At 36.7% G+C, this 57,671-nt stretch carries 51 protein-coding genes and 7 pseudogenes (1 of these 58 running past the window's edge); 7 read left to right on the top strand and 51 right to left on the bottom strand.

All coding sequences use genetic code 11. The features are described 5' to 3' along the window. Nucleotides 1-309: STAS domain-containing protein (locus GJU41_RS24745; protein WP_170292839.1), on the top strand; the 309-nt coding region annotated here is incomplete at its 5' end. 401 nt (nt 310-710) lie between these two features. Here GJU41_RS24745 and mnmA read toward each other — a convergent pair. The 8 genes and pseudogenes from mnmA to GJU41_RS18820 form a co-directional block, all read right to left on the bottom strand. Next, complete coding sequence (mnmA, locus tag GJU41_RS18785; protein WP_154319253.1) at nt 711-1,826, bottom strand: tRNA 2-thiouridine(34) synthase MnmA; 1,116 nt, start codon at nt 1,824-1,826, stop codon at nt 711-713. A 51-nt stretch (nt 1,827-1,877) separates the two neighbouring features. Then, nucleotides 1,878-2,088 (bottom strand): annotated as a pseudogene (locus GJU41_RS18790) (SDR family oxidoreductase); the annotation flags it as partial. A 117-nt stretch (nt 2,089-2,205) separates the two neighbouring features. Beyond that, the gene (locus GJU41_RS18795) at nt 2,206-3,195 is read right to left on the bottom strand and encodes an LLM class flavin-dependent oxidoreductase (protein ID WP_154319254.1); all 990 of its coding nucleotides are present in this window, start codon (nt 3,193-3,195) and stop codon (nt 2,206-2,208) included. Nucleotides 3,196-3,217: 22 nt separating this feature from the next. Continuing rightward, nucleotides 3,218-3,499 (bottom strand): DUF3219 family protein, encoded by a 282-nt coding sequence (locus tag GJU41_RS18800; RefSeq protein ID WP_154319280.1) that lies wholly within the window; start codon nt 3,497-3,499, stop codon nt 3,218-3,220. Nucleotides 3,500-3,729: 230 nt separating this feature from the next. Beyond that, nucleotides 3,730-4,005 (bottom strand): beta/alpha barrel domain-containing protein, encoded by a 276-nt coding sequence (locus GJU41_RS18805; RefSeq protein ID WP_070875603.1) that lies wholly within the window; start codon nt 4,003-4,005, stop codon nt 3,730-3,732. 149 nt (nt 4,006-4,154) lie between these two features. Continuing rightward, the gene (locus tag GJU41_RS18810) at nt 4,155-5,102 is read right to left on the bottom strand and encodes an LLM class oxidoreductase (RefSeq protein WP_154319255.1); all 948 of its coding nucleotides are present in this window, start codon (nt 5,100-5,102) and stop codon (nt 4,155-4,157) included. Between the two features lie 321 nt (nt 5,103-5,423). Further along, the gene (locus GJU41_RS18815; protein WP_057219135.1) at nt 5,424-5,732 is read right to left on the bottom strand and encodes an ArsR/SmtB family transcription factor; all 309 of its coding nucleotides are present in this window, start codon (nt 5,730-5,732) and stop codon (nt 5,424-5,426) included. A gap of 498 nt (nt 5,733-6,230) precedes the next feature. Next, nucleotides 6,231-7,238, bottom strand: coding sequence for a DUF3231 family protein (locus GJU41_RS18820; protein ID WP_070875605.1), 1,008 nt, complete (start codon nt 7,236-7,238; stop codon nt 6,231-6,233). Nucleotides 7,239-7,605: 367 nt separating this feature from the next. Between GJU41_RS18820 and GJU41_RS18825 the strand changes: the two genes are divergently transcribed. Beyond that, the gene (locus tag GJU41_RS18825) at nt 7,606-7,881 is read left to right on the top strand and encodes a spore germination protein (protein WP_070875606.1); all 276 of its coding nucleotides are present in this window, start codon (nt 7,606-7,608) and stop codon (nt 7,879-7,881) included. Between the two features lie 131 nt (nt 7,882-8,012). On the opposite strand, the gene GJU41_RS18830 is transcribed toward GJU41_RS18825, so the two are convergent. The 9 genes from GJU41_RS18830 to GJU41_RS18875 form a co-directional block, all read right to left on the bottom strand. Further along, nucleotides 8,013-8,903, bottom strand: coding sequence for an aldo/keto reductase (locus tag GJU41_RS18830; protein WP_070875607.1), 891 nt, complete (start codon nt 8,901-8,903; stop codon nt 8,013-8,015). Nucleotides 8,904-9,148: 245 nt separating this feature from the next. Beyond that, nucleotides 9,149-9,865 (bottom strand): SDR family oxidoreductase, encoded by a 717-nt coding sequence (locus GJU41_RS18835; protein WP_070875608.1) that lies wholly within the window; start codon nt 9,863-9,865, stop codon nt 9,149-9,151. Between the two features lie 100 nt (nt 9,866-9,965). After that, nucleotides 9,966-10,478 carry a type 1 glutamine amidotransferase domain-containing protein gene (locus GJU41_RS18840; RefSeq protein WP_070875609.1) on the bottom strand — a complete coding sequence of 171 codons (513 nt, stop codon included), beginning with the start codon at nt 10,476-10,478 and terminating at the stop codon, nt 9,966-9,968. Nucleotides 10,479-10,550: 72 nt separating this feature from the next. Continuing rightward, on the bottom strand, nt 10,551-11,717 hold the full coding sequence (locus GJU41_RS18845; RefSeq protein ID WP_070875610.1) for an iron-containing alcohol dehydrogenase: 1,167 nt from the start codon (nt 11,715-11,717) through the stop codon (nt 10,551-10,553). Between the two features lie 118 nt (nt 11,718-11,835). Next, nucleotides 11,836-12,339: a hypothetical protein gene (locus tag GJU41_RS18850; RefSeq protein ID WP_070875611.1), complete on the bottom strand. Its 504-nt coding sequence runs from the start codon at nt 12,337-12,339 to the stop codon at nt 11,836-11,838. 79 nt (nt 12,340-12,418) lie between these two features. Continuing rightward, a complete protein-coding gene (gene gnd, locus GJU41_RS18855) occupies nt 12,419-13,315 on the bottom strand; it encodes a phosphogluconate dehydrogenase (NAD(+)-dependent, decarboxylating) (RefSeq protein WP_070875612.1) in 897 nt (298 codons plus the stop codon). 29 nt (nt 13,316-13,344) lie between these two features. Then, nucleotides 13,345-14,865, bottom strand: a complete 1,521-nt coding sequence (gene zwf, locus GJU41_RS18860; RefSeq protein WP_083328126.1) for a glucose-6-phosphate dehydrogenase — start codon at nt 14,863-14,865, stop codon at nt 13,345-13,347. A 938-nt stretch (nt 14,866-15,803) separates the two neighbouring features. Beyond that, the gene (locus GJU41_RS18865; RefSeq protein ID WP_154319257.1) at nt 15,804-16,664 is read right to left on the bottom strand and encodes a YitT family protein; all 861 of its coding nucleotides are present in this window, start codon (nt 16,662-16,664) and stop codon (nt 15,804-15,806) included. A gap of 370 nt (nt 16,665-17,034) precedes the next feature. After that, the gene (locus GJU41_RS18875; RefSeq protein ID WP_070875614.1) at nt 17,035-17,907 is read right to left on the bottom strand and encodes an SDR family oxidoreductase; all 873 of its coding nucleotides are present in this window, start codon (nt 17,905-17,907) and stop codon (nt 17,035-17,037) included. A gap of 194 nt (nt 17,908-18,101) precedes the next feature. Between GJU41_RS18875 and GJU41_RS18880 the strand changes: the two genes are divergently transcribed. After that, nucleotides 18,102-18,533, top strand: coding sequence for an Rrf2 family transcriptional regulator (locus GJU41_RS18880; protein ID WP_070875615.1), 432 nt, complete (start codon nt 18,102-18,104; stop codon nt 18,531-18,533). A 229-nt stretch (nt 18,534-18,762) separates the two neighbouring features. Here the strand turns inward: GJU41_RS18880 and GJU41_RS18885 are convergent, their stop codons facing one another. The 19 genes and pseudogenes from GJU41_RS18885 to hxlR form a co-directional block, all read right to left on the bottom strand. After that, entirely contained in the window at nt 18,763-19,947 is a 1,185-nt protein-coding gene (locus GJU41_RS18885; protein WP_070875616.1) for a levoglucosan dehydrogenase, read from the bottom strand. Between the two features lie 35 nt (nt 19,948-19,982). Next, on the bottom strand, nt 19,983-21,161 hold the full coding sequence (locus tag GJU41_RS18890) for a substrate-binding domain-containing protein (RefSeq protein ID WP_070875617.1): 1,179 nt from the start codon (nt 21,159-21,161) through the stop codon (nt 19,983-19,985). Nucleotides 21,162-21,189: 28 nt separating this feature from the next. After that, the gene (locus GJU41_RS18895) at nt 21,190-22,014 is read right to left on the bottom strand and encodes a sugar phosphate isomerase/epimerase family protein (RefSeq protein WP_224771452.1); all 825 of its coding nucleotides are present in this window, start codon (nt 22,012-22,014) and stop codon (nt 21,190-21,192) included. A 116-nt stretch (nt 22,015-22,130) separates the two neighbouring features. Continuing rightward, nucleotides 22,131-22,973: a sugar phosphate isomerase/epimerase family protein gene (locus GJU41_RS18900; protein ID WP_070875619.1), complete on the bottom strand. Its 843-nt coding sequence runs from the start codon at nt 22,971-22,973 to the stop codon at nt 22,131-22,133. Nucleotides 22,974-23,046: 73 nt separating this feature from the next. Then, nucleotides 23,047-24,075: a zinc-dependent alcohol dehydrogenase family protein gene (locus GJU41_RS18905; RefSeq protein ID WP_083328127.1), complete on the bottom strand. Its 1,029-nt coding sequence runs from the start codon at nt 24,073-24,075 to the stop codon at nt 23,047-23,049. A 36-nt stretch (nt 24,076-24,111) separates the two neighbouring features. Then, nucleotides 24,112-25,080: a sugar phosphate isomerase/epimerase family protein gene (locus tag GJU41_RS18910; protein WP_070875620.1), complete on the bottom strand. Its 969-nt coding sequence runs from the start codon at nt 25,078-25,080 to the stop codon at nt 24,112-24,114. After that, nucleotides 25,077-26,255, bottom strand: coding sequence for a Gfo/Idh/MocA family protein (locus GJU41_RS18915; RefSeq protein WP_070875621.1), 1,179 nt, complete (start codon nt 26,253-26,255; stop codon nt 25,077-25,079). The genes GJU41_RS18910 and GJU41_RS18915 overlap by 4 nt, the downstream gene beginning before the upstream one ends. 51 nt (nt 26,256-26,306) lie before the next feature. After that, nucleotides 26,307-27,287 (bottom strand): ABC transporter permease, encoded by a 981-nt coding sequence (locus GJU41_RS18920; protein ID WP_070875622.1) that lies wholly within the window; start codon nt 27,285-27,287, stop codon nt 26,307-26,309. Further along, nucleotides 27,268-28,767 (bottom strand): sugar ABC transporter ATP-binding protein, encoded by a 1,500-nt coding sequence (locus tag GJU41_RS18925; protein ID WP_070875623.1) that lies wholly within the window; start codon nt 28,765-28,767, stop codon nt 27,268-27,270. The genes GJU41_RS18920 and GJU41_RS18925 overlap by 20 nt, the downstream gene beginning before the upstream one ends. A gap of 55 nt (nt 28,768-28,822) precedes the next feature. Then, nucleotides 28,823-29,989: a substrate-binding domain-containing protein gene (locus GJU41_RS18930; RefSeq protein WP_070875624.1), complete on the bottom strand. Its 1,167-nt coding sequence runs from the start codon at nt 29,987-29,989 to the stop codon at nt 28,823-28,825. A 289-nt stretch (nt 29,990-30,278) separates the two neighbouring features. Continuing rightward, a complete protein-coding gene (locus GJU41_RS18935) occupies nt 30,279-31,292 on the bottom strand; it encodes a LacI family DNA-binding transcriptional regulator (protein ID WP_070875625.1) in 1,014 nt (337 codons plus the stop codon). A 261-nt stretch (nt 31,293-31,553) separates the two neighbouring features. After that, complete coding sequence (locus tag GJU41_RS18940; RefSeq protein WP_070875626.1) at nt 31,554-32,939, bottom strand: ABC transporter substrate-binding protein; 1,386 nt, start codon at nt 32,937-32,939, stop codon at nt 31,554-31,556. 24 nt (nt 32,940-32,963) lie between these two features. Continuing rightward, nucleotides 32,964-34,649, bottom strand: a complete 1,686-nt coding sequence (locus tag GJU41_RS18945) for a sensor histidine kinase (protein WP_070875627.1) — start codon at nt 34,647-34,649, stop codon at nt 32,964-32,966. Beyond that, nucleotides 34,646-36,193 (bottom strand): response regulator, encoded by a 1,548-nt coding sequence (locus tag GJU41_RS18950; RefSeq protein ID WP_070875628.1) that lies wholly within the window; start codon nt 36,191-36,193, stop codon nt 34,646-34,648. The genes GJU41_RS18945 and GJU41_RS18950 overlap by 4 nt, the downstream gene beginning before the upstream one ends. Nucleotides 36,194-36,423: 230 nt before the next feature. Continuing rightward, a pseudogene (gene gnd / locus GJU41_RS18955) lies at nt 36,424-37,322 on the bottom strand (phosphogluconate dehydrogenase (NAD(+)-dependent, decarboxylating)). Beyond that, nucleotides 37,294-37,641, bottom strand: a complete 348-nt coding sequence (locus tag GJU41_RS18960; RefSeq protein WP_070875629.1) for an IDEAL domain-containing protein — start codon at nt 37,639-37,641, stop codon at nt 37,294-37,296. Before GJU41_RS18960 ends, gnd (GJU41_RS18955) begins: the two are co-directional and overlap by 29 nt. Before the next feature lie 161 nt (nt 37,642-37,802). Then, nucleotides 37,803-38,216 (bottom strand): RrF2 family transcriptional regulator, encoded by a 414-nt coding sequence (locus GJU41_RS18965; RefSeq protein ID WP_070875630.1) that lies wholly within the window; start codon nt 38,214-38,216, stop codon nt 37,803-37,805. Between the two features lie 85 nt (nt 38,217-38,301). Beyond that, nucleotides 38,302-38,712: pseudogene (gene spxA, locus GJU41_RS18970) on the bottom strand (transcriptional regulator SpxA). Nucleotides 38,713-39,157: 445 nt separating this feature from the next. Continuing rightward, nucleotides 39,158-39,518, bottom strand: a pseudogene (gene hxlR / locus GJU41_RS18975) (transcriptional activator HxlR). Nucleotides 39,519-39,737: 219 nt separating this feature from the next. Here hxlR and hxlA (GJU41_RS18980) point away from each other — a divergent pair. Both hxlA (GJU41_RS18980) and hxlB (GJU41_RS18985) read left to right on the top strand, forming a co-directional pair. Next, complete coding sequence (hxlA, locus tag GJU41_RS18980) at nt 39,738-40,385, top strand: 3-hexulose-6-phosphate synthase (RefSeq protein WP_070875631.1); 648 nt, start codon at nt 39,738-39,740, stop codon at nt 40,383-40,385. 7 nt (nt 40,386-40,392) lie between these two features. After that, complete coding sequence (gene hxlB, locus GJU41_RS18985; RefSeq protein ID WP_070875632.1) at nt 40,393-40,950, top strand: 6-phospho-3-hexuloisomerase; 558 nt, start codon at nt 40,393-40,395, stop codon at nt 40,948-40,950. Between the two features lie 196 nt (nt 40,951-41,146). Here hxlB (GJU41_RS18985) and GJU41_RS18990 read toward each other — a convergent pair. From GJU41_RS18990 to GJU41_RS19020, 7 genes and pseudogenes are all read right to left on the bottom strand, one after another. Continuing rightward, a pseudogene (locus GJU41_RS18990) lies at nt 41,147-41,401 on the bottom strand (transposase); the annotation flags it as partial. Nucleotides 41,402-42,156: 755 nt separating this feature from the next. After that, nucleotides 42,157-42,498 (bottom strand): annotated as a pseudogene (locus GJU41_RS18995) (recombinase family protein); the annotation flags it as partial. A gap of 238 nt (nt 42,499-42,736) precedes the next feature. After that, nucleotides 42,737-44,074, bottom strand: a complete 1,338-nt coding sequence (locus GJU41_RS19000) for a glucose-6-phosphate isomerase (protein ID WP_070875635.1) — start codon at nt 44,072-44,074, stop codon at nt 42,737-42,739. A gap of 31 nt (nt 44,075-44,105) precedes the next feature. After that, a complete protein-coding gene (gene gnd / locus GJU41_RS19005; protein WP_154319259.1) occupies nt 44,106-44,999 on the bottom strand; it encodes a phosphogluconate dehydrogenase (NAD(+)-dependent, decarboxylating) in 894 nt (297 codons plus the stop codon). A gap of 82 nt (nt 45,000-45,081) precedes the next feature. Next, the gene (zwf, locus tag GJU41_RS19010; protein WP_070875637.1) at nt 45,082-46,536 is read right to left on the bottom strand and encodes a glucose-6-phosphate dehydrogenase; all 1,455 of its coding nucleotides are present in this window, start codon (nt 46,534-46,536) and stop codon (nt 45,082-45,084) included. Between the two features lie 96 nt (nt 46,537-46,632). Then, nucleotides 46,633-46,797: a hypothetical protein gene (locus tag GJU41_RS19015; protein ID WP_154319260.1), complete on the bottom strand. Its 165-nt coding sequence runs from the start codon at nt 46,795-46,797 to the stop codon at nt 46,633-46,635. 461 nt (nt 46,798-47,258) lie between these two features. Further along, nucleotides 47,259-47,624 (bottom strand): winged helix-turn-helix transcriptional regulator, encoded by a 366-nt coding sequence (locus GJU41_RS19020; RefSeq protein ID WP_070875638.1) that lies wholly within the window; start codon nt 47,622-47,624, stop codon nt 47,259-47,261. Between the two features lie 182 nt (nt 47,625-47,806). Here GJU41_RS19020 and hxlA (GJU41_RS19025) point away from each other — a divergent pair. Beyond that, nucleotides 47,807-48,439, top strand: a pseudogene (gene hxlA, locus GJU41_RS19025) (3-hexulose-6-phosphate synthase). Between the two features lie 8 nt (nt 48,440-48,447). Then, nucleotides 48,448-49,005: a 6-phospho-3-hexuloisomerase gene (hxlB, locus tag GJU41_RS19030; RefSeq protein WP_070875639.1), complete on the top strand. Its 558-nt coding sequence runs from the start codon at nt 48,448-48,450 to the stop codon at nt 49,003-49,005. A 385-nt stretch (nt 49,006-49,390) separates the two neighbouring features. On the opposite strand, the gene GJU41_RS19035 is transcribed toward hxlB (GJU41_RS19030), so the two are convergent. The 8 genes from GJU41_RS19035 to GJU41_RS19070 form a co-directional block, all read right to left on the bottom strand. Further along, nucleotides 49,391-49,963 (bottom strand): DJ-1/PfpI family protein, encoded by a 573-nt coding sequence (locus GJU41_RS19035; RefSeq protein ID WP_070875640.1) that lies wholly within the window; start codon nt 49,961-49,963, stop codon nt 49,391-49,393. 56 nt (nt 49,964-50,019) lie between these two features. Beyond that, a complete protein-coding gene (locus GJU41_RS19040) occupies nt 50,020-50,736 on the bottom strand; it encodes an iron-sulfur cluster assembly protein (protein WP_070875641.1) in 717 nt (238 codons plus the stop codon). Nucleotides 50,737-50,749: 13 nt separating this feature from the next. Further along, entirely contained in the window at nt 50,750-51,772 is a 1,023-nt protein-coding gene (locus GJU41_RS19045; RefSeq protein ID WP_070875642.1) for an amidohydrolase family protein, read from the bottom strand. A gap of 382 nt (nt 51,773-52,154) precedes the next feature. After that, the gene (locus GJU41_RS19050) at nt 52,155-53,021 is read right to left on the bottom strand and encodes an alpha/beta fold hydrolase (protein WP_224771451.1); all 867 of its coding nucleotides are present in this window, start codon (nt 53,019-53,021) and stop codon (nt 52,155-52,157) included. A gap of 1 nt (nt 53,022) precedes the next feature. Beyond that, the gene (locus tag GJU41_RS19055) at nt 53,023-53,421 is read right to left on the bottom strand and encodes a hypothetical protein (protein ID WP_070875643.1); all 399 of its coding nucleotides are present in this window, start codon (nt 53,419-53,421) and stop codon (nt 53,023-53,025) included. 206 nt (nt 53,422-53,627) lie between these two features. Next, nucleotides 53,628-55,487 (bottom strand): sigma-54-dependent Fis family transcriptional regulator, encoded by a 1,860-nt coding sequence (locus GJU41_RS19060; RefSeq protein WP_170292840.1) that lies wholly within the window; start codon nt 55,485-55,487, stop codon nt 53,628-53,630. 213 nt (nt 55,488-55,700) lie between these two features. After that, the gene (locus GJU41_RS19065) at nt 55,701-56,003 is read right to left on the bottom strand and encodes an ArsR/SmtB family transcription factor (protein ID WP_070875645.1); all 303 of its coding nucleotides are present in this window, start codon (nt 56,001-56,003) and stop codon (nt 55,701-55,703) included. Between the two features lie 777 nt (nt 56,004-56,780). Continuing rightward, on the bottom strand, nt 56,781-57,671 hold the 3' portion of the coding sequence (locus GJU41_RS19070; protein ID WP_154319262.1) for a DUF4288 domain-containing protein. 60 nt of this gene lie beyond the right edge of the window; 891 of the gene's 951 nt are visible here — the last part of the coding sequence; its start codon lies beyond the right edge, outside the window — the gene reads right to left on this strand; its stop codon occupies nt 56,781-56,783.

Here is a 57,671-nt window from a genome sequence, read left to right on the forward strand (position 1 = left end):
CCGTTAATTGGTGCGGTTGATCTTTACCGAACGAATATTCTCGAGGAAAAAGTTTTAATAGAGATTGGAAAAACACGGATTCAAACATTGATTATGGACTTTTCTGGAATTATGAAAATGGAGCCGGAAGTAATTGATCATTTAATGAGGATTATTGACGGCACTTCATTAATGGGATGTGACACTGTGATTACCGGGTTAAGAGCAGAAGTGGTTAAAAATATGATTAGCTTGGGAATGAGATTAAATGAAAAAGCACAAACATTGGGAACTTTACAACAAGCATTGAATAAATACTTATTAAGTTAAACACGGAGACTTTTAGAGAGGGTTGCTTTGCCGACTCTTTTTCTAATGCTTTAACTCTTGTTTCGAACATTTTCTTCCTGTAATCAGTATTTGATGATAAAACCCCATTAATTTCATCTATCATTGTATTCACAATCAGTTGCTAATCAATCTATATAGCACTAGATATTTGAACTATTCGATAAAGAAGAGCGTTAATCCTTCTTAGGTTAACGCCCTCGATTATTGAATAAGGTGTTTGTTAGATTTTGCTCAATATGATGGAGTATATATTCTGTCCGTATCGGAATCAATTAATAAATCCACTTGTATATCTTCCTCAAAAGAGATAATGTCAAATTTATTTACTCTGCAAAAGATGCTAGTCAGATCACGATCATCAGCAGCCTATTCTTTTCTTCTTAGCCTACATATGTTAATTGTTTGTTGTAGCGATACACTTTGTCGATTGTCCCTCCACCAAGGCATTCTTCTCCTTGATAGAAGACGACTGCTTGTCCAGGCGTTACGGCGCGAATTGGTTCGTGGAAAGTAACTTTCACTTTGGAGTCCTCCAACAGTTCTACCGTCACTTTATTGTCCTTTTGGCGATAGCGGAATTTTGCAGTACATTCAAATGTATTAAGTGTCAACTCCTTTGAGACCCAGCTTATATTATCGGCAATGATGCTGTCTGAATAAAGCATTTCATGATGGAATCCTTGCCCAACATATAATACATTCCTTTCAATATCCTTTCCAATTACAAACCAAGGATCGCCGTTTCCCCCAACCCCCAATCCATGCCTCTGCCCGATTGTATAGTACATTAATCCATCATGAAGTCCGACAACTTTGCCGTCGAATGTTTCCATATTCCCCTTTTGAGCAGGCAAATAACCACTTAAGAACTCTTTGAAATTTCGTTCACCAATAAAGCAAATGCCTGTGCTGTCCTTTTTGGATGCTGTAGCCAAATTAGCTTTGGCAGCTAATTCCCTTACTTTTGGTTTTTCCATATCGCCTATCGGGAATATTACCTTACTTAACTGCTCCTCTGTTAATTGATTAAGGAAATAAGTCTGATCCTTATTTTCATCGTTCCCTCTTAACATGTGAACTTTCCCGTTTTCCCTGATCACTCGTGCATAATGTCCTGTAGCCACATAATCAGCTCCAAGACTCATGGCATGATCTAAAAATGCCTTGAATTTGATTTCCTTATTGCAGATCACATCAGGATTTGGCGTTCTTCCCGCCTTATATTCTGCCAGGAAGTGGGTGAATACCTTATCCCAATACTCCCTTTCAAAATTCACGGCATAATAGGGAATTCCCAGTTGATTGCAGACGCGGATAACGTCCTCGTAGTCTTCAGTAGCCGTACAAACGCCATTTTCGTCTGTATCGTCCCAGTTTTTCATGAATATTCCAATTACATCATATCCTTGCTCTTTTAGAAGTAGTGCCGCAACAGAAGAATCGACTCCTCCTGACATTCCCACAATTACACGTGTATCTTTAGGTGCTTTTTCCATTTCTTCTCCCTGTCTTTCCATACTTATCTATCTGTTTAATAAATTTATTTATACACCTGTTTTGGCAAGTTCCTTTTCATCCCATGAAAATAGCCCGAACAGCGTACTTTGTAGCATTATAGACGGTACTTGTTTTTGAAACTTCAAGTCCAGCAGCCGAAGCAATATTAATAATATGGCCTGTTGAGCGGCTCAGCATAGATGGCAATACAGCATGAATGCCATAAAGCACACCTTTTATATTTACATCAATCATATGCTCCCTCCACGGCTAATTCCTTAGCAATAGCAGCCCCTATTCCAGTGCTGGTACATTGATGATCTCTGTTTCTCCTTGTAGTCTGTTCATGACAATTTCGTCCTTTTAATTTTAACTTTTTCATTTAATAAATTGTTCTGCGATTAATCGATATGATTGATGCTTATCCTTTGATGAATAAGTGATAGTTACAATCATGATTTCATCTGCTAATACATGAGATTGAATTTCTAATATTTTACTTTTCACTTCATTAGGTGTACCTATAATCATTTTCTTTTTTATTCTTTCAATAGACTTTTGATTACGTAGATTTGATAGAATTTTTTTTGCCTCATCAACAGAAGGAACTCCTTTGTTTCCTTCCATACTCTCATTACTCTCATTTTGTAGTTCCCAAACAATTGAACTTAAAGCAATTTCTTCTGCTTTTTGAGTAGTTTCTGCACATATTACTGATAAAGCCATAATGACGTATGGTTTTTGGCCTTTTTTTCTTGGTTGAAATGACTGACGATATTGTTGGACGATTTCTGCTCCGTTTTCATCACTCATAAATTGTCCGAAACTATATGCTAAACCGTTTTCCGCCGCAAAATTCCCACTTTTTCTACTTGTACCTAACATCCATAGATCAGGACTAATTTGCGGTAACGGAGAAGCCTCTAATACAGTCCCTTCATTATCTATATATTTAATTAATTCATTTACTAAATCAGGCATTTTATAGACATGTTGCAAATAGTTATCCGATAATGCATTTGTTGCTTCAGCAGGACCACCCGGTGCCCTTCCAATCCCTACATCAATTCGATTAGGAAATAGAGTGGATAACATGTGATAGGTTTCTGCTACTTTATACGGCTTATAGTATGGCAATAAAACTGCTCCAGAGCCAATTCGTATATTTTTTGTATTTGCCCCAATATACCCTAACATTACCTCGGGCGCGGAGCATGCAAGCCCTGGCATTGCATGATGTTCTGCAATCCAATAACGTGAATATCCTAATGTCTCCCCTATGCGTGCGAGATTCATTGATTCCTGTAATGCTTCACTTGCCGTTTGATTAGTTGAAATGGGAGACTGATCTAAAATGCTTAATTTCATAAGATGAAAATCCCCTTTTCTATTATTCTGCTTCTTTCAAAGTCAGTTTATATTCACCAATTTGCCCTTTTTCGTATAGATTCGTAATTGATGTTGAATATTCTTGAATCGTACCGCGGAACTCAAGATGTCTCTCGGGTACGATTACATCAAATGTTCCTTTGTATAATAACGTTGCTATGTCATGGTAGCCGTCACTTGTAACATAAAAAGTTAACGATATCTGAGTTTTACCTTCTATCTTTTTTTCATCATATTGTGTGATTTTAATTTTAGTATCATTTAGCTGGATTTCTGTAACCATTTCATCATCGTCCCTTTCTAATAGATAACACATTCCTTATACATTTAACGTACTCTAACTTAGAAATGACGCCGTATGATATGATTTTTCTAGAATACGTGACGAACGTAAACTTTCTCTACGTTCGTTACAACCATGTATAAAGTTAATCAACCGTTAATACTCCCGTTAGCTGTATTTTCAAGAATGTAACCAACTTACTTGTAACCCGCGCTTTTATTGATTTTGGATTAGCGTAATCGATCAGGCATCATAATACTCAGGAAATCTACAATTCCATTCCCTATCATGAGTTCTTCTCTATCTTGGTCTACTATTACTCTTCTGATCTTATCTTCTTTTCCCTCCAGCACTTTACTTGTCCAATGAGGGTCAATGATGAGAGAGGCACCTACTGTCACTTTTTCAGCGTTTGTCAATTTATCCTCTGCATCCTGTTTAGTACGAATATCACCAACACCAATTAAAGGTACACGTCCATTTATTTTCTCATGAACATATTGCATAATAGATTTTTCTTTATAATCTTCAGATACAGTAACGGACTGAACGTCTATTATAAATTGCTTCTTTTAATTCCATTCCATAATTCTATTCTTTTTTTGTGATTGCTGAAAGTTACTTTCCCTTATAGAACTAATAAATAGGCGCTCGATTACGTTAATGCCGGAAATAGAGGAACTACTTCTTCCGCTAATTCTTGTATTACCTCTTCCGCAGGACGACGACTATATTTGTTATTTATAAACACATGGTTAACTCCTACTTCTTGTAATGCGTTTAGAAATTCGATTAAGAATTTATGACCACTTCTGAACCCTAAGTGAATAGATGTTGGCCCTTCATTCGGATCCTCAGTTAAATCAATATATAGCGATTGGGCAAATGGTTTAAATCCATCTGTTAATGAACGATAATCTCTAATGAGTCTCTCTTGTTGAGCTGGATTACGTGGATAACCAAGTATTCCATCACTATTTTCCGCAATCCATTCCATCGATTGCCCAGAAAACCCTGTTACAAATACTGGGATATAGCCTAAAACTGGTTTTGGCAGAAGATCTGTTCCTCCAGTCAGACTTACTCTACTAGAATTAATCGTTGGGAATGATTTTGCCCAAACTTCCTTCATCACATAAAAAGCTTCTTGATATAATGCAGTCCTTTTTTCTCGGTCAACGCCATAAGCGTTAAATTCAATCGGACGATCTCCCGTTGCAAGACCAAATAAAAGTCTTTCCCCTGAAATTTTGTCCAAGGATGCTGCTGATTTAGCAAGATTTAATGGATGTTGAAATGACGTTATCGCACTTGCTGTTCCTAAGGCAATTTTCTTTGTATGCGCTGCTATATGGCTAAGGAATACCCACGGATCATACATTTGTCCTACATCTCCGAATGAGGGATCATTTAATGGAACATCTCGGACAAATAGAGAAGCAAAATTGGCTTTTTCAGCAACAGTTGCTAGTTTGATTTGTTGTTCCAAATCCATTTCTGGAATGTTGCCTTGGTAGGCTTCAAGTGGAAAAAGCAAACCTAAAGTAAGTTTATTTTCTTGAAATGTTCTCGAATATCCATTATGTTTTTCAAATTTGTTCATGTTAATTATCTCCCTTTTCATCTCTTAGAATTTCAAAACAACGGATTGTATTGGATCAATAGGAAACAAAAGCGAATCCTTCATCCTTATTCTTATGGACACCATTTCTAAATTCGTCTAAATCTCTTCCTTACTATAATTATTAAATCAGCTCCTTAAATAAAGCTGAAATCATAGAAGCGTATATAATAAATTAATATATCGCGAATTAACGATTTATTTTAATAAAAAAATATATGACCTAACATATTTATATATTTTGAAATCTAGATATATAGAAATTAATTAAAGTGAATTGCTTCAAGCAATTCACTTTAATCCTCAAATCTCTTTCGCAATGTAATTGCTTATTTCCTTAATAACTTCTTCATTACGCTTATAGTATGTCCACTTACCCTTACGCGTTGCTTCGAGTAGCCCAGCCCGATGTAACATAGTAAGATATTGAGAAACCGTTGATTGTGTTACATTTAACTTATGATGCAGCTGTGATACGCATACACCCTCTTTCTCAAAGCTAACCCCTTCAGAAATAGGGAGGGTAAAATAGTTTTCAGGCTCTTTTAACCACTTCAAAATCTGCAAACGTTTTTCATTAGACAATGCTTTAAAGATTTCTATGATATCCATATGTTTATAATATCATCAATTTCCGATATGTCAATTTGTAATCTCCCCTATAAGGATATCAATCGAAGTTAATACCTACTACCAAGCATGTTAGTTATCTAAATATAGTCAGAATACTATTTACGGACCCAATCAATCTGACATAATTAAGAGCCTCCTTATACAGCGTTTGTCATTGTCATCCGGATTATGCCAAAGCATTCGCAGCAGTGAAAAATGCGGCAGATCAATAATCACTTTCTTGTTCAAATTTATTGATCTTCCACAATTGTGGCTTTTTAATATTGGTATTTCCTTAACGTTGTTGTATGTACGCCATTAGTTCATTTTGTAGTTCATTTTGCGTTTAGCTACTGATCATAAAGGTTTAGGCTGTGTACTATCGAGTACATGTTATATTTGAAAGGGTTATATCTTCAGAATATTATAAAAATAGTAAATGTACGAGTTTATTAACACATGAAACCAAAGTAAAAGTTCTTTTGCATCCACATTGTTCTAATCGTTCGCCAAGTTTTCGTGGTCAGTGGCAATAGGGGGTTGTTCCATCCAACCTTTATCTATTAAAAGATTCATACCATCTTCAGCGATTAAAGCCATTTCCATATTCATTCGAGCGTAATCAGCCGACAAGTCTCTTCTTTGACACATTGATAAAGCCTCCCCATAATAACCCAGTGCCGCAGATAGTAGTGTTGCTATATGGAAAAGCATAAGCTTATCAGAAAAGGGAGGTACGGTTGAATCGGTTACTTCTGATTCAAAAATGCTTGGTTTTTGGAGATTCTCCTCTTCTAACATTTCACCCAGTATATGAAAGTGTCTTTTACAAAGTTTTCGAGCACGTTCGAAATACTCTCGTACCTCTTTAGATTGGCATACTTGACTGAATCCTAACTCTAAAACCATTTTCACCATATTTTTTTGCATATTAAGATGTGCACCACTGATTTCGATTGCATTTATCGGTCTTCGCTTTCCGAACCAACCAGTTAAATAGCTTTGTTTCCTAATAAAATCAATCTTTTGTTTGTTATTTAATGTAGGCGGCTTACTAAGAATTCCCTTAGATAAAGCGACGGTAGTGACCCTATCATATAATTCCAACGTTTGAGAAGTACATTCAATAAGATATTTTCTGACATCTTCTCGAATACAAAGGCTTGTTGCACCAGCATATCTCGTCAAGCCGTGTATCGCCATAATTTGCAAATAAATAACCTTAAATGTATCCGTAAATAAACTAGGGGCGTTTACAGTTACATCTTCATCTGTGAAACCTATTGGAATCGGATAGTTTTCTTGTATTAACAATTGTTTCGTTCTTTCTATATGGGTTTCTGATAATTCTAAGGCAAATTGAAGTAGACCACGAGTATTTTCATCCTTAACATCATTTAAGAAATAACGAAAAACACTACGTGACATACTATCATTTACATATTGCGACCAGATGATGCCATATTCTGAGGCATTAATTTTTTCTTGGGGATTAACCTGATCCATTTTTTAAACCCTCCTAACTTTTACAGAAATAGGTTAACCATTAACAATAAATTATATTTGTTAAAAACTTCAGAGAAGATAATTTTTTTTACTTCCACATACGAATCGGCAACCATAAAAGGAAAAAGTATTGATATGTTTTAAAGGGTATAATAACTCTAGGGTTATTGTTTAGTAACACTAAATTCCAATGTGGAGGGATGTATTTTGAATACTTCATTTAAAGTCATAATGACAGCCAGCACTTGCTTTTTTAGTTTCTTTTATAACTAAATGCTCCGCTAGTTCAATAAAAAAGAAGACTGCCGCATCAAAAGGTCAGCCAGGTATTTAAAGAGAGACCCAATCTGATATTTTTATTTATTTTATGGCAGAAGGCCCGATTTTTTGTATTTATCAAATTGTACTTTTACGAACGGTTCAAAATACCGATTTTGATGTGGTTTTTGATTCCTCTCAGCTTCATCAAATCATAACCGATAATTCTTTAACACCTTTTCCGTTCCTTCTATCCACGGAACGTATTGATAAAACGGTTTTTGCTTTGATTAGCGGACAAGTAGCTGTTTTTAGTAATGGATCGGCTTATGCCGTCACGGGCCCCTCCATTTTATATATTTATAAGTCCCTTTTCTCTTTTTAACCATTCACATTAAACAAAAACTAACTAAATAGGGATAAAAAAACTGTATGAAATACATTCCACACAGTTTTTTTGAAATTCCTATTAGATTGTCAGCAACTCCAACAAGAGTCCTTTTTCAAAGTGAGTTTTCAAATAATATCCAATGGCATTTTCCTAGTAGGTTTAGGAAATACTTGATCAAGTCTATTGAGATCTTCTTCAGTAAACTCAATTGTTGCCGCTTCAGCATTTGCTAAAACATGTTCTTCTTGAACCGCTTTTGGAATGGCGATGACGTTATTCGAACGGATGGTCCAAGCGAGAGCAATTTGTAATGGTTGGACATTGTATTTGTCAGCAATATCATGAATAGTTGGATCATTTAAGAGCTGTTTTCTTAAAGAGCCTCCTTGGGCAAGGGGACTGTAGGCCATGATGGGCATTTTATGTTTACTCTGCCATGGTAAGAGATCGAAGTCAATTCCTCTTGATCCTAAGTGGTATAGTACTTGATTCGTCACGCTATTTTTTCCATTCTTAGTGTTCCATAGCTCTTCCATATCAGCTGTGTCAAAATTAGAGACGCCCCATCTTAAAATTTTCCCTTCTTTACGCAGTTTTTCCATTCCTTCAATTGTTTCCGCTAAAGGAACACGCCCTCTCCAGTGGAGAAGGTATAAATCTAAGTGGTCTGTTTCGAGTCGTTTTAAGCTGTTTTCACATGCTTTTGAAATCATATCTAAACCTGCATGATGGGGATACACTTTTGAGACTAAAAAGACTTCATTTCTGCGTCCTTTAATGGCCTCGCCAACTAAGCGTTCAGAATCGCCATTTCCGTACATTTCAGCAGTGTCAATAAGTGTCATGCCCAATTCTATACCGAGCTGCAAGGCTTTTATTTCTTTGTCTCTCACTTGGGGATTTTCCCCCATGTACCATGTTCCTTGTCCTAAACTAGGTAAAGAAGTGCCGTCAGGTAGGGTTACCACGTGTTTGGCTAATGCATTTTTAATTTCCGCTCTTTTCATTTCATCCATTAGGCTCGACCCTTTCTTTTATGTATTTGGGTTGAATATTAACGTCTCTTCGTATAAAGTACGCATATATTTAGAATTCCCGTAACCAACAAAGCCATTCTTTATTGCATGATATGTCCATTTCTGCTTCCGTCTGTGCAAAAAAACAAAGAAAGTGAGAATGACCTATAAGTGTCTGACACTTTGAGTTATCCTCACCCCTTCTATTCTAAATCAATTTATCAATCGACTTTGATATCAATGGATTAGATCAGATGAGCTCCTCCATCGATAAGAACCGATGTGCCAGTTGTAAACCCATTTTTCGCTAGGTAAACATAGGTTTCAGCTATATCTTTAGGTTGAGCAACACGTCCGACAGGTAATTGCTTAGCAATCCCATGGTACATATCTTGTCTTTGATCTTCTGGCATTCCGCCGTAAAGAGGAGTGTCAACGATACCAGGTGATACCACGTTTACTCTGATAGGTGCCAGGTCTACTGAAAGTCCTCGTACTAATCCATCGATTGCTGAATTAATGGAAGCTAGTGTCGTTGCACCTTGAGGAGGACGCACACCATATAAACCAGAAGTTAATGTTATAGAACTTTCATTATTCAAGTATGGAAGAGCAGCACGAACCGAAATATACTGCCCCCAGAACTTACTATCAAAAGCCTCTCTTACGGTTGCAACAGGAAGTTCGCTAAAGTGACCCATTGCGCCTTCACCTGCAGTAACCACTAGGTGATCAAATTTTCCAACCTTCTTGAAAAAGTCAGCAACTTTTGCCTCGCTGCGAAAGTCGATTTCATAGCCCTCTACGTTATCGCCAAACTTCACTTTTGCGTCAGATAATTTTGAAGCAGAACGGCTGGCAATAATGACTTGAGCGGATTCATAAATAAACGCCTTAGCAGCGGCTAAACCAATACCAGATGTACCTCCTAAAACAACCACTCTTTTTCCTTTTAATGACAACGTCATAACCTCCTTTATTCATATATTTGTTTAACCAACTTGCGGATTCTGATTAAAGAATCCGCAAGTTAGAAATATTTAAGTTTTTACATCACCATTTTTATTTAGCTAAAAGTTTTAGTGATTCACGATTGAATGCTGGAATATCTTTTGGTTCTCGACTTGTTACAATATTTTTGCTGATGACAACTTCTTCGTCTTTATAATTTGCACCAGCATTTTTCAAATCGTTGCGAATGGATTTAAAGCCAGTGATGTCGACACCATTTAAAAGGTCTGTATCGATTAACACTTGTGGTCCATGACAAATGGCAAAAACGGGTTTTTCATCTTGGATAAATGCTTTTGAAAATTCCCCAAAACGATCTTCTTCACGCAATAAATCGGGAGAGAATCCACCAGGGATAAACAGCGCATCAAAGTCTGCAGGATGAACTTCATCAATGGATTTATCAATTTTTACGGTTGTGCCTTTTTTACCAGTTACTTCGTTACCTGATTGTTTGTCAATCGTGATAACTTCGTGACCAGCTTCTTTAAAGGCTTGTGCTGGTTCTGTGTACTCCACATCTTCAAATAGGTTTGTTATAAGTGTAGCAATTTTTTTGCTCATGTTCATTAACCTCCTTAAAATCATAGATCGAAGTAAAAATATTCATTTCCGTCCCATGTTCAATTATCTTCATTAGAAGTTGATTTTATTCCCGTTATAAGCCGCAATATAGATTTTTTTCATATCCTCTACTGATACTTCTCTTGGATTCGATGGAGTACATGGATCTTCAACAGCTCCCGCTGCCATCTGGTTCAGATGTTTTTCGAATTCTGTTTTTTCAACACCAAATTCCTTTAGTGTTAATGGCAGATTCAAAGATTTATTTAAACCACGGAGGAGGTCTGTTAACGAATCAATCAATTCGTCATCTGTCGTTCCGTTTAAACCAAGCATCCTTGCGATATCAGCATATCTTGAGCTTTCAGCCTTTCTATTATAGTCAATAACATACGGCAGATAGAGGGCATTTGCTGTCCCGTGCGGAATTTTGAAAATCGCTCCGCTCTTATGAGCTAAGCTATGGACAATACCTAAAAACCCGTTTGAAAAGGCCATCCCGGCAATGGCCTGGGCATAATGCATTTCTGCTCTTGCGTTTTTATCACCCCCTGCTGATTTTTCAATATTGTTTACGACTTGCTTGATGGACTGCATCGCCAGCGGATCGGTAAAAGAGTTGTGCATGGTGGACACATACGCTTCAATACCATGTGTCAAGGCATCCATCCCTGTATAACCTACAATCGAAGCTGGCATAGAATACGCTAGCTCCGGATCAATAATCGCGATATCTGGCGTGATTTCATATCCAAAAACGGGATACTTTACTCCCTTATCATAGTCAGTAATAACGGAAAATGGTGATACATCTGTACCCGTACCGCTAGTAGTCGAAATGGCGATAAAGCGTGCTTTTTTCCTTAATGTTGGCAGCGCATTGGGAGCCTTGATTTGGTGAAACGGCAGATCCGGATTTTCATAAAAGATCCACATTAGCTTAGCTGCATCAATCGGAGATCCGCCGCCGGCAGAAATAATCCAATCGGGCTGAAATTCTTCCATTTTCTTGCCGCCGTTTTGAGCAGTTGTAATGGATGGATCGTTTTCAACGCCTTCGATTAGCTGGGTTTCAATACCAGCCTCATGTAAATAAGATTGGATTTTATCGAGATAACCTGATTCTTTAATTGATTGACCGCCAATAACAATGGTCGCTTTTTTCCCTTCAAGGGTTTTCAAAAATTCTAGGGATCCTTCCCCAAAATAAATATCTCTCGGAATCGTAAATCGGTTCATGTGTGTCAATTCTCCTTTTCTTCAGTTGTTTAGGGAAACCTCAACAACTTTAAGGTTCCCCTATTCATTTTTCTAAAATAGAATACGGCATACGTGTTTCCCAATTCCTTATAAGTTACTAATGAACATACTCAAGATCTCTCTCAACATTGGTATTTAAAATGTCTTCTGTTTTGATCTCGAGTAATTTCTCTAGGAATCTTAACGTTCCTAGTACTGCATGAATATCTCCCTCTGTTTGAACGTTTTCCATTTTCTTTTGAACAATCAGTTCATTGATAACTTGTTTGAAAGCATGGGTCTTTATAAGCCATTCTCCAACCAGTTCCTTTGTTGTGTCTCTCTCGACTTCATTTTTGACAGCAAATAAACTTTCTGTTTCTGTTTCTATGAGCGTTAAGGAACTGAAATCGGAATCCATACGGATACGAAAATAATTCTTTCTACTGTCATAATATCTTTTTTCCTTTAATAGAAAATACTCTATCCCTATTGTGATTTCATAAAAGAGTTCTGTCTCTGTAGGATAATGAAGATCTCTTACTTCTACACTTTTTACAACGTCTAAATAGGTCTCCAAACCATATTGGGTACTAATGATTTTTGCATCCATTACATTCATGATTTCACTCCCTTTTTCACTTTGCGGATTGTTTTGATATTTCGAGTAGTTTTTTTACTTAAATCCACTCAATATTAGGCTAATTGCTTTTTTCGACTTCATGTCCACCAAACTCGTTCCGAAGAGCAGCGACTACTTTCCCGGTAAAGGTGTCATGATCTAAGGAGCGATAGCGCATCAAAAGAGACATGGTAATCACAGGGATGGCCGCCTGCAAATCCAAAGCCGTTTCCACTGTCCACTTGCCTTCTCCTGAAGAATGCATGGTTCCTTTGATTTGTTCTAAGTTGGCATCTTTAGAAAATGCACGTTCTGTTAAGTCCATGAGCCATGAACGAATGACTGAGCCGTTATTCCATACTCTTGCCACTTTTTCATAGTCAAAATCAAACTCACTTTTCTCCAGTACTTCAAATCCTTCGCCAATCGCAGCCATCATCCCATACTCGATTCCGTTGTGGACCATTTTTAAGAAATGGCCGCCGCCTGCTGGACCCGCATATAAATATCCTTTTTCTACCGCTGTGTCTCGAAATATGGGTTCAACCATACTCCAAACTTCAGCATCCCCGCCGACCATGTAAGAAGCTCCGTTACGTGCGCCTTCCATCCCTCCGGAGGTACCGACATCCATAAAATGTATACCTGATTCCTTTAGCTGCTCGTAACGGCGAATGGAGTCCTTATAATGAGAATTACCAGCTTCGATTACGATATCGCCTTGACTCAAGTATGGAGTGATCTCACTTATTACTGAATCGACAACAGCGTGTGGAACCATGATCCAGATAATTCTGGGGGCTTCTAAAATGTTAATAAGCTCCTTAATACTCGATGTTTCTATAGCACCATACCTGCTGATTTCTTCTCTGGCATTGACATTTAAATCAAAGGCGGCTATTTCATAGTTGTGGTCAATTAGATTTTTCCCTAAGTTTAACCCCATTTTCCCTAACCCGATTAATCCAATTTGCATCCTCTTGTCCTCCTGAACAATTCGTGTTGTTATCCTATTTTTAATGCGTTTTTTGATTGATCTTTTGAAACCATCTCATACTTAGACACTTGATATTCCCACCAATAAAACCCGTCCTCTTTTAAAAGTTCATCCGAAGCATCCGGACCCATCAAACCTGAACGATAGAAATGCAAGGGGACTGTGTTTTCCTCAAACGCTTCTAAAACTGGCTGCACCCATTTCCATGATAATTCCACTTCATTCCAGTGGGCAAAGAATGTCGAGTCACCGCGTAATGCATCAAAGATTAAGAGTTCATAAGCTTCGGGTATGTCTTTTGCTCCTGCCCTGAAATCAATTGAAACAGGCTCAATTTCTCCATTTTTTAGCGGATTCTTACTATTCAATTGCACCGATATCCCTTCATTGGGATTGATATTGACAATAAAAAGATTTGGTTCCGTTTGTTGATCGGATCCATACAATTCATTAACTGGATTTTTGAACTCAATGATGATACGTGTTGACTTTTCTTTCATTCTCTTTCCTGTACGGATATAGAAAGGAACTCCTCTCCAAAAATCGTTATCGATCCATAAACGTGCGGCAACAAATGTATCGTTAACAGAGGAAGAATCAACCCCAGGTTCCTCCCTGTATCCAACCACTGGCTCATGATTCGTTTCTCCGTCACCATATTGGCCACGGACAACTTGAGTACCGACATCCTCTTTCTGCAAAGGCCGCAATGATTCCAATACCTTTCTTTTTTCATTCCGGATATCTGCTGCACTTATCGTTTTTGGTACATGCATGGCTGTCATCATCAAAAGTTGCAGCATATGATTCTGGAACATATCCCGGATGGCTCCAGCTTGATCATAATAGCCGGCTCTGTCTTCTACTCCAACCGTTTCACTAGCCGTTATTTGTACATTGGCTATGTGCCGATTATTCCATAAGGATTGAAGCACAGGATTGGCAAATGTCAATGCTTCGAGGTTTTGAACCATTTGTTTGCCAAGATAATGGTCTATCCGGTAAATTTCCTCTTCGCTAAAAGATTCACTTAGTCTTTGATTTAATTCTTGGGCAGAAGCCATATCATGTCCAAACGGCTTTTCAATAATCAGGCGTTTCCATCCATTGGTCGTTCCCAAGCCGCTTTCTTTAATATTGGAGGCAATTACATCGAAAAACTGGGGTGCAACAGACAGATAGAATAATCGATTTTCATGAATGTTTAACTCCCGTTCACGCCTCTGAACCAATGTAAGCAGTTCTTGATATCCCTCCACATTCGTTACATCTAATTGGCTGTAACGAAACGCTTCGATAAATTCTTTTAATTTAGCTTTATCTTCGATAAAACGTCTAGAAAATGTTCTTATTGAATGTTCTACATTTGTTTGAAATGTACCATCCGATAGTTCTCTCCTGCCTAAACCAATAATCGAAAATGACTTGGGCATCTTTTGATCTAAAAACAAATTAAAAAGGGCCGGATAAATTTTTCTTTTTGCTAAATCGCCCGTTGCTCCAAACAAAACAAAGGTCATAGAATCCACTTTCATTCCTCCCATTCTTCAAAACATTTTTCAATAGAAAAATGTAGGTACCCACCCTAATAATGGATAATTGTTGGTTATGACAACCAAATAATCCACATCAAATTTTTTGCGAATTAAATTATTGTAGACTTTCGCTATTCTATATTTGCTTTATAAACTTATTTTTTTCTCCCAGCTTGCACCATGAAAATGAATTTTCGGAAATGGTCATAGCCACATTGAGGACATTTATCATTTGTAGTGATCGTTAAACATCTTTCGCAAACTTTTCGATGTTTTGCTTTTGTTCCTAACATAATCGTTTCATTCCTTTCTGTATTTATTAATTGACGATCTATATTAAATAAGGGTCTATACCTTCCAACCTAAAAACTGTATTTTATATTATTACAGTTTAGAAAAAAAATAAGATTTATCTTAAATCCGTTCTTATTTTCAAAATCCAAAGGAGAATCATTCATTTCCCCTCTTAAAAGGTCTTATGGTATATGTGCCTTTTCATCTTAACAATTATCGCTTCCAGAAAGATTGGTTGCGGCATAGATGTAAGTATAATATCTACAACAAATAATTAAAAGTACGAACTTTTTTATTACATAATGAACAAAACTATACTTAGTATTCTTTTTTACACTATTGGCAGTTATGAGATTTTCAATTAAAGGATTTAAAACAAAAAGATCACCGTTAATTTACGAGGATCTTTAAAATTGCCTTGGAGTCATTATTTAATTAATAGTTTTATCGACTCATGATAAATAAAGGAATATCTTTGGGTTCAAGACTTGTTGTGATATTTTTTCTTAATGCCGACCCTTTGACCCTGTCGTTTACACAGACATTTATCAAACCTTTGCGAATTGGTTTATAATAGGTAATATACACACTTTCTATTCTCTAGTATCAAACAGGATGCTAAATAATGTAAGTAAATATTACGATTTATTGTTAGAAGGGTTGGCTCTCGGAAATATAAGCGACCTATCTATACCAGATGTTTCACAAACATAGGATGCCTCCATAATAGCTGATGGATCTGCTGATAAAACGACACTTTTTAATTTGGAAAAAATAAACCTGTTCGTAATACAATAAATAACCTTCTTTCTTTCCCCTAAAAAACCGCCTTCTCCATATAAAAATGTGATGCTGATATTTAAATAATTGATAATACTATCTCCGACTTCATCCGGTTTTTCTGAAATGATCATGACAGATTTCCCACGATTTAATCCATCTAAAACATAATTAATCATTTTTGTCACTATATAAAAAACCGCCAGAGATAGCATGGCTTGTTCCAATGAATAGATAAACGCTGCAATCGTAAATATGAAAGCATTCACTGATAATAAAAATGAGGCAATCGGAAATCGATAGTGTTGGTTAAACCAAATCGCCAGCATTTCAGTGCCATCTATTGCACCGCCAAACTTTACAACGATACCAATCCCAACTCCTAAGATTAGTCCACCGTATAAAACAATTAATACTTCAGATTGAGTAATAGGAGGAATCGATTTAAATAGTACTAAACCAACGGTAGTAATGATATTTGCATATAGAGTTCTAATGACAAAGGTTTTACCCACTTCTTTAGCTGTAAAAATTAAGATAGGAATATTTAAGCCCAAAAATACTACATAAATTGGTATTCCCCATAAAGCATTGGCCATAATCGATAACGCTGTTACACCACCATCTACTAGCCCGTTTGGTGCTAACATCGTTTCTAATCCAATAGCAACGAATGACGCCCCAAAAGTTAAAAAAACATACTCTACAAACTTTTTCATCATCTCACCTTTAAATATGTCTTATTATTGATTCCTTGCTATAAAACAGTTCAGCTAAAATCCTTTACAACACAGGAATATTATTTACCTTTTTCCAGATTGTACTCCTTTATTTCCTTTATGCACTGGATCTTGTAAATAAAAAGACCACAAGTCTTGACTTATTAAAAGTCTACTTGTGGCGGTTACAGCAGGCTAATCCTAATATGCAGACGACTCAATATTTAGCAGAAATCTTAAAAGAGCTTTATCATTCATCTGACTTAATCGCTTATGAAGAAGCTGAAAAACTCGTCAACTGGATAATAACCGACCTTTTCTCGTAAGAAGGTCGGTTTATCTACATGATTAATTTTTGGAATTATCTATTTTAGTTTGATTGAGAGTTTGCATTTACAATTTGTGTAAGTGCCTCTTTGATTGGAGTAACTGGGCGACCAAGAACTTTTTCAAAATCATTGCTTTCAATTTCAAGTGAACCATTTCGAATGCTTTCTTGAATTCCTACTACAATCGGAATGACAAATTCAGGTAAACCTAAGCCTTTCATTATTTCGGCATATTCTTCGTCACCAACTTGTTGTACAGGTATTTCTTTGCCTAATACAGCACCAATAGCCTTCACTAATTCTTCTTGAGTTAAAAGAGGGCCAGAAAGTTCATAAACTGTATTTTCGTTCCCTTCACCTAAAAGAACTGCTGCCGCTGCATCTGCATAATCTTGTTGTAGTGCCCAGCCAACTTTACCAGCTCCAGCAGAAGTTACCCATGGAGCTCCTGCCATAGCACCTTGAATGCTACCAATTTCGTTTTCCAAATACCAATTATTACGCAAGAAAGAATATGGGATACCCGTCTTCAAGATGGCTGCTTCTGTCGCAACATGAGGAGGAGCCATTAAATTTTTGCTTTCTGTTGCATTTGCGATACTCGTGTATGCAATAAATTTTATCCCTGCACGTTCAGCTGCTTGCACTGCATTTGTATGTTGACGAATTCTTGTATCATTATCACCATCTGCAGAAATAATTAATAAACGATCAATCCCTTTAAAAGCATCATCTAATGTTTCTGGATGGTCAAAATCACCTTTTCGAACCTCTACTCCACGAGCTCGAAGTCCTTCTGCTTTCTCAGGATCTCGAACACTCACCGCCAGCTCACTCGCAGGTATGGATGTTAATAATGACTCCACAACCTTAGATCCTAATTTTCCAGTTGCTCCTGTAACTAATATTTTCATTTATATTCCTCCAGTTTGATTTCACTTGTAACAAATTTGATTACATGTATTTATTTTAGTTACATGTAATCGTTTTGTCAACAGGTAAGATTCCATATATTATTTTGTTCGAAATTTGGTATAATAAACTTGTAATCAAATTAATTACACTTATAAATTAGTAAACAGATTTGTTCCAAAGGTGGTGACTGAATATGTCCATCAGCAGCAGATTCGCTGTCGGCATTCATATATTAGCTTTAATTGAATTAAATAAAGAAGGGATAACGTCTTCTGAATTTTTAGCATCCAGTGTGAACACAAACTCAGCAGTGATCAGAAAACTCATGGGAATGTTAAAAAATGCTGGTTTAATAGAGGTAAAACCAGGTGTTGCAGGGGCTAAACTCTCAAAAGAATTATATGATATTACACTGTTTGACGTTTATAAAGCAGTGAATGTAGTACAGGAAAAAGAGCTATTTAGCATCCATGAAAACCCAAATCCAAAATGTCCTGTAGGTAGGAACATCCAGAATACAATCGAACCATTGTTCACATCAGCTCAGTTAGCTATGGAGAAGATGTTGAGGAGCGTAACACTAGAGGATGTTGTGAAGGATATTGCTACGAATGAGAATAACTAGTAAAAAGGCATTCCAAAAATGGGATGTCTTTTTTAGCCGAGATTTTGACCTGGATTTGAGCAAGAATACCTGAAATATTCCCCACATCCCCCTAGCCAAGTATCCATGTATCACTCTTTGATATATGTTAAACTTCAACTAATACTTATTTTAGTACAATATAAAGCCCCACAAATAGCAGTGAAAAAACCGCCAGAAATTGATCCCTGACGGCCTTCGATGTGAAAAATTAATTTGTTTTTACAGGCGATTTTTCAAGATTCACCCACTGACCTTTTTCAGCTGATTCAAGAATCGCATCACTAATAACCGCAATTCGATATCCATCGTCAAAGTTAGGAGAAACTGTTGTGTCTTCCACAATAGATTTAATAAAGTCATACGCTTCAATAATTTTTGTTTCACCATATCCAATTCCTAATGCAGGAATTGGCCATAAGCCCTCACCGTATGGATGAGCTGGTCCAGTGTAAACGGTTCTGAAGCCTTTTGCATCTCCTGGATCGTCTGAGAAGCATACTTGAAGCTCATCACGACGCTCATAGTTAAAATAGATTGAGCCCTTATCCCCGTGAATTTCAAATGTCAGGAAGTTATTGCGTCCCCATGCATTACGAGTTGCTTCTATGCTTCCAACTGCACCATTTTCAAATTTGACTAATGTTGTGATTTCATCATCTACGTCTACTTTACCTTTAGGAACATCTCCTGCACTTTTTACAGTTCCTAATTTGTCTGCGCCGCCTGATTGAACTGGTCTTTCTGGGATCCACGTTTTTGATACGGCATTGACATCTGTAATTTCCCCAACTAAGTAGCGGGCAAAATCAATAACATGTGTACCAATGTCACCTAGTGCACCTGATCCGGCAATTTCCTTTTGGAAGCGCCATGATAATGGTGAGTTAGGATCTGCAGACCAATCTTGAAGATATGTTCCACGGAAGTTTAAAATGTTTCCGATTCTACCTTCTTCAATATATTTTTTCGCAAGTGCAACAGCTGGTGTTCTTCTGTAGTTAAAAGCAACCATATGCTTTACACCTGCCGCTTCTACTGCATCTAACATTGTTTTTGTTTCGGCAGCATCTCTAGCTAAGGGTTTTTCACAGATTACATGTTTACCAGCTTTTGCTGCAGCAATGGCAATTTCAGCATGTGAATTATTTGGTGTCACTATATCAATAATGTCGATCTCTGGATTTTCTACTACCTCTCTCCAGTTAGATGAAAAGTTATCAAAACCTAATTTTGCTGCTGCTTCTTTTGCAATTTCATCTGTCACGTCAACAAGCGTGTGACGATGTGGGACAGCAGGTGCCGGCCAAAAAAACATTGGCATTCCTGCGTAAGCAAGAGCATGTGCCTTCCCCATAAATCCTCCGCCAATCATTCCTACGTTTAATTTTTTCATATTTATTCCCTCCAATTATTTTGTCTTCTATTATTTTATTTTGCAGCTTCTTGGATCGTATCGGGAGCTTCTTTTGAATAAACAAGTTTCCAAGAATCTAATACATTATCCGGTGTTACTTTTAATGCTGGAACTGCTACATATGCAGGTGCTTCTTTTCCAAGCAAACTATATCCAGCTAAGATCGCTTCTGAGATTCCTTGATCATATGGAAGCTGTGCGCCTAAGCCTTTAATCATTCCATCTGATGCAATATCAATGGCAACTGTTGTTCCTAAGTCAATTGTTGTGATTACTAGGTCATTTCTTCCAGCTGTACGTGCTGCAGCTAATGCCCCTTCAGCAGGAACATCCCAAACGACAAACATACCATCAAGATTTGGGTTCTTTGTTAACATACCTGATGCGACTTTTTCTCCATCATTAGGTGCCACAATTCCCCCACGTTCCACAATTTTAATATCTGGATATTTTTCTGTTATTGTTTTCTCAAATGCTTCAACACGTTGTTTTGTTACAAAGTAATCTGCATCATGATAAATAACCCCAATGTTACCCTTCCCGCCTAATTCTTCTGCCATTATTTCGGCTGCTTGTACCCCATTACCATAGTTATCAGCGGATACAACGCTTACATAATCCTTACCAGCTTCTAAATTATTTGGCTTATTATCCATAAATACGACTTTTACTCCCGCATCTGCTGCTTTCTTAAATGCCGATGCTGTAGACACAGGGTCAACAGGGATTCCAACGATGATATCTGGATCTTTAGCTAATACTGTTTCAATATCAGATACTTGTTTTTCTGCTTTGAATTGCGCGTCTGTTACTGCTACTACTTCAATTCCCATTCTGGCAAATGTAGCTTTCAATCCTTCAATTTGTGCTGTAGCCCAGTCATTTCCAGCATAGTGCATGACAATGGCTGCTTTAAAATTACCTTCTATAATCTTTTGAACTTCCTCTTCTGTTAACTCCAATGTTTTTGCCGACACAGCCGCCTCTCCATCAGGACCTTTACTTAAGATTTCTTGATCAGGAATTTCCTGGTTAATGACAATAGGACCAGATGCTTCTGTTGCGACTTCTTCTGTTGAACCTTGATCTTGATCACTTGTTTCAGAGGTAGTAGAACTTCCTTGGCTGCATCCTGCAAGAAATAGCATTGTTGCTAACGAAACCATTGTTAAAATAGAAAATAACTTTTTCATATTTGAGCCCCCTAGTTTTGGACAACCCTTATATTGATTTAATAGATTCAAATTTTGTAAGGTAATTACGGCTAATTTCTGCTCCAGCTTTTGGATCATAGTAACTATCAAGCTCAACTGTTAGCCAACCATCATATTGAGCTTCTTCTAACACTCTTACCATTTCATCGAATTCTTGGGTTCCTTCACCTAATGGTAAAAACTCTCCATTTTGAAAATCCTTAAAATGAACATATTGAATACGATCAATATATTTTTTAATGACGTCTACCGGATCCCCCCCACCTGCTTCAATGTGTGCAGTGTCAGGACATAAGTTAATGACAGTTAATGGCATTAATTTATCTAATTGTTCAGGTGACTGAACACAAGTACCTAAGTGTGGATGGTAGCTTGCAATAAGGCCATATTTTTCAGCAATATGACTGACCTTATTTAATGCTTCACCTAAATCTCTGTAATCGCTCTCTAAAATACCTTTAGCTCTAACGGCTCCTCCACCAACAACTAGGTGTTCTGCTCCTAGAGTAGATGCTAGAGCAGCAACTTCCTCAATTTTCACTAATTCATCTTCTAAAATGTCCGGAAAGATAAAGTTCCCACCAGTATAAACTCCGATAAAGTCTAACGAATGTTTTTCAATCAGTCTTTTAAACTCTTCTTCTTTCCCTTTATATTGCATCAGATTTCCATCAAAAAGCTCAAAGCCCTGATAGCCTGCTGTAGCAATATCTTTCAACGCGGCCTCCGTTGAGCCATTTGCAAGATAGTATGCATCTTTTACTGACGTTACACCTGCAGGATGGCCAACTACGCCTCCCCAAGTGTTCGTTTGGTAGCCAAATTTCATCATGTTCCTCCTAATTCAAATGATTATATTGAACAATACTTACCTCTCTAAAGGGCTGAATAATGCAACTGTAGGCTTACGGTGGATTCTAACCATTATAGAATCCACCACCTTAGTTCTTAGTAGATTTCAGATATCTTTTGTTTTAAGAATTCAATTGATGTTTTTGCATACCAATCTGGTTCTGACTGTCTAGAATGGAAACCAACTTCCATTGAAAGATATCCATCATAATTAATGTCCTTTAATGCTTTTAACACAGCATCGAAGTCACATCTTCCTTGTCCTGGAGGAAGTCGATCATTGTCCGAAATATGAACATGGTGTAATTTTTCCTTCATGCGATAAACATAGTCACTAGGCACTTCATTACGATAAAGTGCATGGAATGTATCAAACATTACTTTCACATTATCCATTTCTGATTCCTCGGCTAAAAGAAGTGCATCATCAGCAGTTTCTATTAAATTACTATCAGCAGGAGTAGGTTCAACAACTAACGTTATGCCAAGATCTTTTGCATAATTTGCAACTTCTTTTAAACCTTTTAAGCTATAATTCCAAGCATCCTGCTGTGATGTCCCAAATGGTACCCATCCGGCAATCCACATAACAGTTGGACATTCCCAATCATGTGCTAATCTAACAACATCTTTATAATGCTGAATCGTAAATTCTCTTTCCTCTTTAATTGGTGAGCTTGGATTCATACCAGGTCCACCACCTGGAGCTGGTAGCATAGCTGAAACTTTTAAGTTCTTTTCTTTTAATAGATTAAATATTTCTTGTCTTCTCTCTGGTGATAAATAATCTGGCCAAGCATGAGGACTTGCGCAGCCAATTTCAATTGCATCGTATCCAAATGATGATAAACGATTTATTACTTCCTCTAGTGGATAAGATGGTACCCAAGCGGGAAAACTACTATAAACCCATGTATTGAAAGAAATGCCCTTTAACATCCATCATCAACTCCTATTTATTAGAGAATAGTAGGGTCCTGAAAAGAAATGTCAGTAACCCTCTTCTCTGTTTTCACCAAACAAACACAGCTTTTTCTGTTTTTCTTTCATCGAACATACGGAATGCATTTGCTGCTTCTTCAAGCTTGAACGTATGTGTGACTAGTTTTTCAACAGGTAGATTTTTTCTCACAATAAATTCTGTAATTTCATCAAATTCTTGAATTGGGAAATACCATGAACCCATAACAGTAATTTGCTTTCGAATTAATTGCTGGCTTGGTTTAATGGTTGTTTCTTTACTTTCACCGATGAACGCTACTCTTCCATGAGTCTTCACACAATCTAATGCATCATTTTCAGCATAAGGATTTCCAGAGCAATCGATTGCTGCATCAGCACCTGCTCCATTTGTAATGCGATTAATCTCTTCTTGTACATTTAATTCTTTTCCATTAATTGTGTAATCAGCACCTAGCTCTTTTGCTAATTCTAGGCGTTCATCAAGCATATCAACGGCAATAACAGTCGCGCCTAAGCCTTTTGCAATCATTACGCCAGCTCCACCCATAGGACCCATCCCAAAAATAACGAGCGTATCTTTACCAGATATGTTCATTCTTTTTTGAGCATGGTAGAGCGTTCCGACTGCATCCGTCGATACAGCGGCAGTAACAAAGCTCATGCTATCAGGTAATCTCATGCAATTTTCAGCTGGAACAACCATGTAATCAGCGTCACCACCGTGAGAGTCAAATCCAATACATTTAAATTCCTTACAGAACATTTTATAGCCACTCTTACAATGTGCACATTCACCACAGCCTAGTGCTAAGTAAACTGCTACGCGATCTCCTTCTTGGAATTTTGTCACTCCTGGACCTACACCTGTAATCACACCCGCTGGCTCGTGACCTGGAACCGTACAACCTGTTTTTGTTCCTTCAAATACTGACGTACCATAGTATAAGCTCATATCACTACGGCAAATAGCGGATGCTTTTAACTGAATTAACACTTCTCCCTGTCCAGGAGTTGGAATGTCCACCTCACGAATTTCTACTTTTTTATCTCCTGGGAAAAAAACTGCCTTCATTGACATTGTTGTTCGCCTCCATTGTTGAATTGTTTGCTTTTATTAAGCCCACCACATTTCAGTTAGCTCTTCTTTAAACATGGCTCCTTTTAATAGAGAGATTGCTTTTTTTAGACCTTCATCAGTCGAAGCCAGCATATCTTCATGCTCAATTGAGATCACGTAATCATAACCAACTGCTCGCAATGTACTAATCATGTCTTTCCATAATTTCTCATCATGTCCATATCCAACTGATCGGAATGTCCATGATCGATCTAAAATCTCACTGTAGTGCTTCGTATCTAATACACCGTTTACTTTTATGTTTTCTTTATCCAAATAGGTGTCCTTTGCATGGAAATGAAAGATCGCATTTTCACGTCCAAGCTTTTTAATCGCTGCAATTGGATCGATTCCTTGCCAAACTAAATGACTTGGATCAAAATTTGCTCCGATGTTATCCCCTGCATGTTCTCGTAACTTTAGCAATGTTTCAGGGTTATAAACGACAAATCCAGGATGCATTTCAAAAGCAACTTGAATACCACGTGATCTGGCAAACTTCGCTTCTTCCTTCCAGTAAGGAATCACCACTTCATTCCACTGCCAGTTTAAAACCTCTGTAAATTCGGGCGGCCACGAGCATGTTACCCAGTTTGGATTTTTTGCTTCATTATGATCTCCAGGACACCCGGAAAATCCATTTACAACAGGTATTTCTAATTTTTCAGCTAGGAGAACTGTTTTTCTCCACACCTCATGAGAATCATTGGCTAACTTCTTATTAGGGTGCAAAGGATTCCCATGGAAACTAAGTCCACTAATGGATAATCCTCTGCTTTCAATCGCTCTCATGAACGACTTTGCTTTTTCAGGTGATTGAAGTAATTCATCTGGATCACAGTGATGGTTACCAGGATAATTTCCTGTTCCAAGCTCAACTGTTTCTAATCCCATTTCCTTCACTTTATCTAGCATCGTTTCAAACGGGAGGTTTTGATAAAGTGGTGTAAAAACACCTAGTTTCATGAGTAGATCTCCTTTTCTTGCTTGACCTTCACCCATTTCTGCTGTTGGTGACTTTCTAAGATAGCATCAGTAATACACATTGATAAGTGACCATCTTCAAATGTGGCAAAGTTAGGCTTATCTGTTTTAAGACTTTTTTCTTCTCTAACAAACGTATAGAAGTTTAGCATCATATTTTTTAATGCATCAGGCCAGCCTTCATTATGTCCACCCGGATGATGAATGGCCGATTTTGCTTCTACCGAGAATAAGCTCGGATCTGCTAATAGAATTTCGTTTGGTTTATCGCGGTGGCCAATCCACAATTTTTCCGGTTCCTCTTGATTCCAAAATACTGAACTCTTACTAGCATCTATTTCAAAACTCAGTCTATTTTTTCTTCCCGCACTTACTTGTGAAACGGTGAAAACACCTCTTGAGCCATTCTCAAAACGAACCAGTACTGATGCATAATCCTCTGTATTGATGGCAACATCCTCATACTCCTGCTCCTCATGATTGACTGTGCTGAAAGTATTACTGCCAGACGTTGCTTTCTTTCTTACAGGGATAACCGTGGCAAGGTCAGCAAAAACTTCTACGATTTTTTTCCCTGTTACATATTGAACCGTGTCACACCAATGTGAGCCGATATCTGCAATAGCGCGGGATTCCCCCCCTACCTCTGGTGCTAGTCTCCAGTTAAAATCCGTTTCATATAATAACCAATCTTGTAGATAGCTTCCGTGCACCAAGTTGACTTTTCCTAGATCTCCGTTTGAAATCATCGCACGTAAATTTTGGACACTTGCATGCTGTCTATAATTAAAATTCACTCCATGAACAACATCTTTTGTTTTAGCTAGAGTCAACAATTCTGCTGACTCTTCGCTGTTCATTGCTAACGGCTTTTCAGATATCACATGTTTACCGGCTAAAATGATGTCCTTATTTATCGCAAAGTGAACATGATTTGGCGTACAGTTATGCACAACGTGGATCTCATCATTTTTAAGCATTTCGCGGTAATCTCCGTAAGCAAGTGGAATAACAAGTTCAGCAGCTTTTGTTTCCGCTTGCTCCTGGCTTGTTTCTGCTAAAGCAACCACTTCTACAAATCCAAGTCTTCTAATTGCTTCGATATGAGTTGGTCCAATAAAACCTGTACCAATAATCCCGACCTTTATTTTTTCCATGTTTCATCCTCCTGCTCTGTCATTTTCTTCTTGATGATTTCTTTTCTCTATTTATCTCTTAATTGCTTTTTTACCGAAAGCTACAGCTAAAATGATGATGATTCCTTTTATAATCATTTGCTGACTAACATCCAGCCCCATGATGATAAGTCCATTATTAATTGTCCCAATCATTAAGGATCCTATGAGTGTTCCAATAATTGTCCCGACTCCACCAAAAAGACTTGTTCCACCTAAAATGACAGCAGCAATAACAGAAAGCTCATCTCCTTCACCGAATGAAAATCTTCCTGCGTTCATACGCCCTGCATAAAGTAAACCCGCTAAACCAGCCATTGCACCTGTTCCTAAGAAAACGAGCAACTTAATTTTCATCGTCTTTACACCTGAGAAACGTGCAGCGCTTTCATTACCGCCAGTTGCTAATACTTGTCTTCCAAAAGACGTCTTACGTAGTAAAACATGAGCAATGATTGTAAAGACAACAGTCCATAAAAGTAATACCGGAATTGGCCCAATATCACCAGAACCAAAGATAAAGTTGAAATTTGAGTTAACAATTGGAACTGGAGCTGTATCTGTTACCCACATCGCAACACCTTTTATCGCTCCCATTGTTCCTAGTGTTACTAGGAAGGATGGAATTGCTACTTTTGTAACGAGTAAACCGTTAATTAGGCCAACAACAATACCTGTACCAACACCACCGATTAATCCGCCAATGATACCGTAGCCTGCCTGTAGTGCTAATGCCCCAACTAATGAAGATAAAGCGGCTATCGAACCAACGGAAAGATCAATTTCACCTGTACTGATAACAAATGTCATTGCAAGTGCCATTAAAGAAATGGTTGCTGTTTGTCTCACAATGTTTAATAGATTGCTTGAAGATAAAAACCCTTCATCATATAAATTGATAGAAAAGTAGATTAACACTCCTACGAAGGCAAAATAGACGATATAGTTACGCCATTCAAATTTCTTAAACATAGGTAATGCTGGTTTTTCTACTTTAGAAACCTTGGATTGCATATTGTAGATCCTCCTCTGATTTAATCTCAGTTCGTTGTAGTTCCTTTTTTATCTTGCCTTGATGCATCACAAGAACACGATCACTCATAGCAAGAAGTTCAGGGATTTCTGATGAAATGACAAGTATGGCCTTGCCGCTAATAGCTAATTCTCTAATAATGTCGATAATTTCTGTTTTTGCTCCAATGTCTACACCAATTGTTGGTTCATCAAGCAATAAAACGGTTGGGTTATTTGCTAACCATTTTGCAAGAACAATTTTTTGCTGATTTCCACCTGACAATAGGCCTGATTTTTTAAAGATATCATCCGTTTTAACATTTAACTTTTTGACAAGTTGATTGCTTATTTCATTTGCTTTTTTGTTATCAATAAACAATCCTTTGTTCACTTTAGATAAGATTGGTAGAATCATATTGTCTTTCACACTATGTTCTAGAACCAATCCTTGCACACGTCGATCCTCGGGAATTAATGCAATCCCTGAGTCTATTGCATCCTTAGCCGAATTAATTGAACGTTTTTGACCATCAACGTAAATTTCACCACTGTCTATTGAGTCAATTCCAAATAAGCAACGAACTAATTCCGTTCGGCCACTACCCATCAATCCAGCAATTCCTACTATTTCTCCAGGTTGTATTTTAAGATTAATATTTTGAACCTTATCTCCAGCGCTTACATTTTTCACCTCAAAAATCGGCGGTGCTTCTTTCGAGTATTCCCTCTCCTGATATTCAAAGGCTTGGTCAAATTCTTGTCCTACAATATGCTGAATAACTGTATCAAGATCAGTTTCACTACAATCCTCGGTTGTAATATATTGACCATCACGCAAGATCGTGATGCGATCACAAATTTCGAAAATTTCATCCATTCTGTGAGAAATATAAATAATCGCATAACCCTTTGCTTTTAATTGATTGATGAATTTGAATAATACTTCCGTTTCCGTTTGAGTTAACGAAGAGGTCGGCTCATCCATAATCAATATTTTCGCTTCCTGAGATAGTGCTTTTGCAATCTCAGTCATTTGCCAATAGCCAACTCCTAGATTTTGAACAACATCAGATGGTCTGATATCAACCCCAAGTTCCTTTAATAGAACCTCTGTTTTCTTTTCACATTCTTTATCATTTAAAAGCCCAAGTGATGTCTTATCTTCTCTCGTTAAAAAGATATTTTGGGCAACTGTAAGGGTTGGTACTAAGCTAAACTCTTGGAAGATCATTGAGATCTTATTTGCCTTTGCGTCATCAAAGCTTTTAATGCTTACAGGTTTTCCTTCAATTAAAATATCTCCACTATCTGCTGTATAAACGCCAGTAAGGATTTTCATTAATGTTGATTTTCCTGCACCATTCCCACCCATTAAGGCATGTACTTCTCCTTTTTTCACTGAAAAGTTGACCTGGTTTAGGACCGTAATACCATTAAACGCTTTATTTATATTCTTCATTTCAAGAATAGGTTGATCCATTGTTTGTTCACCTTCCTTTAGTTATAGAGGCTATAAGAACCTGATAGCCTCTATATTATTTCCATCCATCTTTCACAGTAGAAGGAGCTTCAACTCCATAAATTAATTTCCAAGCATCAAGAACATTTTCTTTTGTTACTTCGATAGCAGGAGAAGCAACATAAGGAGGAGCTTCTTTACCTAATAGGGCATATCCTGAAAGAATGGCTTGTGCTACACCTTGATCATAAGGTAATTGAGCACCTAGTCCTTGAACGATTCCATCAGATGCGATTGAAATCGCTACATTTGTACCTAAATCAACTGTTGTCACAACTAAGTCATCTCTTCCTGCTGTACGAGCCGCTGCCATAACACCCTCAGCTGGTACATCCCAAGGAGCGAAAATACCATCGATGTCTGGGTTTCTTGTCAGCATCGCTGAAGCAACATCTTCTCCTTTATTCGGGTCCGTTATTCCACCTTGTGCTACGATTTCAATGTCAGGGTATTTCTCTTTGATTGTTGCTTCAAATGCATCTGATCGGTTTTTGGTTACAAAGAAGTTAACATCGTGATAAACGATACCAACTTTCCCTTTACCACCAATTTTTTCTGCCATAATGTCCGCTGCTAGAGCACCGTTTCCATAGTTGTCACCTGAAACAATACTGATGTAATCCTTCCCTGCTTCAAGACCTTCTGCTGCTCCATCCATGAAAACTAGCTTAACGCCTTGTTCTACTGCTTTTTTATAAGCTGGTGCAGTTGATACTGCATCAACAGGAACAGAAATCATGATATCTGGATCTTTCGCTAAAACTGTTTCAATATCGTTTACTTGTTTCTCAGCCTTAAATTGTGCATCTGTTACAGCTACAATTTCAATTCCCATTTTTTCAAATGTGTCTTGCATTGCTCCAACAGCTGCATTCATATAATCTGTGCCTGAATAGTGCATAACAATTGCTGCTTTATAATTACCGTCCTTAATTTTTTGAAGCTCTTCCTCAGTTAACTGTAAAGATTTTGCAGAAACGGCTTGTTCACCATTTGGTCCTTTATCTAGAACTTCTATATCTGGAATCTCAGGATTTATTGTTAGGGGCCCTGATTCAGAGAGGTAATTTTCATTTTTTTCTGTGCTTCCTTCTGTTGTCTGAGCTTCTTCCTTATTTCCACATCCGATTATTACGCTAAAAACTAGTAACAATAACACGGAAAGTAATAAATTCTTTTTCATTTCATAACCCCCAAATTTTTCAAGTACTTTAATCTTTTGTAAGGTACAACTAACGTTTTTTACAACCACCTCCTTTAAAGTTCAATTGACGGAAATTTGTAATCGTTTACAAACCAACCGCAATTCGAAGCTATAAATTAGCGCTTCTTAACTTATAGAGAAAATGAATGAAATCTAATTTCTTTCTTTATTTTGTAATCCATTACATTTTCTTTATAAAAATAAACTTTTCATCCCTGTTTACTGGGTTTAAAAGTTATGAGTGAACTGATATTTGTAACCGATTACATTAAGCGTGTAATGATTTATTGATCTTTGAGCACGATTCTCTTATGACAAGACTGTCATCTAAAATATATTGAGTTTTCTCGATTTTCTTTTTATCCATTAGCATGATTAATAGTTCCATCGCTTTAGACCCTATTTCAAAAGCTGGTTGTGAGATTGTGGTCAAAGCAGGCTCGAAAATAGACGAAAAATGAATATCATCGAATCCTATAACCGAGATGTCCTCAGGTACTCTAAGGTTCATTGTTCTTATGGCTCTAATGGCACCCAAAGCCATTTCATCATTCGCTGCAAATACTCCTGTTGGCATTCTATTGAGGGCTAAGAACTTCTTCATTAAATTAAATCCGCTTTCATAATTAAAATGACCTTCTTGTACTAGTACTGGATCTACTGCTATGCTGTACCTTGCCATCGCCTGGTAAAAACCCTTTAATCGATCCTGTCCTAATACACTATCAAGTGGCCCAGAAATAGTTCCTATTCTTCGGTGTCCCAACTGAATTAAATATTCTGTGGCCTTTCTAGCACTGCTAACATTGTCAATTGAAATGGTTGGAATAGAAGAGCCTTCAATATATTCACAGGCTAGTACTACAGGAAATTCATTAGCCATTTCTTCGACAATCTCTGCTTTCATCTTTGCTGTTAATAAGATCATTCCGTCTGCTTTTTTCTGACGGAGCATATCCAAATACCGACTTTCCTGTTCACTATCATTCCCAGCATCACCAAGTAAAACTTGGTATCCGTTAGCAGATGCAAGATTTTCTATTCCTCGTAGAACCTTTGAAAAGAAAGGATTAGATATATCCGGAATCACAACAATCACTGTTTTAGTTTCTGACGTCCTTAGCTGCCGAGCTAAAACATTTGGATGATAGTTTAATTCTTTAATGGCTCTTAATACTTTGTTAATTGTTTCCTCTCTTACAGTATCCGGCTTACTTATGACTCTAGAGACTGTAGCAGTAGAAACATTTGCCTTCTTTGCAACATCTACGATTCTAACCATCTAAGACTCTCTTTTCTATTAACTTATTAATGCGGAATTGTAAACGCAATCATTTTCGTATAGAAGTAATGTATTGCTTGTTTACTTCTTAGTTATATCTTACCGGTTATTGAAAATCGAAAATACATGGTTAAATTAATTTTTCACCATGCATTTTTAGTGTAGATGAAGGGATGAGTGTTTACACTTTCTCGGTTGGAAATTATAGGTTTTAAACAACAAAAAACCCACAGAAATCTGAGGGTCAAGGAAAAATTTTAATTATCTCAACAAATTATTTACAGCCTCATCAGCCTTCGTTAATGCTTCTTCAACTGACATTTCCCCTAGTTGGGCATCGTGTAAATAACCGGTTACAACACTTTCCCATTGTTCTTCCTGTGGGAAAAATGGACGAGCTTTTGCTGTCTTCATTGCTTCATTTACTGCTTCGTATCGGCGAAATTTCTTAACATCAGTTCCCGCAACTTCCACTTGCTTAAGAGTTGGAACTAAATAGGAAGAGAATCGGACTGGATCTCCCCCACCCATCTGAGCTTGTCTGACATCATTTTGTTTACTTTCTAACCAAACCATAAATTTAAACGCTTCTTCTGGATACTTTGACGTTCTAGGAATAACAATTGACCAGCCAGCAAGATGTGGAACAGATGCTTTCATTGCAGGCGTTTGGACAAATTCCCATTGGCCAACAGTATTAGAATTGGCCCGATCGTCTACCTTATCAGCTGCCCAAGACCAGTGAATAGCCATTGCAACGTTTCCTTCAGAAGCATCAGCTGATACTTCTGAAAAGGTATAATCATTTATACCTGGAGGAGAAAATTGCAGTAGGTCAATCCACGTCTTTGTCGCCTCTATGACTTCTGGAGTTGATAATGATGAGGTCATCTTATTCCAATCAATGACATCTCCGCCGTTAGAATAGACAAATGTTAACCATGTATGCACATTGCCGAACCCTTCACTAGCTTGTCCAGCCCAGCCATAAATTTTTTTCCCGTTCACCATTTTTCCATTAAAAAATTTAGCCACATCACGAAATTGTTGCATTTTTTTGGGTGGAGATAAGTCATACCCGTATATCCCTTTAAACTCTGATTTCAGTTTTTCATCCTCAAATAAATCGGATCGGTACCAAAGGATATGAGGGTGTATCGTCTGTGGCAATCCATATATATTGCCGCCCTCACCATATCCACCGTTTTCTCCATTCCATTGTGTAAGAGCTAGTGCTCTTGGCAAAAAATCTTCCGTATATACTTTGTTTTTTTCTATATAGGTTTCTAAGGGTAGTAAGCTATTTGTAGAGACTAGTTCCGGCACCCAGTTGTAATCAACATTAAAAAGGTCATAATTAGCATTACCAGCGATCGAAAGAGCTAATTTTTGAAAAATCATGTCACGCCCAACTAACTCAATATTGACAGATACTCCTGTTTCGTTCTCATATTCTTCCGCTAACTTTTGGGTTACCTCTCCCCATGTCGTATTAAGAAAAACACCATTTAAGGATATCTGTTCTTTCACTTCGACTTCTTTATTTTCTTCTATAGCCTCTTCTTGCTTTCTTAATTGTTGACTGCAAGCGGTTAAAATAATAGAACTCACAATAATAAAAATCAAGAGAGTATAGTGCTTAGTCAATTATCTCCCCCCTTTAGCTAATTATTATTCCTCATGTACTGGATGCCGCACGATCACTCTAAAGCCTTCATGATGCTCTTCATCAACTTTTATTCCATACTCAGTTCCAAAATGAAGTTGAAGTCGTTTATGAACATTTTTTAATCCAATTCCATGATGCACATGATTTGAATTTCTTTCTTTGTCCAATTTGTTACTATTCAGTCCTGGTCCATTATCTTCAATAATAAAGATAATGTCCTGTTCAATGCGTTTAACTTTTAACAGAATTTTCCCCTTACCTTCTGGCAAGTTACTAATTCCATGCTTAATACAATTTTCTACGATTGGCTGAAGGATTAACTTAATTACTTTTAATTTTAAAATCGTTGGATCTACCTGAACAAATACCTTAAATGAACGATTACTTCTTAGTTTTTCAATGTCTAAATAATTCTTAGCATGCTCAATTTCTCTTTCAACCGTTGTCCATTCGTTATTATTATTTAAACTGAATCGAAGTAAGTTAGCTAATTTCGTTACCATTAGTGCAATATTTTTTTCATCTACCTTTTCTGCTCTCCACTTAATTGCATCTAATGTATTATAGAAAAAATGTGGATTTATTTGATGATTTAATGTTTGAAGCTCAAAATTTCGCTTATCTGATTCCATCTTTTTTGTTTGTACAATAAGTTCAGACATTCCAGTAATCATTTGGTTAAACCCGCCAACAAGCTGACCAATCTCATCTTTTCTAGACCTTTCCATTCGGAAATGCTTCAATACTCCACTTCGTACTTTTTCCATATGTGAGACGAGATCCTTAATAGGTAATGTAAAATTACGAACAATAATAACAAGATAGGTCGAAATAATGAATATACTGGTTATTACAAGCCACAAAGTAAAGTTTTTTATTTGTTCAATATTTCCTGTAATCTCTTTGTTTGGCAGGGCAGTGATTAGTTTCCATCCCTGCTTATTTAATTGAGTTTCAGCTGTATTCCAATCCTCTTCTGGTACAAATTTTTCATTATAAAGCATTGAGTTTTCATTTGAAATAATGTTCTTATCTTGATCAACAATTAATGTTTTATAGTTTTTAAAAGAAGAAGGGAAGGTTAATTCCTCACGAACAAATGAATCAGGAATTTTTAAAACAATAACACCAAGTGGTTCGTAATAATAGGATGAACGAACCGCTCTTATATAAGTAAAAACTGGCTTCTTTGAAGATTCATCCCAATAATGGTACCAAACCCCTTTTTCTTTCAAATCAAAGGCTTTTAACATCAATTCCGTACTTGGCTTAAAATCATTTCCATTTATTAGCTCCAAATAATTTGGATAATCCTTCATTTGTTTTGGAAAGACATATACTCCGTACGTCCCTTTTAACTGGGCAATAAGTTGACTGATCCGATTGATAAAAGCTTTTTCTTCTTCATAAGATGTTGGCGGATGACTTTGCAATAGCTTCTGTAACTGGATGGATGTCACCATTTTTTCTGATTCAACTTCTGCATCTTTTAATAAACGATTAACCTGCTTTTTATTCAATTCTATATTGTCTTGAAGAAGCTTAGAGGTAACCGTTTCTAACTGAGACTTAGATCGATCATATGATAAATAACCTAACAATGCTAATGGAATAATGATGGATAAGGCAATAAAGACAAACATTTTGTTAAATAAATTATCTTCTATTCTTACCTTTCTAAATTTCATTTTCCGTACCTATACTCTTTGGGTGTTTGACTTGTTCTTTTTTTAAAAATAGTACCGAAATGCTGTAGATTTTGATAGCCTACAGATTCCGCTATCTCATATACTTTCATACTTGTTTCTCTTAGGAGTGTTTTCGCTTTGTTAATCCTCGTCTCTGTTAAAAAATCCATATATGTTTGTCCAGTTACTTTTTTAAACAACTGACTTAGCCAAACCGGATGTAAGGATAGCTCGTCTGCGATTATTTGTAAGCTCAAATCCTCCATGTAACTAGAATGAATCATTTGAATGGCTCTTTCAATGATTGAATTGGTAGCATGTGTTGAAACCTCATGACCCACACTCGTTAAATACTCAGATAAGACCTCTTCATATTCTTCTAATGTGGTACATTCATCAACCTTTTCCCATACACTCATTGGAATATCTTTAAGCTCCTTTGAGGTTTGTTCACTTATACTTGCAAGGATTTGTGACAAGTAGTTTAATGTTTTTCGTGTGATATCGTCTCTTGATCCAAGACCATCAAGTAATATGACCTGTTGAAAGAAAACCTTTAACACTTGGCGAATGCTATCTTCATCCCTATTTATTACTAATGATGCTAAATGGCTAGCAGCGGTAAGATCTGTAGACATCAGATGATCAGTTTTTGCAAAGTCCTCGCGATTCGTTAAAGAGCTTATTTGAAATTCTTTTAGTGTAGAGCTGTAAGCTGCATGCATCTCCTCAAATGACGATACTTTTGTGCTAATGCCTATTGCTAACTCGATATTTTGATATTCCTTTACCTCTTTGTGAATGGACCTAGCTATTTCCTCAGAATCTTCAATATTTGTTAATAATACCCATCGATTTTTAGGGTCTTTAAAAAGGAGTGAGTGCATATGATCTCGGATAACATCTTGCATAATATTTCCTATCACAAAAGTCTTTAAGTGATTTTCTTCTGTAAAAGGTTTCCCGTCAGGATAGCCCTTTACATCAAAAATAAGGAGTGAGAAGGATTTATTCGCTATCCAATCAATATTCCATAAACACAGTCTATGATAGAGATGTTCCTCAAGAGGTGTTCTTTTCAAACAAAATTCGACTAAATAGTTATCCCTCATAGAACGTGTTCCAATCTCTTCAAATGACTTCTGCTGCTCAGTATACTGAAGTTGTTCTTTTTCCTCTTTTATCATTGAAAGAGTCCTGTTTACTTTTTCTGTAAACTCCTTTGTGCTATATGGTTTCAATAAATAATCAACTGCACCGAACCGTATACTTCTCCTTGCATAATCAAAATCACCGAAACCGCTTACAACTATAACCTTTGGTTGGTAGTCACTATTTACAACCTCTTCAACTAAATCAAGACCAGATATACCAGGAAGCATAATATCAGTAATAATTAGTTCAGGATAGTGTTTAAAAATGACCTCTCTTGCATCTTCCGCATTATTTGAAGTATGCAATTCTACTTCAACATTTAGAGAATCAATAGCCTTTTTCATTCCCATTAAGGAATCTGGCTCATCTTCAATTAATAACAACCTCAATCTTTTACCCCTCCATTCAGTGGGAAATTACATATATATTAACTAGAACCGTTTTAGTGGTCAATTAAAATAAAAATATGTTCTAGAATTGATGAATTTATGGGGAAATTTGGATGAAGCAATTCACTGATTTAAATAAGAATAACACTGGGGTTTAGTCCTTATTAGAGAAGAACCAGGGCTTATTTAAAAAGCCTTGGATTCCTACAGAATACTATTTCTTAACAAACTTACTTTTTTTCAAATGCATGTCCACCAAATTCATTCCGAAGGGCAGCGACCACTTTCCCTGTAAAGGTGTCACTATCTAAAGAACGGTAACGCATCAAAAGAGACATGGCTATCACAGGGGTGGCTGCCTGTAAATCCAAAGCAGTTTCCACTGTCCACTTTCCTTCCCCTGATGAATGCATTATACCTTTAATTTTTTCTAAATTTGTATCTTTAGAAAATGCATGTTCTGTTAATTCCATGTGCCATGAACGAATGACTGAGCCGTTATTCCATACTCTTGCCACTTTTTCATAGTCAAAATCAAAATCACTTTTCTCCAATACTTCAAATCCCTCACCAATCGCAGCCATCATGCCATACTCAATTCCATTGTGGACCATTTTTAATAAATGACCGCTGCCTGCTTCTCCAGCATATAAATACCCATTTTCCACGGCTGTGTCGCGAAAGATTGGTTCAGCAATATTCCATGCTTCAGCATCTCATCCGACCATGTAACATTCTCCATTACCAGCACCTTCTACTCCTCCGGACGTACCAACATCCATAAAACGTATCCCATACTGCTTTAAGTGATGGTACCGTTGAATGGAATCTTTATAATGAGAATTACTTGCTTCAATCACGATATCTCCTTCCTTGACTTAGGTATGGAGTGATCCCATCAATAACGGAATCAACAACAGCATGATGAACCATAATCCAGATCATTCTAGGGGCTTCAAACATTTCAATAAGCTCCTTCATACTCGAAGTTCCTATTGCTCCATACTTCACTAATTCTTCTACTACATGATCATTTAAATCAAAGGCAGCAGCTTCACAATGATGGTCAATGAGGTTTCTCCCCCAAATTGAATCCCATTTTACCTAACCCGATTAATCCAACTTGCATCTTTTTTCCTCATTGAGTTTAACTTTGCAGAAAGTTCGATAAACCAGTCCTCATCACCAGTTGATAATGCCAAATCTATTAGAAAAAGAATTTGTTCCTTGTTTACCACTTTAGAAATCGACAATCTCTTAACCTGTTTACGTGAAATGGATATTTTTTTACCAATTGTTTCAACAGCTTCACTTTTAATGACAGTTACCTTTACTGTTCCTTTCGGAAAATCCAGTGATTCGATATAACCAATGATTATTTCTCCATCCTGTAAATTCCCTTTAATCCAATCACCTGTTTTAAATATGGAATGATTATTCAATGACATGTTTTTTAACCTTCTTACATGATTTTAGATTTTTAAATATGAACATCCATCTCTTTTATAGATAAAGCTATAAGGAGATAGATCAGTCGAATATAACTGTAATTATTTTTATTACATTTATTTCAAAAAGAAGTCTGCGAAGATTAATCCTTTGCAGCCACTTATGATTCTTGATTAATTAGGTCCACAACTTCTTTAATCGTATAAGCCTTCAAAAACGTACCAAAATGTTCTTCTGCACCTGTAAAAATTGTAAAAAGGACATGTTGCATGTTTTTGCCGACAATACATTGCTTATTTGATTCAGGACATTTAGGCTGAAGGGCACCTTCAGAAGTAATCTTATATATATCCCAAAGATTCACTTCACTTAAATCTAGTGCAAAAATAAATCCGCCACCTGTTCCTTCTTTTGATTTAATAAATCCATGTTTTTTTAACAAACTTAGCACTTTACGAATACGAACCGGATGGACACCAGCACTCTCAGAAATAGCATCACTTGTTGACATTCGGTCATGCTGTAAAGCAAGATATGTTAAACTATGAACGGCAAGAGCAAAATCACTATTCATGGCCTGCCTCCTTGTGACTAGTCCTTGTATTTTTTACATAATTTCAAATGATGAATTAACGCACTGTAATACTAAATGTTACAGATTAGATTGTCAAGATTGATTTGGCAGCTCTTTGCGTATTCATGTTCACAAATGTTCGAAGCTTGCGTGGAAGAAAACGACGATCTCTTCTTCGTTATATCCAACTTGCAATCTTTTTTCGTACTGGATAATTGGTCGTCGTAACATTTATGGGTGCTTCATGATTAAATCATAAAATTCGTTTAAGTGGTAGAGATTCAATATCTACATTTAATTCTTGAAACGTTTTTGAATTAGTAGAAATAATCTCAGTAGTTCCTTCTTCAGTCAAGCGAAGAATCGATTTAATCTCATCAATTGTAAGAAGCTGATTTATAATGTTTCTTTCAACATAGTCAATTTGATGTTCCTCAAGCCAAGCTTCTGCTTTTCGGCAAGAAGTACAGCTTGGTGTTGTATATAGATTTATCATTCTTTAGACTCTTTTCGCATACTTTGTTGTTTTTAAATGAAGATAAGCGAAGTAACGTGTTCGCTTCATTGCGCTCCACTAAGATTATAAAAATTATAAAAGCAACAATCTTTACGAAAACAGCCTTAGTTAATTTAATAATCATTTTTTCTACTAAATAGTCAAAATATATAAAAAATTACATTTTTATTTCAAAAAACTTAGTGTTTCATCCCATATTAATTGACAGAAAAAGGACAATTCTGTTGAGTTTTTCATTTTAGTGCTTACAAGTTATACTGTAACTTTAATCATTACAGTAAATGATGATGTCAACTGTGAATTTATGATTGAGCGGAATTTGTTATACAATTTATTTGTTCTATAGCTAATGATGACAAGCACTTTCTAGTATCAACTAGGTAATGCTTGTGGTTCTACTCTCTTCTTCTTGAATCTATTCTCTTTAATTAGATGTAGTTTTATTTAAAGGTGTATCCATCACAATTTCCATATAGTTTTTACCCCATTCATACATGGAATCGAGTATTGGCATTAAGCTTTTTCCTTGTTCGGTCAATGAATATTCCACTTTTGGCGGAACAACAGGATAGACTTTTCGTTCAACAATGAGGTCTTCTTCTAGCTCGCGTAATTGGTTAACAAGCATTCGTTGAGTAATGCCCGGCATAAGAGCCTTCAGCTCACCAAATCGCTTTGGTGCCTCTTTTCCTAAATGCAAAAAAATAGCATTTTCCATTTACCGCAATAACATAAAGCATTAATTCTTTTTCACAGTTAAACATTTTGTCCTGCATACGTGACATTTGTTTCACCTCCACTTCTATATAGAATAACAGATAGTATACTTTTTAACACTATGTAAAAATAATGTGCGTACTTTTATAATTTTAATATACATACTATACTAACACTGTACCATTGTTAACAAGAGCATTGGTTACAGTTGCCAGGAGAAATGAAAGTGAGCAATGGGCATTATTACTACTGTGCAACAAACTAAAAAATTGAGGAGTGAAACATAGATGGAATTACAATTAGCATTAGATTTAGTCAACATTCCAGAAGCAATCGAATTGGTAAAAGAAGTAGAGGAGCATATTGATATCGTAGAAATCGGAACACCGGTTGTGATCAACGAAGGTCTACATGCTGTAAAGGCAGTAAAAGAAGCATTCCCTAACTTAAAAGTATTAGCAGACCTGAAAATTATGGATGCTGCTGGATATGAAGTGATGAAAGCTTCCGAAGCAGGTGCTGATATCATTACTATTCTTGGAACGGCTGAAGATATGTCGATTAAAGGTGCTGTAGAAGAAGCGAAAAAACAAGGTAAAAAAATCCTTGTCGATATGATTGCGGTAAAAGACCTTGCTGGACGTGCTAAAGAAGTGGATGCTATGGGCGTGGATTATATTTGTGTTCACACGGGCTACGATCTTCAAGCAGTCGGCAAAAATTCTTTTGAAGATCTACAAACCATCAAAAGTGTGGTTAAAAACGCTAAAACGGCCATCGCAGGCGGCATTAAATTAGAAACACTTCCAGAAGTCATTAAAGTAAATCCAGACCTTGTCATTGTAGGAGGCGGGATTACTGGACAAGCTGATATAAAAGCTGCTGCTGCCAAAATGCAACAAATGATCAAAGAACAAACGGTTACAGCAGGTTAATCCTAAGATGCAGACGACTCAATATTTAGCAGAAATCTTAAAAGAGCTTAATCATTCAGCTGACTTAATAGCAGATGAAGAAGCTGAAAAACTCGTCAACGGGATACTTAAATCGAAAAAGGTTTTTGTCGCCGGTGCAGGCAGATCAGGATTCATGGCCAAATCCTTCGCCATGCGGATGATGCATATGGGAATTGATTCTTATGTAATCGGTGAAACGGTAACTCCCAACTTTGAAAAAGAGGATATCTTAATCATCGGATCCGGATCCGGGGAAACAAAAAGCTTAGTCTCCATGGCTGAAAAAGCAAAAAGCATTGGTGGTAAAATTGCAACTGTCACGATATTCCCTGATTCCACTATTGGACAGTTAGCAGATATCACCATTAAGTTGCCTGGATCACCGAAAGACCAATCAGAGGGCGATTATAAAACCATCCAACCAATGGGCTCACTATTTGAGCAGACCCTATTACTTTTTTATGATGCCGTCATCTTGAGATTCATGGAGAAAAAGGAATTAGATACCAATAAGATGTATGGCAGACATGCCAATCTTGAATAAAACATTTTCCAAAGAATGTAATAACCAAAAGACCGCAGAGATTCTAAAAAAACTTTGCGGTCTTTTGGTTAGTCTTTAAAACATCATTTTGTTATTATTAACTATTAATCTAAAATTTTTTAATTAGGAATGATAGCACAATTAAAAGGAAAAACTGCTTTAATTTCGCACCTAATTGTAGTTCATTTTGATTCTATTGAATATTTTCTTTTTCAGAGTACGCGGTATCACCAATGACTGTTTCTATTTCCATGCCGGTTGCTTTACTTTTCTCGACTAATTATTGTGAGTATTTCCCATCACTTTTTGCACCAGTTGTACAATCGCAGCCATAATCATGCGTTCATTGCTCATCGCAATATGAGTTTTAAAGCCTAAAAAAGAAGAATCAGCTGTTTTATGTCCGACGAGCATCTGGATCACTGGAAAAGCTAAGCTGTTCTGTGTAATCTTCCACGACATCTCTTACTACAGTCAACGAGTTCATTGATTCGACGAAGCATATTGTCTTTTGGGACAACGAAATCGTAAATTGCCATAAATGGACTAAGATTGAGAGAGGATTGATTTGAAATCATTTGGATACCACCTACATACATTAATATCCTTAGTATAAAACATAAAGGCGTTGAGCCGCCCGTCCCTCTCTCATTAAAAAACTCGCTGTTCTTCCACTTTTTCACCCATACTTTTAATTGGCTTGAGTGAAGAATACCCAGTTTGTCTGAAACAGCCTGATAGAATTCCGAACTATTTACATACTCAAATACTGCTTTAACCTTAAATTCCTCTGGTTATGCTCGAAATTTTTGTCCTTTTTTTGCCATGAAAAATCCCCTCCAAGTATAGTGTAGCACCCCATCGATTCAATGGGTTTTTTACACTGTCTACTTAAAGGGGATAATATTAGTTCTTTACAGTATTCAGCTACCATAGGCTTATGCTCATCCCAAGAAAGGAGTTGTTCACGGAAATCTGCCCCTAGCAACTTTATGCGCAAATTGATTTTCTTCAGGTGTAGGGGAGTAAAGATCAGGAAGTTCTTTTGAAGTAGGACGTTTTTAAAATCTAATCTTGGGTAAGCTATACGTTCTATGGATGCCAAATTGCCAACTTCATTCACAGTAATTTGGGATAGTAACAGAATAGCTGCCCTAGCCTGGTCCATCAAATAATTCTTAAAATTATAAGAGGTTATTAATTTACTTTCTTACTAGTTTCAAATCCTTCTTTAACTCTCTCTACAATTAAATTTCTTTCTAATTCTGCAATGACACATATCATTTGAAACTTGACTTTTCCTGTTGATGTTCTTGTATCCATGTTCTCTTTAATAGGAACGAACTTTACACCTATATTCTCGCATTGCTGAATAATAGAAAGAATATCAAGTGTTCTTCTCCCTATTCGTGAAATACTTTCTACTACAACGGTATCACCTTTCCGTATAACATCTAGCAATCAGTTAAATCCATCTCTATTCTTTGTAGTCCCTGTAAATTTCTCTTGAACCATTTTTTCACAGCTATACTCAAAAAGTAATATAATTTGTCAGTCTAATTTTTGGTCAACTGTCGAAACTCGAGCATAAGATTACCATAAGAGCCTCCTGGACAATTTTTATAATCTAATTGTATAAGAGGCTTCATTTTTGTAAAAGTATTTGGTAAAACTTTTGGTAACCTGTAAAATTAGTAATATCAAGCATCAGTCTCATAAACGTTGTTACAAAAAATATGGTTTTTGGTAACAATCTTTATATTAATACAAAACCAATCAGATATAATTATTTTGATAAACGCTCCATGAGAGTAGCTTTTTCAGCTTCAAAACCAGGTTTGTCAAGTAAAGCAAACATATTCTTCTTGTATGCTTCGACTCCAGGCTGGTCGAATGGGTTAACTCCTAACAGATGGCCACTAATCCCACATGCCTTCTCAAAAAAGTAAACCATCTCACCGTAAGTGTATTCATTCATTTCATCCAGTTCAATCACGAGATTAGGTACTTCTCCATCTATATGGGCAATAAGGGTACCCTGAAATGCACTTTTGTTGACTTCATCCATCGTCTTACCAGCCAGGAAGTTTAATCCATCAATATTTTCTGGATCCTCCTGAATAGTCACTTCAATTCGAGGTTTCTTTATCTGTAAAACCGTTTCTAAAAGGTTTCGTCGACCTTCTTGTACATATTGCCCCATGGAATGCAAATCTGTTGAAAAATCGACGGAAGCAGGGAATAGCCCCTTTTGATCTTTTCCTTCACTTTCTCCAAACAGCTGCTTCCACCATTCCGATACGTAATGAAGGGAGGGCTCATAGTTAACAAGCACTTCAATTGCTTTTCCCTTATTGTAGAGTACATTTCGGACCGCAGCATACTGATAGCTCTCATTTGTCAATAAATCAGGATTGTTGTATTTATGGGCTGCTGCTTCTGCCCCTTGCATCATACGGTCAATATCAAGTCCTGCAACGGCAATTGGTAAGAGACCAACTGCTGTAAGCACAGAATACCTTCCACCAACATCATCTGGAATGACAAACGTTTCATATCCTTCTTTATCTGCGAGCTTTTTTAATACGCCTTTTTCCTGATCTGTAGTGGCAAAAATACGTTTTCTCGCCTCTTCTTTTCCGTATTTTTTCTCCATATAGTCACGAAAAATACGGAAAGCAAGGGCTGGTTCTGTCGTTGTTCCTGATTTGGAAATGACGTTAACAGAGATATCTTTCCCTTCTAATAGTTCAAATAAATGAGATATATAAGTAGAACTGATATTGTGACCGGCAAAATACACTTTTGTCTTATCATTCATTTGGTTATGAAAGCTATGGGACAAAGCTTCTATAGCTGATCTTGCACCCAAATACGAACCACCGATGCCAATGACAATCAAAGCATCTGATTGATTTTGAATTTTCTTAGCAGCTTGCTTAATGCGCACAAATTCATCTTTATCATAGTTTAACGGTAAATCAACCCAACCAAGATAATTCGATCCGGGACCTTTTTTTTCATGAAGATAACTATGAGCAACTCGTACAAATTCACTTAAATGATTTACTTCACTCTCTTTCATGAAAGATAATGCGTTCGAAAAGTCAAATGAAATGGTCATATAAATTTCTCCTTTATATTTGCTTCTATTCTTATTTTTTTTCCACAGCATGTCCACCAAATTCGTTTCGCAAAGCAGCAACCACTTTACCTGTAAAGGTATCATTGTCTAAGGAACGATAACGCATTAATAAAGACATAGCAATAACAGGGGTAGCAGCTTGAAGATCCAATGCTGTTTCAACTGTCCATTTTCCTTCACCAGATGAATGCATAATGCCTTTAATTTCATCTAATTTTGCATCTATAGAAAACGCGTGTTCTGTTAAATCCATGAGCCAAGAACGAATAACCGAACCATTATTCCAAACTCTTGCTACCTTTTCATAATCAAAATCGAATTCACTTTTTTCTAATACTTCAAATCCTTCTCCAATCGCAGCCATCATTCCGTATTCAATTCCATTGTGAATCATTTTTAGGAAGTGACCACTGCCTGCTTTTCCAGCATATAAATACCCATTCTCTACAGCTGTATCTCTAAAAATCGGCTCGACAATGCTCCACGCTTCAGGATCTCCACCAATCATATAACAAGCACCATAGCGAGCACCTTCCATCCCCCCAGAAGTACCGGCATCCATAAAGCTCACTCTAACTTTCTTCAACTGTTCGTAACGACGAATGGATTCCTTATAATGCGAATTACCAGCTTCAATGACGATATCTCCCTCACTTAGAAATGGCGTGATTTCGCTAATAACTGAATCAACGACGGAGTGTGGGACCATTATCCAAACAACTCGTGGCTTTTCTATTGATTGAACAAGATCTTGTAAGCTAGATGTACCTTCAGCCCCGTATTTCTTAATTTCTTCAACAGCATTTGTATTTAGATCAAATGCTACTACATCATGTTTATGGTCAATTAAGTTCTTTCCTAAGTTTAAACCCATTTTTCCTAATCCAATTAATCCGACCTTCATCATTACTCCTCCTTGAGTATTTCTATATTTTTTGAATTTTTCATCTATAGCGTAATGGATTCAAAGTATAATCATAATTCTTTTACCACCATCTATAACCATCCTCTTCCAATAATTGATGAGCAGCTTCAGGTCCCATCGAGCCAGATTGATATGAATGAAGTGGAACACTATTTTCCTCAAATGTCTCTAAAATAGGCTGTACCCATTTCCAAGATAATTCCACTTCGTTCCAATGAGCAAAGAAGGTAGAATCTCCACGCAGAGCATCAAATATTAAGAGTTCATATGCTTCGGGCACGTCTTTTTTATTCGCTGAAAAATCAACAACAATAGGTTCTAATTTTCCATTTATCGGGTTTTTACTATTTAACTGCAACGAAACACCTTCATTAGGACTTACATTAATAACCAATAGATTGGGTTCAGCATTTTGGATTTCATTGGTATAGAAATTCTTTAATGGGTTTTTGAATTCAATCACAATCCGCGTTAATTTTTCCGTCATTCTTTTTCCTGTCCGGATATAGAATGGTACACCGTCCCAAAAGGAATTATCAATCCATAGACGAGCAGCAACGAATGTATCGTTTTTAGAAGAAGCAGCAACGCCAGGTTCTTCTAAGTATCTGACTACTGGTGTACCGTTTATTTCACCTGATTCATATTGGCCGCGAATGACGTGAATACCTACAGTATTTTTCTGTAATGGTCTCAGAGATTCCATAACTTTTCTTTTCTCATTACGGATATCTTTTGCACTAATCTGTTTTGGGAGATGCATGGCTGTCATCATCAACAGCTGTAGCATATGATTTTGAACCATATCACGAATAGCGCCTGCTTGGTCATAATAACCTGCTCTCTCCTCTACACCAACCGTTTCACTAGCCGTGATTTGCACATTGGCAATAAACCGATTGTTCCAAAGTGATTGCAGTACAGGATTGGCAAATTCCAAGGCTTCAAGGTTTTGAACCATTGGTTTTCCCAGATAATGGTCAATCCGAAAAATGTCGTCTTCTTCAAAAGCTTTGCTTAATTTTTCGTTTAAATCTTCAGCAGATTTTAAGTCATACCCAAATGGTTTTTCGATAATCAATCGTTTCCATCCCTTTGTCGAACTTAAGCCACTCTTCTTTATGTTTAAAGCAATTACATCAAAGAATTCAGGAGCAACAGAAAGATAAAACATTCGATTCTCTTCAATACTCTGGTCTTTTTCATTTTGTTGAACGACTTCAACTAACTTCTTATACCCTTCAGCATTCGTGAAATCTAACTGGCAATAACGAAATGCCTTTACAAACTCTAGTTTTTCGGATTTATCATTTATCAAGTGTCTAGAAAAAGTGTATAGCGAGTCTGTTACATGGTTTTGAAAATCAACATCAGATATTTCGTCTATTCCTACACCAATGATCAAAAAAGAATCTGGTAACTTTTGATTCAAATATAAATTAAACAAGGCAGGGTAGATTTTTCTCTTTGCTAAATCCCCAGTTGCCCCAAATAAGACAAACGTCATAGAATCCACTTTTCATTCCTCCCCTTTTTCAAAGCATTTTCAAATAGAAAAATGTCTGATTTTCTTCGTATTCCCTACAAAACAACAAGGATTTTCGCTATTGCGTTATCCTGCTTTTGGATGTAAGATTCGTTTATTTTTCCCAGCTTGTTCGGTAATAATGATATCTCTTAAATGAGAATGTCCACATTTTGGACAGGCTTCATTATTTATGGTGATGGTTAGACATCTTTCACAAACTTTTCGCTGCTTAGTTTTGAACTTTCCCACGCGGATCTCTCCTTTCGTAAAAAGCAACAACATGTATAAATTATTTAATGAAGTTTCACTTCATCTCACCATACTTGTAGTATTATTCTCTTAAGGTTTGGTAGTATTCTTTAAGCTCGCTATTACTTGAGTAAAATCAGTATATTACGTATGTCATCCTTTTGAAAGTACGCACTTTATTTACATATAGATACATTCGTATAATATAGTGTTAAAAATAATACTATAAACTTGAATCCAATACCAAGAGTGAAAAGCCAAGGACAGCGACTATAGAAAATTCGCTGCCCTTGGCTTTTTAGTAATTGATTCATTTAATAAATGTTGTGTTTTTTCAACCTTTTTTAATACGTAGAGATATAAAAAAACACGGACAGCATCTTTATTAAGATAGCTAACCGTGATTTGTTAGTATATGAATTTTTTACACTTTTTCGAATCCCTAGGAGAAACTCTTTTTTTTACTGAATTGACGATTTGTTTTCTGTTTCTTTTTCCAATACATTCTCAATATAACCTTTACCCCAGTCATACATAGCATCCAGAATAGGCATCAGACTTCTTCCATACTCAGTGAGTGAATATTCAACTTTTGGCGGAACGACAGGATAGACTTCACGATGAACAATCAAATGGTCTTCAAGTTCACGCAATTGATTAACAAGCATTCTTTGAGTGATACCAGGCATGAGGGCCTTTAGTTCACCAAAACGTTTGGTTCCTTCTTTTCCCAGATGCCACAATAACAACATTTTCCATTTTCCGCCAATAATCGAAAGAGTCAATTCTTTTTCACAATTAAACACTTTATCCCCAAGATTCGGCATTTATTTCACCTCCAACTCTTATTATGTCCCATAGTATATTTTTTGTTACTATATGATAAAAAAGTGCATATTTTTAATTTAGTAACATACCCAGTATACTGAGAATCGTACCGTTAGTAAATAGCTATCAATTGGATACCATAACACGGCACAAAATACTATTATATAAGAGCGAGCAATAAATGAAATTAATATTAGCATTAGATCTTGTAGATATTCCAGGAGCTATTGAATTAGTGAAAGAAGTGGAAAATCATATAGATGTTGTAGATATCGGCACGCCGGTTGTGATTAATGAAGGCCTTAAAGCAGTAAAGGAAGTTAAAGCTGCCTTCCCTAACTTAACTGTGTTAGCTGATCTTAAAATCATGGATGCGGCTGGATATGAAGTTAGCCAAGCATCTGCAGCAGGCGCTGACATCATCACCATTCTTGGTACAGCTGAAGACGAGTCCATTAAAGGTGCTGTAGAAGAAGCAAAAAAACAAGGTAAACAAATCCTTGCTGATATGATCGCAGTTAAAGACATTGAAGGTCGTGCGAAAGAACTGGATGAACTTGGAGTAGATTATATCTGCGTTCACACAGGTTATGACCTTCAAGCTGTAGGAAAAAATTCTTTCGAAGACCTTGCAACCATTAAGAGCGTTGTAAAAAATGCGAAAACGGCTATTGCAGGCGGAATCAAATTAGAAACACTTCCAGATGTGATTAAAGTATAACCACATCTTGTCATCTTAGGTGGCGGTATCACAAGCAAAGACGATAAAAAAGCAGTTGCAGCTAAAATGCAAGAATTGATTAAACAAGGTTAATTATAACCATGAAAACTGCTCAATATTTAGCTGAAGTCGTTCAAGAATTAAGTCGGACAGTCGACTTAATCTCTGACGAAAAAGCAGAGAAGTTGGTTAATAAGATTATGGAATCCAAAAAAATCTTTGTTGCAGGTGCGGACAGATCTGGATTTATGGGCAAATCTTTCGTGATGAGAATGATGCACATGGGGATTGATGCTTATGTAGTCGGTGAAACTGTAACAGCAAATTTAGAAAAAGATGATTTGTTGATCATCGGTTCAGGTTCAGGTGAAACGAAAACCTTGGTGTCTATCGGTGAAAAAGCAAAAATTTTAGGTGGAACGGTCGCAGCTGTAACGATTTCCCCTGACTCCACGATTGGAAAATTAGCTGATATTATCATTAAATTGCCTGGATCACCGAAAGATCAATCTGAAAGTGACTATAAGACTATACAACCAATGGGGTTCCTTTTTGAGCAAACGATGTTATTATTTTATGATGAATTGATCTTGCGTTTCATGGAAAAAAAAGGATTAGACTCTGCTAAAATGTATGGCAATCATGCCAATCTCGAATAGAGTACACTTTAAAAAATATGGAAACAACGTAAAGACCGCATTCATTTCTTTTATGAATTGCGGTCTTTACTGCATATTACAAATAACACAGTCCATACAAGTTCCTTTTTTACTATACTGTAATATCGGGTATAAATGGCTTTGAAAATAGCACTTAAAATTAGCAGGACTTTGTTGAGTAGCAAAGTCCTGCTAATTCATATGCAATTTATTATGTTAAATATGAACCAGAATTATAAGTAAACCCTTATTTATCAACAAAAAAGCATACCAATTCATATGCGAATTAGTATGCTAATTGATATGTTGTTTACTGTGTTATTTACCGGTTTGCACCTTTCAAACGAACCGATAGATTCTAAGACCAGTCCTTTTTTATTCCATTTTAAACAGCAGCTTCTTTTTTAACATTCAGCAACTTAAAGAATTCTTTCATGAAGCCAGGAAGATCAGGCCATGCGTGGCCGGACACGATATTGCCATCCACATGAAGTAGTTCTTCAACATATGTAGCTCCTGCCGCTTCCAGCTCTGGTCTACATGCTTTGTACGCAGTCATTTCTCTTCCGTGGATATACTCGCGCACTGTCGTTAAGACTAGCTGTCCATGACAGATGACACCTAGCGGCTTATCTTCTTTTAGAAAGTAAGCGGCAATTTCCTGAACTTTCGGATTCATTCGAATATATTCAGGTGCTCTACCTCCTGGAATGATTAATCCGTCAAATTGCGCAGGGTCAATATTATCAACAGATTCATGTGAATCAATTTGATAAGCCCATTTTTCTGTAAAAGTCTCCATAGCAGGTAAAAAATCATGGACAACCGTTTGTAATTTCTTTTTCGTAGGTGAAGCGATTGTACACTCAATATCTTCCTCTAAACAGCGGTAATAAGGATAAAATACTTCTAAAGCCTCTACAGCATCGCCAGTCATAATCAATACTTTTTTACTCATTTTACATCACCTTTTCCTTTCATGATTAAGTAAATATATAGAATTGAATATTAATATTAGTTCACACTGCTTTGTTCGAGGTTATAACGGGTTTCCAAAAGGCTTCTACAGTAGTTTCCATTGAACTCCATGCTGAGTCTGGTACGTTTAATCATCGCGAAATATTCGGGAAATTTTTCAACATTCATGGGTTTGCCTTCAGGTGTGATAAAAGCAATCGCCTTCGAATGATTTGCTGAGACTAACTCCTCTCGAATTAGGAGGTAACGACTTTTTAAGCTATACCCTTCAGAATCTAAATCAGAAATCTCCTTTAGTTCATGAATTGTCATTTGAATTAGTCTCTCTACAGGAATTTCCGCTTTGTATAGTAAATGCCTAATTAATCTTTCCTGCCTGACATAAAAAGTCTTGACGCGAAACGTTCTCCTCAACTCATCGAGCTCTCCGGTAGACATTCCTTGAAACGTTTGATTGAACGTCTTGCCGCTTCCGACACCATCATTGATTTCCTTTGAAGCGCAATGGTCATCCAGCGTTACTTTTACTCTTGAAACCCAGTCTAATTGAGACACACTTTTTTGTATGTCCTCTGCCATAATGAAAGCAAAATTGGGAGAACACCAGTAAGTTGGAAGACGATAGGCAATATGAACCTCGCTGCCGTCAATCTTTACGTCCTTAATAAATCCCAACTCAGGTAGAGACTGATCCAGTTCAGGATCATAAACAGTGTCCAATTTTTTAAAGACTTCTCTTTCCCTACTGTTCATTGTACTCACCTCTTTAAACTAGGGATGCAAGCAACCCGTCATTTTTAAGCTTTTGTTTATGAGATTCTATATCGATGCCATACAATTTGGCCGCATTCTCACCCAGTATTTTCTTTTTGACTGCTAAATCGAGCGTTACACCTGTTTCTTTCTGAATATCTTCCGGAAGTTCAAAATCAACAAACTTCTCAATTAACCAGCCCGGTTCCCAAATGGCATAATCACTGCCAAATAAAATTCGATCCTCCTTCACCCAGTAAAGCAGCTCGCTGATAATTTCTGCAAAATAACGAGGACGATCCTGGATAAAAGCTATAGCGACAGCCAGTCCGGCATACACATTTTTCTCTTGTGTTGCAATCCAACAGAAATCTTCTAATCGAGGCAGTCCAACGTGCTCAACAATGAAGTTTAATTCCGGAAAGGAGCTTGCCGCATCATCAACATCAGCCACATCGAAAGCGTCTTTGTTGAGCGGAGTGACTGTAGGCCCTTTATGAACATGAATATTTTTAATGCCTAGTTCCTGACATTTTTCGAGATAACGCTGTGTCCAAGGATCTGAGAGTTTATATCCTTTGGAATCACCGCGCCATTCAGCCGTGTAAAGCTTCACACCTTGTATGTCATATTCTCTTTTCTGAAATTCCAAATTTTCGAGACCACGGTTGCCGTCGCGAGGATCGAAATTTCCATTTCCTATGAATCTACCAGGATACTTTTTTACTAGTTCATGATTAGCTTTTAAGCTGCCAAATCCGTTTTTATAAAATTCCGAGAGCACGACAGGTTGAAATATCGCTACATCTACATGACCCTTCACAAAAACATCGTTGATTAATGCTTCACTGCCATATTTGAGAAATTTTTCTTTTGGCCAAATAGCTTCTTTAGGAGTATGATCCTTGTGATAATCATAGAAACAGTTGATGAATTGTTCACCGTGAATATTACGTTGGTTCTCGGGGCTTCCATCCCATAATGCGATATGGCTGTCAACAATAAAGATTTCTTCACCAGTTGCCGTTCGATACATTTACATTCCTCCCCCCATTTAATTGAGAAAAATCCCTGTAGAATAACTAGCAAATATTGAGTGATACTATCGGAGTAATCAGAAAACGCTTACATTAAATAGATGTAAAATGATAAAACATTCGTATAGACCCACCATGAATTTCTAAATATTGCAAATATTACTACAATACCTATTATAAAAATTTATTAGTATGGTAGGAAATTTTATATATATCTAAACAATGCGATAATGGATTTTTGAGCTCTGATGCAAGAAATCTATCAATCTTAGACAACTGATACTATTTATTAACCTAAAAAAGAGTGTATCTAGTATTTCTAAGACAAGTATGATGTCATGATTCGTCTGAAACAGACTGTGTTATTCTGTATTTATTTTTTTATACTAATGATTTTTCTTTGGTTAAGATATCTTGAAGAACTTCTTCTAAGTATTTCACAAAAACTTCATGGTTTTCACTCATTGGGAAATGACCAATACCCTTCATTTCTACAAACTTAGCTCCTGGGATTTGATTGGCCGTACGTTTGGAGTCTTCAGGCGTAGAAAGATAGTCATATTCTCCTGTCAGCAAATATACTGGACACTTATCTGTGTCAATCTGATGGAGCTTTCCTCGTAAATCATGATCTACACTATAAAAATATAAGTCTCCTTTAAACACACCTGGAGCCCCTTGGCTATAGTACCATGATGTTAAGCGGCGGTCCTTTTCTGGGCTTTGTGGAGCCATGAGTCCCCAGACTCCTGATCCACAAACTTCTCCTCCATGAGTATGCGGATGATTCCACCATTCCTGATAAAACCCTGGTGTATGATCGGATGCTTCAACAGGTATAGTAGCCCGGAAGTACTCAGGATACTTACGTGCTAACTGAAGCGCAGCATGTCCGCCAAAAGAGCTTCCCATAAAAATAGGATTTTCCAACTCTAGTTCCTCGCAGAAATTACGCACAAATTGAAGATAAAAATCTGTTGTAAGTTTGTATTCTTCTTTCCACCATTCCACACTATGAGGGGGATCTGATTTACCGTGTCTTGGTAAATCATAAGCAATCACCCTAAAATTCTGTGTGATGTTTGAATCTTCAAGTAAGCCTCGCCATTGTCTGCTGTCGCATCCAGCTGTATGCTGACATACTAATGGGATACCTTGTCCATTTTCCTCAAAATAAACCTTGTATTCAATACCTTCTACTTCAACATATACATATTGACCTTTAACAGAAGAAAATTTCCCCATCATTTTACACTCCTTTAACTAACAAGTTTTTTACTTCACGAGTAACATCGAGGAAACGGATCATGTACCTCAAATTGGCATACAGTTCCTTAAGATTTCCTTCTAGCTGCAAATTTCCTTGAAAGACCGCTGCGAATAATTCATGGAACATTGGAGGTGGTGTTGGCTGAGTGAATTTTTCCCAGGCTTCTAAGCTACCTCTGATCGCAAAACTCCATCCGTCTAACGCTCCCTTTTCAAAGAAGTTAGTTAGTTTACCCTGCTTAATTTGGACAATGTACTCCTTTGAACCGATTTGCAAGAGAAGGTCTGCAACACAATACTTTCCAATTACATTTAACTCTTGATCGGCGTTTACAACTTCTTGGAAATTTTCCATCCATTTTTTTGATCCTACTTGCATATTTTTTAGCCTCCCTTTACTTGTTTTATTGGGACAAGGTCCTCAATTTGATATTCTGCAAGAACCATGCCAAGTAAATAGACGTTTAAAATAACAGGAAAGTGGGGGCTGCAATTGGGATTTTGCTTTTTGAGATGATTATTCCCATTTTGTAAAATGTACATTTGACCGGTCTGTGTTCGGACAGACGAACAGTTATATATACTTTATTCGAGATTATATTTTTGAATTTTTCGATAAAGAGCACTACGGGAGATACCTAGTTCCCTCGCAGCTTGGGCACGATTACCGTTGGCTTTATTGATAATGTAAGAGAGATATTCACGTTCACTTATTTTTTCTTGTGATTGATCCAATCCTAAAAACTCATGTACATGAAATGAATCGAAGTGATTTTCATCATGTAGATAAACAATTCGCTCAATTACGTTTCTCAGCTCTCTTAAATTCCCCGGCCATGTATGTTGTTTAAATATATGCATTGCTTCTGAAGTGAAAGAGATTGTTTTTCGCTGTACTTTTTCACAAGCTTCACTCAACATCGTATTCAAGATGCTTTCCAAATCTTCAATTCGTTCTCTTAAAGAGGGGATTTTTATAAGAAAAACGGTTAATCGATAATAAAGATCCTCTCGAAATTCTCCTTTTTCAACTAGTTCTTTCATATTCTTATTTGTCGCAGCTAAAAAACGTACATCAACTGGAGTCGGAGTAGTCCCCCCAACTCTTACTACTTGTTTTTCTTCTAGAGTTCTAAGAAGAGTAGCCTGTAAATCAAGTGGTAAATCTGCTATTTCGTCTAAGAATATGGTTCCTTTGTTCGCTGCTTCAATTTTCCCTTGACTCCCTTTATGTTTAGCACCTGTAAAGGCTCCACCTTCATAACCAAACAATTCTGTAGTAATTAGTTCTCGAGGCAATGCTGCACAATTAATCGCAGTGTAAGGCTGGTCCCTTCTTTCGCTTTGCTTGTGAATAAAACGGGCCATAAAGTCTTTCCCGACTCCACTCTCCCCTTGTATAAGAATACTTGCATCACTTCTTGAAACCTTTATAGCTGTTTGTAAGGTCTTCTGGAATGCTGTATTTTTAGTATTAAAGGCAAAGTAATCTTGATTGACCTTACTCTTCGGCAGGATTGTCTTCGTTTGGGGATGTATAAACAGGACAGTGGCCAACCATTTACCTTGCTTCACTATTTCTTCTGAGCTAATGAAAAATTTCTGATCATTCACTTCAATTTCGGTTGAAACTGAACCTTTTTTAACGTAACTCAATATCGTTTTTTTACATGATTGTGAATGACCGTTATTTTCTTCCCATAACTTAAAAAAGTCATGAGCAGGCTTATTTTTGTATAACTCTATCCCTTGTTTATCAAATGATATAATACCTGTGTTGTCATTGAACTTATGAATGTATTCAGTTAATACATGTGATAAAACTTGCTCTTTGATTTTTGATTTATGAAATCGGTATCTTTCACTAATTGCATGAGCACCAGCAACTGCCAGTGTATATAACTCTCTCAAATCATTCTTAGGACCCATACGGCAAACGTCAAAGGCCCCTATGTATTCTCCATCAACAAAAATAGGACACGCAGAACAATCCCAAACGCGAAGGGCTAAACAATAATGCTCATCCCCTGAAGTAGCCATGGCAGTTCGTGTTCTAAGGGCAATTGATAGCCCTGTTGAACCAACGTTTTCTTCCATCCATTGTGCACCTATAGCCATTCCACACTGGTCGGCTATCTTTTGAGATTTATAATCGGCCATCATTTCCACTAAATATCCTTCGGCATCTGCAAGTAAAAGAAGGTAACCCCCTCCATTTAAGCGCTTACAAAGATCGTTCATAACTGGCAACGCAGCATTAACCAAGTCGATATTTTTCTGTCGCCTTTCTACAAGATCACTTTGCGGAATAGGAGAAAAAACTTCTTCCATCTCATGAGAAACACCCATCTGTTTACATCTATTCCACGATTCGAAAACTTCTTTTCTTACATCGATGTCGGTTTTTCCCTCAAGAACAAACTGTCTCCATTTCTCGTCAACCATGATAAATGTTCCCCTCCTCAAAACCAAGTTTTGCGGATATCCATAAACAAACATGAATATTCCTCGTGTTTATCAACCTTATTCATTATTATCTTCTTTTCGCCATTGATAGTACATCCATTAGTCATTTTAACATATCTGAATTTGTCGATATATTTGAGATAGTTAAGCTGAATTTTTCAACACAATGGTGAGAAATTCAGTCTAATTTTCTTATATGTCTTGCCGAATAAACTCGGCGAGTTGACGGATGTTTTCTTCGTTTCTTTTATAATATGTCCACTTTCCAATACGGGTGGAACTCACAAGTCCAGCTTTCTGTAAAATGGAAAGATATTGAGAGACCGTTGATTGTGTAATATTTAATTTTTGGTGAAACTGGCTTACACATACCCCTATTTCTCGAAAATCACCCACTTCCTGAGGGGAAAAATGTTTTTCCGGTTCTCTTAGCCATTCTAGTATTTGAAGCCTTGTTTCATTTGATAAGGCTTTGAAAATTTCAATAGGTTTCATGATACTTATTATATCTATTATTTAAGATATGTAAAATCGTTTATTATCTTGTAGGCTCTCGTTTAAAAGCATAAGACTATGGGTTACTTTTAAATATAGAATTTAAGAGGATAATCCAAACAGTTTATTTGATTTTGGACAAATTTCACCCATTGATGAAACTGTTCCTTTTTAAGCATATGCATAGCTTCTGTACTATATAAGTGACCATCTAAAAGAACAGACCATCTAAAAGAACAAGGGTCTACCATGGTACGAACGCGCATTTTGATAAACAGTTTCTTGTTCTACAATATTGTTTAAATATCGTGTTTTAAAGAATTGGTGTATATTCTATTCATTTTAATTAACATAAAAACTCTTTGAGGAAATGAACCACAAATAAATTCCTTGGCAATCAAGGTATTTTAGCTTGTCTATTTTTATTCCAACGCTACATAATCCTACAGGAGCAATTGGACGATAGGGAAAGGCAAGCCTTATACAAGACGTGAAAGCAACTACAGATCCCGATTATTGAAGATGATGTGTATCAAGAACTGTTATTCGAATCATCTTATCCTGCACTAAAGTCATTCGATCTATCGGGGCAAGTATGCCTGATTTCTTCTTAGCTTAAAAAATCAGGGTTTTACCTGCCAAAAAAATTCCTTAACGTATAATATTCGCGTTTTGACGGCAGGACCCCTTATATTAAAACCTTACAAAGTGCTGCAATCTTTTCTGAAGATATAGTATACAGCAATCGCCCCCGATTGCTTAAGATCCGTAACAGATTTAAACTCGATTCGGTCTATCGTTAAACTCTTTGTTTCTTAAAATGAAATTCAGGTCTACATCTCCTTCTTCTTCGTCTGTTTCTGGATAGTATTGCGAAATAAATTCACTTTCGCTCATCTTCTTTGAGATCCGTAAATAACGAGAATATACTTCAGTACCCGGCCCAAGTTCTTCACCTATAATAAAGCAATCCAATGCCTCGATAAATTTCCAGTTTACCCGTTCATCGTAAGGATTGGTATATTCAATTTCCGCCTCTTTAACTTTTTCTTCAGCAATTGAATAAGCATCATCAAAAGATTTTGCTTTCACCAGGATGATACTTTCTTCGTAGGTTTTGTGAGTATTATTGTAGTTTTTGTCTATTGTTTCCGGGTCTGGTTTTCCAGTGATAATACATTCAAATAAGAGTTTTACCGCGAACCATTCCCAACTTGTTTCCGTATTTATTTCATTGTTGAGTGACGAAAGAGCTTGTAATGTATCTTCCAAGATTTCTTGTTGTTGCGTTAAGGAGTGTAGTTCTTGTTTTATTTTAGAAATACAATCTAACAAGACTTTATCATCAATATCATTTCTTATTGATTGTATTAACTGATAAGACTGTGCCTTAACTTCAAAATTCCCTGTAATTAAATGATAAACCAACGTATCTAAGTGCATTGAGCAGTCAAATGGTTCTAATGCATACAACAAAGTCCCACGGTTTCCTAAAGTTTTGGGGTGATTTAAGACATCTATTATTGGTTGCAAAGCTGAATTATCTCCGATATCACTTAATGCAATTGCTATAGAATTTCTTAACCTTGCACTTTTGGTGTTTTTCAAGAATTCGATTAGTAAGGGAATCGCTTTCAATTTCTTATTACTTCCAATATCATCTAAAAG

This window comes from Metabacillus idriensis (assembly GCF_009674765.1).
In the GTDB taxonomy this organism is placed as follows: Bacteria; Bacillota; Bacilli; order Bacillales; family Bacillaceae; genus Bacillus_P; species Bacillus_P idriensis.

Bases quoted from the DNA above. Each gene is read 5' to 3' on its own strand.
- GJU41_RS18830 (WP_070875607.1), bottom strand. From the start codon at position 8,903: ATGGATGAAATGAAAAGAGCGGAAATTAAAAATGCATTAGCCAAACAC.
- GJU41_RS18815 (WP_057219135.1), bottom strand. From the start codon at position 5,732: ATGGATATCATAGAAATCTTTAAAGCATTGTCTAATGAAAAACGTTTG.
- GJU41_RS19035 (WP_070875640.1), bottom strand. From the start codon at position 49,963: ATGAGTAAAAAAGTATTGATTATGACTGGCGATGCTGTAGAGGCTTTA.
- GJU41_RS19065 (WP_070875645.1), bottom strand. From the start codon at position 56,003: ATGAAACCTATTGAAATTTTCAAAGCCTTATCAAATGAAACAAGGCTT.
- hxlB (WP_070875632.1), top strand. From the start codon at position 40,393: ATGCAGACGACTCAATATTTAGCAGAAATCTTAAAAGAGCTTAATCAT.
- GJU41_RS18880 (WP_070875615.1), top strand. From the start codon at position 18,102: ATGTCCATCAGCAGCAGATTCGCTGTCGGCATTCATATATTAGCTTTA.
- GJU41_RS18795 (WP_154319254.1), bottom strand. From the start codon at position 3,195: ATGAAATTAAGCATTTTAGATCAGTCTCCCATTTCAACTAATCAAACG.
- GJU41_RS18915 (WP_070875621.1), bottom strand. From the start codon at position 26,255: ATGGAAAAAATAAAGGTCGGGATTATTGGTACAGGTTTTATTGGACCA.
- GJU41_RS18820 (WP_070875605.1), bottom strand. From the start codon at position 7,238: ATGGATCAGGTTAATCCCCAAGAAAAAATTAATGCCTCAGAATATGGC.
- GJU41_RS19020 (WP_070875638.1), bottom strand. From the start codon at position 47,624: ATGCCGAATCTTGGGGATAAAGTGTTTAATTGTGAAAAAGAATTGACT.
- GJU41_RS18910 (WP_070875620.1), bottom strand. From the start codon at position 25,080: ATGAAACTAGGTGTTTTTACACCACTTTATCAAAACCTCCCGTTTGAA.
- GJU41_RS18875 (WP_070875614.1), bottom strand. From the start codon at position 17,907: ATGAAAATATTAGTTACAGGAGCAACTGGAAAATTAGGATCTAAGGTT.
- GJU41_RS18920 (WP_070875622.1), bottom strand. From the start codon at position 27,287: ATGCAATCCAAGGTTTCTAAAGTAGAAAAACCAGCATTACCTATGTTT.
- GJU41_RS18805 (WP_070875603.1), bottom strand. From the start codon at position 4,005: ATGCAATATGTTCATGAGAAAATAAATGGACGTGTACCTTTAATTGGT.
- GJU41_RS18800 (WP_154319280.1), bottom strand. From the start codon at position 3,499: ATGGTTACAGAAATCCAGCTAAATGATACTAAAATTAAAATCACACAA.
- GJU41_RS18945 (WP_070875627.1), bottom strand. From the start codon at position 34,649: ATGAAATTTAGAAAGGTAAGAATAGAAGATAATTTATTTAACAAAATG.
- GJU41_RS19055 (WP_070875643.1), bottom strand. From the start codon at position 53,421: ATGCAAGTAGGATCAAAAAAATGGATGGAAAATTTCCAAGAAGTTGTA.
- GJU41_RS19050 (WP_224771451.1), bottom strand. From the start codon at position 53,021: ATGATGGGGAAATTTTCTTCTGTTAAAGGTCAATATGTATATGTTGAA.
- GJU41_RS18825 (WP_070875606.1), top strand. From the start codon at position 7,606: ATGGCAGAAGGCCCGATTTTTTGTATTTATCAAATTGTACTTTTACGA.
- GJU41_RS18845 (WP_070875610.1), bottom strand. From the start codon at position 11,717: ATGAACCGATTTACGATTCCGAGAGATATTTATTTTGGGGAAGGATCC.
- hxlA (WP_070875631.1), top strand. From the start codon at position 39,738: ATGGAATTACAATTAGCATTAGATTTAGTCAACATTCCAGAAGCAATC.
- GJU41_RS18905 (WP_083328127.1), bottom strand. From the start codon at position 24,075: ATGTCAATGAAGGCAGTTTTTTTCCCAGGAGATAAAAAAGTAGAAATT.
- GJU41_RS18960 (WP_070875629.1), bottom strand. From the start codon at position 37,641: ATGTCATTGAATAATCATTCCATATTTAAAACAGGTGATTGGATTAAA.
- gnd (WP_154319259.1), bottom strand. From the start codon at position 44,999: ATGAAGGTCGGATTAATTGGATTAGGAAAAATGGGTTTAAACTTAGGA.
- GJU41_RS18865 (WP_154319257.1), bottom strand. From the start codon at position 16,664: ATGAAAAAGTTTGTAGAGTATGTTTTTTTAACTTTTGGGGCGTCATTC.
- GJU41_RS18890 (WP_070875617.1), bottom strand. From the start codon at position 21,161: ATGAAAAAGTTATTTTCTATTTTAACAATGGTTTCGTTAGCAACAATG.
- GJU41_RS18895 (WP_224771452.1), bottom strand. From the start codon at position 22,014: ATGATGAAATTTGGCTACCAAACGAACACTTGGGGAGGCGTAGTTGGC.
- GJU41_RS18885 (WP_070875616.1), bottom strand. From the start codon at position 19,947: ATGAAAAAATTAAACGTAGGAATGATTGGCGGAGGATTTATGGGGAAG.
- GJU41_RS18840 (WP_070875609.1), bottom strand. From the start codon at position 10,478: ATGAGCAAAAAAATTGCTACACTTATAACAAACCTATTTGAAGATGTG.
- GJU41_RS18925 (WP_070875623.1), bottom strand. From the start codon at position 28,767: ATGGATCAACCTATTCTTGAAATGAAGAATATAAATAAAGCGTTTAAT.
- GJU41_RS18935 (WP_070875625.1), bottom strand. From the start codon at position 31,292: ATGGTTAGAATCGTAGATGTTGCAAAGAAGGCAAATGTTTCTACTGCT.
- gnd (WP_070875612.1), bottom strand. From the start codon at position 13,315: ATGCAAATTGGATTAATCGGGTTAGGGAAAATGGGGTTAAACTTAGGG.
- GJU41_RS19060 (WP_170292840.1), bottom strand. From the start codon at position 55,487: ATGGTTGACGAGAAATGGAGACAGTTTGTTCTTGAGGGAAAAACCGAC.
- GJU41_RS18965 (WP_070875630.1), bottom strand. From the start codon at position 38,216: ATGAATAGTGATTTTGCTCTTGCCGTTCATAGTTTAACATATCTTGCT.
- GJU41_RS18850 (WP_070875611.1), bottom strand. From the start codon at position 12,339: ATGAATGTAATGGATGCAAAAATCATTAGTACCCAATATGGTTTGGAG.
- GJU41_RS18900 (WP_070875619.1), bottom strand. From the start codon at position 22,973: ATGTTAAAGGGCATTTCTTTCAATACATGGGTTTATAGTAGTTTTCCC.
- hxlB (WP_070875639.1), top strand. From the start codon at position 48,448: ATGAAAACTGCTCAATATTTAGCTGAAGTCGTTCAAGAATTAAGTCGG.
- GJU41_RS19045 (WP_070875642.1), bottom strand. From the start codon at position 51,772: ATGTATCGAACGGCAACTGGTGAAGAAATCTTTATTGTTGACAGCCAT.
- GJU41_RS19040 (WP_070875641.1), bottom strand. From the start codon at position 50,736: ATGAACAGTAGGGAAAGAGAAGTCTTTAAAAAATTGGACACTGTTTAT.
- GJU41_RS18930 (WP_070875624.1), bottom strand. From the start codon at position 29,989: ATGAAAAAGAATTTATTACTTTCCGTGTTATTGTTACTAGTTTTTAGC.
- GJU41_RS19000 (WP_070875635.1), bottom strand. From the start codon at position 44,074: ATGACCATTTCATTTGACTTTTCGAACGCATTATCTTTCATGAAAGAG.
- GJU41_RS18810 (WP_154319255.1), bottom strand. From the start codon at position 5,102: ATGAACAAATTTGAAAAACATAATGGATATTCGAGAACATTTCAAGAA.
- mnmA (WP_154319253.1), bottom strand. From the start codon at position 1,826: ATGGAAAAAGCACCTAAAGATACACGTGTAATTGTGGGAATGTCAGGA.